Annotated in this window: 53 protein-coding genes, 1 tRNA gene and 1 pseudogene (2 of these 55 only partly in view); 28 read left to right on the top strand and 27 right to left on the bottom strand. The window is 41.7% G+C overall.

What is annotated here, in order from left to right:
• Positions 1-1,210: the final stretch of a phosphoenolpyruvate carboxylase gene (ppc, locus tag HG267_RS27010; RefSeq protein ID WP_045872309.1), read on the top strand. It extends 1,853 nt beyond the left edge of the window; only the last 1,210 of its 3,063 coding nucleotides appear in the window; its start codon lies beyond the left edge, outside the window; its stop codon occupies positions 1,208-1,210.
• Between the two features lie 299 nt (positions 1,211-1,509).
• Positions 1,510-1,764, top strand: coding sequence for a hypothetical protein (locus tag HG267_RS27005; protein ID WP_045872308.1), 255 nt, complete (start codon positions 1,510-1,512; stop codon positions 1,762-1,764).
• Between the two features lie 157 nt (positions 1,765-1,921).
• Here HG267_RS27005 and HG267_RS27000 read toward each other — a convergent pair whose 3' ends face one another.
• The 3 genes from HG267_RS27000 to HG267_RS26990 form a co-directional block, all read right to left on the bottom strand.
• Positions 1,922-2,728, bottom strand: coding sequence for a hypothetical protein (locus HG267_RS27000; protein WP_045872307.1), 807 nt, complete (start codon positions 2,726-2,728; stop codon positions 1,922-1,924).
• Between the two features lie 84 nt (positions 2,729-2,812).
• Positions 2,813-3,913 carry an HBL/NHE enterotoxin family protein gene (locus HG267_RS26995; RefSeq protein WP_045872306.1) on the bottom strand — a complete coding sequence of 367 codons (1,101 nt, stop codon included), beginning with the start codon at positions 3,911-3,913 and terminating at the stop codon, positions 2,813-2,815.
• A gap of 67 nt (positions 3,914-3,980) precedes the next feature.
• Positions 3,981-5,189 (bottom strand): hypothetical protein, encoded by a 1,209-nt coding sequence (locus HG267_RS26990; protein ID WP_045872305.1) that lies wholly within the window; start codon positions 5,187-5,189, stop codon positions 3,981-3,983.
• Positions 5,190-5,209: 20 nt separating this feature from the next.
• On the opposite strand from HG267_RS26990, the gene HG267_RS26985 reads away from it, so the two are divergent.
• Together HG267_RS26985 and HG267_RS26980 are read left to right on the top strand one after the other, a co-directional pair.
• Complete coding sequence (locus tag HG267_RS26985; RefSeq protein WP_155539443.1) at positions 5,210-5,392, top strand: hypothetical protein; 183 nt, start codon at positions 5,210-5,212, stop codon at positions 5,390-5,392.
• A gap of 214 nt (positions 5,393-5,606) precedes the next feature.
• Entirely contained in the window at positions 5,607-6,947 is a 1,341-nt protein-coding gene (locus tag HG267_RS26980; RefSeq protein ID WP_228045245.1) for an NB-ARC domain-containing protein, read from the top strand.
• Between the two features lie 604 nt (positions 6,948-7,551).
• Here HG267_RS26980 and HG267_RS26975 read toward each other — a convergent pair.
• The gene (locus HG267_RS26975) at positions 7,552-7,941 is read right to left on the bottom strand and encodes a hypothetical protein (RefSeq protein ID WP_045872303.1); all 390 of its coding nucleotides are present in this window, start codon (positions 7,939-7,941) and stop codon (positions 7,552-7,554) included.
• 221 nt (positions 7,942-8,162) lie between these two features.
• Between HG267_RS26975 and HG267_RS26970 the strand changes: the two genes are divergently transcribed.
• Both HG267_RS26970 and HG267_RS26965 read left to right on the top strand, forming a co-directional pair.
• Positions 8,163-8,468 (top strand): DUF4090 family protein, encoded by a 306-nt coding sequence (locus tag HG267_RS26970; protein WP_045872302.1) that lies wholly within the window; start codon positions 8,163-8,165, stop codon positions 8,466-8,468.
• Positions 8,469-8,676: 208 nt separating this feature from the next.
• Positions 8,677-8,961: a DUF427 domain-containing protein gene (locus tag HG267_RS26965; protein ID WP_045872301.1), complete on the top strand. Its 285-nt coding sequence runs from the start codon at positions 8,677-8,679 to the stop codon at positions 8,959-8,961.
• Positions 8,962-9,098: 137 nt separating this feature from the next.
• Here HG267_RS26965 and HG267_RS26960 read toward each other — a convergent pair whose 3' ends face one another.
• From HG267_RS26960 to alr, 9 genes are all read right to left on the bottom strand, one after another.
• A complete protein-coding gene (locus tag HG267_RS26960; protein WP_411863263.1) occupies positions 9,099-9,677 on the bottom strand; it encodes a Crp/Fnr family transcriptional regulator in 579 nt (192 codons plus the stop codon).
• Positions 9,678-10,591: 914 nt separating this feature from the next.
• The gene (locus HG267_RS26955; protein WP_045872298.1) at positions 10,592-11,029 is read right to left on the bottom strand and encodes a molybdopterin-binding protein; all 438 of its coding nucleotides are present in this window, start codon (positions 11,027-11,029) and stop codon (positions 10,592-10,594) included.
• Positions 11,030-11,474: 445 nt separating this feature from the next.
• On the bottom strand, positions 11,475-14,549 hold the full coding sequence (locus HG267_RS26950; protein ID WP_045872297.1) for a response regulator: 3,075 nt from the start codon (positions 14,547-14,549) through the stop codon (positions 11,475-11,477).
• 107 nt (positions 14,550-14,656) lie between these two features.
• Positions 14,657-17,485, bottom strand: coding sequence for a methyl-accepting chemotaxis protein (locus HG267_RS26945; protein WP_045872296.1), 2,829 nt, complete (start codon positions 17,483-17,485; stop codon positions 14,657-14,659).
• Between the two features lie 61 nt (positions 17,486-17,546).
• Positions 17,547-18,044 carry a chemotaxis protein CheW gene (locus HG267_RS26940; RefSeq protein WP_045872295.1) on the bottom strand — a complete coding sequence of 166 codons (498 nt, stop codon included), beginning with the start codon at positions 18,042-18,044 and terminating at the stop codon, positions 17,547-17,549.
• A gap of 4 nt (positions 18,045-18,048) precedes the next feature.
• The gene (locus HG267_RS26935; RefSeq protein ID WP_045872294.1) at positions 18,049-18,426 is read right to left on the bottom strand and encodes a response regulator transcription factor; all 378 of its coding nucleotides are present in this window, start codon (positions 18,424-18,426) and stop codon (positions 18,049-18,051) included.
• A 73-nt stretch (positions 18,427-18,499) separates the two neighbouring features.
• Positions 18,500-19,582, bottom strand: a complete 1,083-nt coding sequence (locus HG267_RS26930) for a response regulator (protein WP_045872293.1) — start codon at positions 19,580-19,582, stop codon at positions 18,500-18,502.
• 1,060 nt (positions 19,583-20,642) lie between these two features.
• Positions 20,643-20,724: transfer RNA gene (locus tag HG267_RS26925), tRNA-Leu, on the bottom strand.
• A 198-nt stretch (positions 20,725-20,922) separates the two neighbouring features.
• Positions 20,923-22,110, bottom strand: a complete 1,188-nt coding sequence (gene alr, locus HG267_RS26920) for an alanine racemase (RefSeq protein ID WP_045872292.1) — start codon at positions 22,108-22,110, stop codon at positions 20,923-20,925.
• A 469-nt stretch (positions 22,111-22,579) separates the two neighbouring features.
• Between alr and HG267_RS26915 the strand changes: the two genes are divergently transcribed.
• The 4 genes from HG267_RS26915 to HG267_RS26900 all read left to right on the top strand — a co-directional run bounded on the left by HG267_RS26915 (position 22,580) and on the right by HG267_RS26900 (position 27,371).
• Positions 22,580-23,077: an HNH endonuclease gene (locus HG267_RS26915; protein ID WP_045872291.1), complete on the top strand. Its 498-nt coding sequence runs from the start codon at positions 22,580-22,582 to the stop codon at positions 23,075-23,077.
• A gap of 800 nt (positions 23,078-23,877) precedes the next feature.
• On the top strand, positions 23,878-25,161 hold the full coding sequence (locus HG267_RS26910; protein ID WP_045872290.1) for a DHH family phosphoesterase: 1,284 nt from the start codon (positions 23,878-23,880) through the stop codon (positions 25,159-25,161).
• 466 nt (positions 25,162-25,627) lie between these two features.
• Positions 25,628-26,122, top strand: coding sequence for a phosphohistidine phosphatase SixA (sixA, locus tag HG267_RS26905; RefSeq protein WP_045872289.1), 495 nt, complete (start codon positions 25,628-25,630; stop codon positions 26,120-26,122).
• A gap of 112 nt (positions 26,123-26,234) precedes the next feature.
• Positions 26,235-27,371 carry a citrate synthase gene (locus HG267_RS26900; RefSeq protein WP_045872288.1) on the top strand — a complete coding sequence of 379 codons (1,137 nt, stop codon included), beginning with the start codon at positions 26,235-26,237 and terminating at the stop codon, positions 27,369-27,371.
• On the opposite strand, the gene HG267_RS26895 is transcribed toward HG267_RS26900, so the two are convergent.
• Together HG267_RS26895 and HG267_RS26890 are read right to left on the bottom strand one after the other, a co-directional pair.
• On the bottom strand, positions 27,368-27,595 hold the full coding sequence (locus tag HG267_RS26895) for a hypothetical protein (RefSeq protein WP_155539441.1): 228 nt from the start codon (positions 27,593-27,595) through the stop codon (positions 27,368-27,370). The two genes, HG267_RS26900 and HG267_RS26895, sit on opposite strands and share 4 nt — an antisense overlap.
• 10 nt (positions 27,596-27,605) lie before the next feature.
• Positions 27,606-27,791, bottom strand: coding sequence for a hypothetical protein (locus HG267_RS26890; protein WP_045872287.1), 186 nt, complete (start codon positions 27,789-27,791; stop codon positions 27,606-27,608).
• Between the two features lie 300 nt (positions 27,792-28,091).
• Here HG267_RS26890 and nuoH point away from each other — a divergent pair, with 300 nt between their 5' ends.
• The 7 genes from nuoH (at position 28,092) to HG267_RS26855 (ending at position 34,107) form a co-directional block, all read left to right on the top strand.
• Positions 28,092-29,210 (top strand): NADH-quinone oxidoreductase subunit NuoH, encoded by a 1,119-nt coding sequence (nuoH, locus tag HG267_RS26885; RefSeq protein ID WP_045872286.1) that lies wholly within the window; start codon positions 28,092-28,094, stop codon positions 29,208-29,210.
• 123 nt (positions 29,211-29,333) lie between these two features.
• Positions 29,334-29,918 carry an NAD(P)H-quinone oxidoreductase subunit I gene (gene ndhI, locus HG267_RS26880; RefSeq protein WP_045872285.1) on the top strand — a complete coding sequence of 195 codons (585 nt, stop codon included), beginning with the start codon at positions 29,334-29,336 and terminating at the stop codon, positions 29,916-29,918.
• Positions 29,919-30,021: 103 nt separating this feature from the next.
• Positions 30,022-30,672, top strand: a complete 651-nt coding sequence (locus HG267_RS26875; protein WP_045872284.1) for an NADH-quinone oxidoreductase subunit J — start codon at positions 30,022-30,024, stop codon at positions 30,670-30,672.
• A 50-nt stretch (positions 30,673-30,722) separates the two neighbouring features.
• Positions 30,723-31,028, top strand: coding sequence for an NADH-quinone oxidoreductase subunit NuoK (gene nuoK / locus HG267_RS26870; RefSeq protein ID WP_006199065.1), 306 nt, complete (start codon positions 30,723-30,725; stop codon positions 31,026-31,028).
• A 6-nt stretch (positions 31,029-31,034) separates the two neighbouring features.
• Positions 31,035-31,955 (top strand): NAD(+) kinase, encoded by a 921-nt coding sequence (locus HG267_RS26865; protein ID WP_045872283.1) that lies wholly within the window; start codon positions 31,035-31,037, stop codon positions 31,953-31,955.
• Positions 31,956-32,531: 576 nt separating this feature from the next.
• Positions 32,532-33,323, top strand: a complete 792-nt coding sequence (locus tag HG267_RS26860) for a GNAT family N-acetyltransferase (protein ID WP_045872282.1) — start codon at positions 32,532-32,534, stop codon at positions 33,321-33,323.
• A gap of 160 nt (positions 33,324-33,483) precedes the next feature.
• Positions 33,484-34,107 carry a TenA family protein gene (locus HG267_RS26855; protein ID WP_045872281.1) on the top strand — a complete coding sequence of 208 codons (624 nt, stop codon included), beginning with the start codon at positions 33,484-33,486 and terminating at the stop codon, positions 34,105-34,107.
• 172 nt (positions 34,108-34,279) lie between these two features.
• Here the strand turns inward: HG267_RS26855 and HG267_RS26850 are convergent, their stop codons facing one another.
• The 3 genes from HG267_RS26850 to HG267_RS26840 all read right to left on the bottom strand — a co-directional run bounded on the left by HG267_RS26850 (position 34,280) and on the right by HG267_RS26840 (position 36,187).
• Positions 34,280-35,116: an intradiol ring-cleavage dioxygenase gene (locus tag HG267_RS26850; protein WP_263419981.1), complete on the bottom strand. Its 837-nt coding sequence runs from the start codon at positions 35,114-35,116 to the stop codon at positions 34,280-34,282.
• Entirely contained in the window at positions 35,117-35,752 is a 636-nt protein-coding gene (locus tag HG267_RS26845) for a hypothetical protein (protein WP_045872280.1), read from the bottom strand.
• Positions 35,753-35,881: 129 nt separating this feature from the next.
• The gene (locus tag HG267_RS26840; RefSeq protein ID WP_045872279.1) at positions 35,882-36,187 is read right to left on the bottom strand and encodes a hypothetical protein; all 306 of its coding nucleotides are present in this window, start codon (positions 36,185-36,187) and stop codon (positions 35,882-35,884) included.
• A 161-nt stretch (positions 36,188-36,348) separates the two neighbouring features.
• Between HG267_RS26840 and HG267_RS26835 the strand changes: the two genes are divergently transcribed.
• Entirely contained in the window at positions 36,349-37,020 is a 672-nt protein-coding gene (locus HG267_RS26835; RefSeq protein WP_045872435.1) for a response regulator transcription factor, read from the top strand.
• Here HG267_RS26835 and HG267_RS26830 read toward each other — a convergent pair.
• Both HG267_RS26830 and HG267_RS26825 read right to left on the bottom strand, forming a co-directional pair.
• Complete coding sequence (locus HG267_RS26830; protein ID WP_045872278.1) at positions 36,967-37,398, bottom strand: hypothetical protein; 432 nt, start codon at positions 37,396-37,398, stop codon at positions 36,967-36,969. The two genes, HG267_RS26835 and HG267_RS26830, sit on opposite strands and share 54 nt — an antisense overlap.
• A gap of 33 nt (positions 37,399-37,431) precedes the next feature.
• Positions 37,432-38,554, bottom strand: a pseudogene (locus HG267_RS26825) (RNA-guided endonuclease InsQ/TnpB family protein).
• 38 nt (positions 38,555-38,592) lie between these two features.
• Here HG267_RS26825 and HG267_RS26820 point away from each other — a divergent pair.
• From HG267_RS26820 to HG267_RS26795, 6 genes are all read left to right on the top strand, one after another.
• The gene (locus tag HG267_RS26820; RefSeq protein ID WP_045868487.1) at positions 38,593-38,739 is read left to right on the top strand and encodes a ribbon-helix-helix protein, CopG family; all 147 of its coding nucleotides are present in this window, start codon (positions 38,593-38,595) and stop codon (positions 38,737-38,739) included.
• 78 nt (positions 38,740-38,817) lie between these two features.
• Positions 38,818-40,308 carry a sensor histidine kinase gene (locus HG267_RS26815; protein WP_309227796.1) on the top strand — a complete coding sequence of 497 codons (1,491 nt, stop codon included), beginning with the start codon at positions 38,818-38,820 and terminating at the stop codon, positions 40,306-40,308.
• 289 nt (positions 40,309-40,597) lie between these two features.
• Entirely contained in the window at positions 40,598-42,031 is a 1,434-nt protein-coding gene (locus tag HG267_RS26810; protein ID WP_045872276.1) for a BCD family MFS transporter, read from the top strand.
• A 190-nt stretch (positions 42,032-42,221) separates the two neighbouring features.
• The gene (locus tag HG267_RS26805) at positions 42,222-43,028 is read left to right on the top strand and encodes an inositol monophosphatase family protein (RefSeq protein WP_045872275.1); all 807 of its coding nucleotides are present in this window, start codon (positions 42,222-42,224) and stop codon (positions 43,026-43,028) included.
• A gap of 238 nt (positions 43,029-43,266) precedes the next feature.
• Entirely contained in the window at positions 43,267-43,845 is a 579-nt protein-coding gene (locus HG267_RS26800) for a hypothetical protein (protein ID WP_045872274.1), read from the top strand.
• A 227-nt stretch (positions 43,846-44,072) separates the two neighbouring features.
• The gene (locus HG267_RS26795) at positions 44,073-45,029 is read left to right on the top strand and encodes an MDR/zinc-dependent alcohol dehydrogenase-like family protein (protein WP_045872273.1); all 957 of its coding nucleotides are present in this window, start codon (positions 44,073-44,075) and stop codon (positions 45,027-45,029) included.
• Positions 45,030-45,161: 132 nt separating this feature from the next.
• Here HG267_RS26795 and ilvD read toward each other — a convergent pair whose 3' ends face one another.
• From ilvD to HG267_RS26775, 4 genes are all read right to left on the bottom strand, one after another.
• Positions 45,162-46,850 (bottom strand): dihydroxy-acid dehydratase, encoded by a 1,689-nt coding sequence (ilvD, locus tag HG267_RS26790; RefSeq protein WP_045872272.1) that lies wholly within the window; start codon positions 46,848-46,850, stop codon positions 45,162-45,164.
• Between the two features lie 572 nt (positions 46,851-47,422).
• Positions 47,423-47,704: a hypothetical protein gene (locus HG267_RS26785; RefSeq protein WP_045872270.1), complete on the bottom strand. Its 282-nt coding sequence runs from the start codon at positions 47,702-47,704 to the stop codon at positions 47,423-47,425.
• 63 nt (positions 47,705-47,767) lie between these two features.
• A complete protein-coding gene (locus tag HG267_RS26780) occupies positions 47,768-48,817 on the bottom strand; it encodes an ABC transporter permease (protein ID WP_045872269.1) in 1,050 nt (349 codons plus the stop codon).
• 97 nt (positions 48,818-48,914) lie between these two features.
• Positions 48,915-49,433, bottom strand: a complete 519-nt coding sequence (locus HG267_RS26775) for an adenine phosphoribosyltransferase (protein ID WP_045872268.1) — start codon at positions 49,431-49,433, stop codon at positions 48,915-48,917.
• A 499-nt stretch (positions 49,434-49,932) separates the two neighbouring features.
• On the opposite strand from HG267_RS26775, the gene HG267_RS26770 reads away from it, so the two are divergent.
• Both HG267_RS26770 and HG267_RS26765 read left to right on the top strand, forming a co-directional pair.
• A complete protein-coding gene (locus tag HG267_RS26770; RefSeq protein WP_045872267.1) occupies positions 49,933-50,559 on the top strand; it encodes a DUF3038 domain-containing protein in 627 nt (208 codons plus the stop codon).
• Positions 50,556-52,085, top strand: coding sequence for a DUF4335 domain-containing protein (locus HG267_RS26765; RefSeq protein ID WP_045872266.1), 1,530 nt, complete (start codon positions 50,556-50,558; stop codon positions 52,083-52,085). The genes HG267_RS26770 and HG267_RS26765 overlap by 4 nt, the downstream gene beginning before the upstream one ends.
• Positions 52,086-52,233: 148 nt before the next feature.
• Here HG267_RS26765 and HG267_RS26760 read toward each other — a convergent pair whose 3' ends face one another.
• Positions 52,234-54,504, bottom strand: coding sequence for a transglycosylase domain-containing protein (locus HG267_RS26760; protein ID WP_045872265.1), 2,271 nt, complete (start codon positions 54,502-54,504; stop codon positions 52,234-52,236).
• Positions 54,505-54,938: 434 nt separating this feature from the next.
• Here HG267_RS26760 and HG267_RS26755 point away from each other — a divergent pair, with 434 nt between their 5' ends.
• Positions 54,939-55,625 carry a hypothetical protein gene (locus tag HG267_RS26755; protein ID WP_071989447.1) on the top strand — a complete coding sequence of 229 codons (687 nt, stop codon included), beginning with the start codon at positions 54,939-54,941 and terminating at the stop codon, positions 55,623-55,625.
• 240 nt (positions 55,626-55,865) lie between these two features.
• Here the strand turns inward: HG267_RS26755 and lspA are convergent, their stop codons facing one another.
• Positions 55,866-56,342, bottom strand: coding sequence for a signal peptidase II (gene lspA, locus HG267_RS26750; protein ID WP_045872263.1), 477 nt, complete (start codon positions 56,340-56,342; stop codon positions 55,866-55,868).
• A 115-nt stretch (positions 56,343-56,457) separates the two neighbouring features.
• On the bottom strand, positions 56,458-57,045 hold the full coding sequence (locus tag HG267_RS26745; RefSeq protein WP_045872262.1) for a biotin transporter BioY: 588 nt from the start codon (positions 57,043-57,045) through the stop codon (positions 56,458-56,460).
• 587 nt (positions 57,046-57,632) lie between these two features.
• Here HG267_RS26745 and pstS point away from each other — a divergent pair.
• Positions 57,633-57,671, top strand: the beginning of a protein-coding gene (gene pstS / locus HG267_RS26740) for a phosphate ABC transporter substrate-binding protein PstS (RefSeq protein ID WP_411863262.1). 1,089 nt of this gene lie beyond the right edge of the window; 39 of the gene's 1,128 nt are visible here — the first part of the coding sequence; the start codon lies at positions 57,633-57,635; its stop codon lies off the right edge, out of view.

Here is a 57,671-nt window from a genome sequence, read left to right as displayed (position 1 = left end):
TTTTGAGCTACCGTTATATCGAGCTTTATTAGCTGGCGGCTACGAGCAAGTAAAGGCAAATGAGAAAAACGCAGACAATATCCACGCCACTTGTCCGTTGACCTTGAACCTGCAAGAAGTCATGTTGGGCTATTCTGACAGTAATAAAGACTCTGGTTTTTTAAGCAGCAATTGGGAAATTCATAAAGCGCAAAAATCGCTCCAAGAAATAGCAGAAAAATATGGCGTGAATTTGCGAATTTTCCACGGACGTGGCGGTTCTGTAGGTAGAGGCGGCGGCCCAGCTTACGAAGCGATTTTAGCCCAACCAGGTCACAGTATTAATGGCAGAATCAAGATTACCGAGCAAGGGGAAGTTTTAGCTTCTAAATATTCTCTCTTGGACTTGGCTTTGTACAATCTGGAAACCATCACCACGGCTGTAATTCAAGCCAGCTTACTGCGGACAGGTTTCGACGATATCGAACCTTGGAACGAAATTATGGAGGAATTAGCAGCGCGATCGCGTTCTCATTATCGGGCTTTGATTTATGAGCAACCCGATTTTATTGACTTCTTCCACCAAGTAACTCCCATCGAAGAAATTAGCCAGTTGCAAATTAGTTCCCGTCCAGCACGTCGCCCATCGGGTAAGAAAGATTTAAGCAGCTTAAGAGCAATTCCTTGGGTATTTAGTTGGACACAAACGAGATTTTTGCTACCTTCCTGGTATGGTGTTGGTACAGCTTTGCAAGAATTTTTGCAAGCTGAACCAGAAGAACACTTAAAACTGCTCCGCTACTTTTACGTTAAGTGGCCATTCTTCAAGATGGTGATTTCTAAAGCAGAAATGACCTTAGCAAAAGTAGATATGCAAATGGCGCAGCATTACGTCCAAGAATTATCCAATCCAGAAGATAAGCCGCGATTTGAGAAGGTTTTCGAGCAAATTTCTAGCGAATACTATCTTACCAAGGATTTAGTGTTAAAAATTACCGGACACAGTCGCCTGTTAGATGGCGATCCGGTATTACAGCGTTCTGTGCAGTTACGCAACGGCACAATTGTACCTTTAGGGTTTATCCAGGTTTCCCTGCTGAAACGCCTCCGCCAATCACGCAATACTGCCCCATCCGGTGTAATCCATTCCCGTTACAGTAAAGGTGAGTTATTGCGCGGTGCATTGTTGACTATTAACGGTATTGCTGCAGGGATGAGAAATACAGGTTGATTTGGTAGTTGAGTCAAAAGTCAAAAGTCAAAAGTCCAGAGTTGTTTGGCTTTTGACTGTTGACAAAATAATTAATAATTCGTAGTACCCTGCGGGAAGCGCAAAGCGCTACGTAATTCGTAATTACGGACAAAATCAATAATTGATTCATGCGAGTTTCAAGGCTCTAACTTTTAGTTATGAAAAACCCCGAGATGCGTAGCATTATATTCCAAGCCCCTGAATAAATTCAGGGGTATTAATTACGAATTACGAATTAGTAATTATGAATTGGAGCGCAGCGACTTGACCTTTAATATATGGTTAAAAATAGAATTTTAATTTGTACTTTAGTAGCATTATCATCAGGATTTTTTGGCGGTTACATCAGTGGACAACTCACTCTGATGTTGCATAGTCAGAAGTGCCAAAATCAGAATTGGGCTTTGAAACAAATCTGCAACACTTGGGTAACACCAGGCGCAATTTGGCAAGGTAGCACTACTGGGTTGTGGGTAGGCTCAATTTTAGGTGCATTTGTTGCGGGTTTAGCAACAAACCAAAATCGTACTTAAACTGAGATGGATATGAGGAAAGGGACAGGTAGGAATTCGGCGATGCGTTACGCTGCGCTAACGCATCCTACATGATTGGCGATCACTCAGTTTGACCACTCTCCAACTCTCGAGAGCCTAATCATTTTGTGGATTACTCTAATAACTTTACTACTTATCAAGATACATCAGATTTCAATGTTAAGACCTGGGACAGTGCAGCTTTAATATAGAGTTCAATTATACTGAGATCGCCCCTTTGTTCAGCGTCGCTAATAATTGTAACGATGTCAGATGCTAGAAAACCAACAGAGTTTTTCATGTTGATCGTTTTGCTACCCAAATCATGAAAATCATCAATTAATTGATTTGTTGCAGTAGTCATCATTTCTAGTCTAGAGACTTGAAGATTTCCTGCGTTCACCTGTGCTTCTAGATTGTCCGCATCAGATTTCCACTTGAAGTATAATCCGAGTGCTGTTGCCAATCCTGCTAGTCCAAGGGGACCTAAAGCGAGTAGATACAAATATCGCTTGTGAATGGACTCCTCCTCACGTCGGGCATCGGACAATTGCGATTGAAGTGTAGTAATCTGCAATTTTAACTGTGACTGAACAGTAGCTAGCGGATCTGCAAACCCATATACCTGATTTATCTCTGATGTAATCCTCGTAGTTAGAGAATCTACATCAGCTTTTATTTCAGATGAATTGTTTTGTAATGCCTGGAGTTGCAATAACACAACTTCTAATGGAACGTTATCCGACAACAAATTTTCTATTTCATTTATTTGATGTTGAGAATTATCAACATATGACAGAACAAGTTTTTGCAGATATTTTATTTCTGGCATGATCCTACCAATTGACACCACCATTTGCAACTGAATATTGGCAGCATCTGAAGGTAGTCCACCAAGTGCTTGAATATGTTGTTCAGCTAACGCAACGTTAGCCATCGCCTGACTCAAAATTCCACCACCCATAACTGCCTATTTCCTACTGAGCTTTTCTCTTATCAGAATGGAAAAAAAGGCAAGTGCCGTTTGACTTGCCTTAACGTAAGAAGTTTATGCCACAACCCGTCGCTCAAGATCGTCAATGATGTCTTTGATGTTGCGATTTGGCATAGGTTCAAGGTTGGTCACCCCAGTCATTTGCCCCTTGATGATGCTAATATCCTGGGTAACCTGCTGCACTTGCGAGTTAGCAGCGGTTAAGAATAAAGTCCTCGCATCATCTGTAGATAGACGTCCCTGCCTGATATCATCAGCCACCGTTCCAAGGTCTGAACTCAAAATGTTCCAAGCCTTGGACATTTGTAGTGCTGCCGTGACTGCCCCCTGCACTTGATTACTCAAACCCGAAAAGCCTTGACTGATACCAAGTGCAAGCCCCACCTCATCAGACAAACGTGATTTATCCGTAAGTAGCCTAGCTTTTGAATCGTACAACCCCTTGAGGGCTAAGCCTGCTGCAACTGCTCCACCAACACCTGCAAGAGTGATTGCAACTCCCAAAACCACCAGTGGAGTAGAAGTTCCAGCAGTAACGAATTCAGCAATTCCTCCCACAGCAGTCAGGAAAACTCCACCAACAATAGCTAATCCACTGACGACAACACCAGCAATGGTTCCGTCAATTCGGCTTTGGATGTCTTTTAACTGATCATTGATACTTGAAATTACACCATTGTCTCCGTTAACTGCCGAATTCAACTTTCCTACAGTATCTGTAAATGAGCCAGCATCCTCTGTCAGATTGTTATAAAGTCCGTTGAGTGCTGTTACAGTTGCATCAGCTGTCGCTTTATGAGCAGTAGCCATTTTTTCTAATGTTGCCAAGATTTGAAGCCATCTCTCTGATGTAGCTCCAGCTGGAAGTACGACAGGAATTGCATTTTGCATGGCATAGTAATTGGAGATGTTTGAGATATTAGTAATGATGGTGGGTTGAATAACGTTTATGTAAGTGTCAGCATGGGCTTTTGCTTGACCCAAGCCAGTATTGATGTCCTGCTCATATCTTTTCAAGTTGTCGTATCCAGCAAAGTTGACAGCTGGCTGTGACTTGACACTTTGGCAGTAAGTTTGAATAATTAAGCCCTGCGATGCTTGTGATTTGTTCGCAGAATCGATCTCAGTAGCTCCGTGGTTTAGATCAACAGACATGATGAAGTCTCCAAAAGAAAAGAAAATTTAATAGACAAAGGCTTCGAGAGTTTTGTTATGCAACAAACTAGAGAACACCAGATAACTCCTGCTTGATGTCAATTAATTGATCATTCAAAGAGTTCCAACTTACTGTTGCACTCCGCAGTGATGTCAACAATGGATTAGCATCAGATGCAGTAATAATTTCGGTGATTTGTCCGGCGTAATCGTAGAAACCGAGGCTGATGCCACTTCCCGTGGAGATTACTGGGTTTTGTCCCCAAGTTGTTGCAAGATTCGATATTTTCTCCTGAATCATTTTCATCTCGGATGCAAACATTCGGTTTTGAAGCTGAATTACTTTAGCAGTCGCGACAAGAGCATTCACTTGTGCGAGTTTTTGATAAGCATCTGCCAGTTTCTGATTATTGGAATTGAGGTCGGCGCGAGCTTGGGCAGATTCAGCAGCACCCGCCTCTGCACCTGTAATTGCTGAGACAACAAAATTGACTGATGGTACTCCTAGAGAGCCAGCAGTAACATTATCTTCAGTAATCTCTCCATCATTATCAGTACTATCATCTTCAGTGGCACTTTTAGGTTTTGCTGCATTCTCCGTACTCGCATTAATCTTGGTGATCTCTGTTAGCACACCAATCCCTAACTCCCGGAGCGCACCACCAACTTTATTTGCACCTGACACAATATCACTAATATTCTTCCTTATCTCATTCTCAAGTTTGTCAATTTCCAAATTTGTTGCAGCTACTGTATCGCCCATTTGCTGAATAGCATTTGTGATCGCATCATTGAAGTTGTTTTGTAGCTGCGATACCCTATTTTTGATAACACCAATATTTTTTGCACCAATGGTTAATGTCTGGCTGTTGTGAATATCAGCAAATTCAGAGAGGAGTAGAGATATTTCTGATGCCCTCTGCTTACTATCTCCAGTTGCTTGTCTGATCAAAGGCTCTCCAATCGTTACAAAAGCACTAAAGAGAGCCTCGAAATTTGATGCCGAAGCTAAGTGGCTGATGTACATAGGAACAAGCTGGTTTTGCACATAGGAAGCTTTGGTTTTGAATTGAGACTGAAATATTTTTATCTGATAAGCCAATCCAGCATCTACTGGTAAATCTAAAAGTTGTTGCATCATCACCAAGCTGGCTAATTTCTGAAGAAGCAGTATACTGCCGTTTGTATCTAAATACCTTGGCTCCAGATCACGTGCGCTGATATCAGCATCAAAAAAAGAAACACTCACTTTTATATTTGCTCCTTGAATTAACATTCTTTTGTCAGAGCTTTGAGTTGTTTAAGACACTACCAAAACTCTGTGGTGTTGTCTTTACAGAAAAGTATGGAGATGAAGTATTTAAAGTATGGTTTGATAAAAATGTATACTCTGCTGAAGCTAAAAGATATCTGGAGTTTGAACAGGCACTAGCGATCGCCAACTATGCTGTAAATTTATATACCCCTCACCTATATTGAAATTGCCCCGTCGTTTGATGCCTAAGCTGGAACTATGATCGCATTGCGGAGCGATCGCGCTATTCCATTAATTAAAGCTATTACTACTGATTGCTTTTAATAGCGGCAAATTTCGACTGAAAACTTATCTTTATAGAAAAGTATGGATTTGAGTGTGAAAAGTATGGTTTAATTTAGCCTAAACAAACTAAATTTTTGCAAAAAAGGCATAAATATGGAGTTTGAACAGGCACTAGCGATCGCTAACCATGCTGTAAGCAGCAAAATCGCTAGAAATCTCACGGAGATGGAATTTAACCTTTTGTTTGGTGCCTGGAACAACTGGAATTACGATCGCATTGCTACGCATTCAGGCTATTCCATTAACTACTTACAGCGAGATATTGGCCCTAAATTCTGGAAGCTTTTGAGTGATGCTTTAGGTCGCAAAGTTAACAAAACAAATCTGCGCGGCCTTCTTAGCCAACTTAATGCACCCATCCCTAATCGCCAACTGCAAAACCAACCTTCCGTAGATTGGGGTAAAGCACCGGATGTTTCTAGCTTCTGTGGTCGTGAGGAAGAGATAGAAAAGCTGACGCAGTGGATAATTGAAGAACGCTGTCGCCTAATTGCCTTGGTGGGAATGGGCGGTATAGGTAAAAGTGCTTTAGCTACCAAAGTCTCTCAATTGGTACAAGCAGACTTTGATTTTGTAATTTGGCGCAGTTTCCGCAACGCTCCACTTTTAGAAACTTTATTGGCGGAACTAGTACCTTTCCTTTCCCAACAGCAAGACATCCAAGCCAAACCAGAACGGTTGCTGTACTGGCTGCGGACTCATCGCTGTTTAGTGATTCTTGATAATCAAGATACTCTCTTACAACCAGGTCAGCACGCTGGCAATTATCAACCAGATTTTAGCAATTATAGTGAATTGTTTCAGTTACTCGGAGAATCGAGTCATCAAAGTTGTATTTTACTGACTAGTCGTGAGAAATCTGCAGAAGTGGCATTATTTGAAGATTGGAATGGCGGAGTGCGATCGCTGTTTTTGAAAGGTTCCTGCGAAGCATCCCTGGCATCAATTTACTCGAAGGGATTGGTGGGAAGTGAGGCTGAAAAACACTATCTGTGTGAATTATATTATTGCAATCCCCTGGCATTAAAAATGGTAGCTACCTCAATTCAGAGTTTGTTTGATGGGGTAATTACCACATTTTTGCAAACAGAAACTCCAATATTTAACGGGATTCGTCGCTTACTCGATCAGCAATTTCAGAGGTTATCGCCCTTGGAACAGATCATTATGTATTGTTTGGCGATTAATCGAGAATGGACAGCAATTACCAAACTGCAAGCAGATATTGTACCCGCTGTTTACCGTGCTAGTTTGTTGGAATCCCTAGAATCGCTTACATGGCGCAGTTTAATTGAAAAGCGATCGGGCGAATATACCCAACAACCGGTGATTATGGAATATGTCACAGATTGTTTAATTCGACAGCTTGCCACTGAATCAATAACGGTACAAACGTCATTTTTCAATAGACATATCCTAAAACTCACAAACTAATATTTACAAGGCTTTGAGACCAAACCTTGCAGACTTTTTTCAACTTCATAATCAGCATTTGATATGGTTATCGATACTTGAGATCTCAAAGAGAGAATACCCTAATAAATGAGATCGCCTCATTCCAGAAACTCGCATAATTAAATACTTAATTAACCAGCAAAAAAAGTTATATCAATTTGAAAAAAGAATGCGACAGACTGTAGGGGCAAGGCGGTGCCTTGCCCTCTAGAATATATTGATGTGTCGCAAACATTATTTGATTTGGTATTACTAATATGCCTAAACTACTCGATCAAGGATTGTCAGTTTTCAGCTGACAATTTTTCTCCCCAGTTTCCTTAATCGAGAAGTCGTGACATTTATGAATACAAATAAAGGTTTCAGGAGATGAAAATCGCAACCTTTTTGCGTGACGGAGGTATTCTCTATTCCCTTCGAGTGAATTCTTCGGATACCCTACACAAGCCTCAGTCACTCATGGAGGAAACCCCCTACAGCCCTTCTCTTAAAGGAGACGCTACGCGAACGGGAATCCTACAGCAGACGCTAGCCTCTCCCCTTGTGAGAAGACCGCGCTGACTCACCTTTTTCCTGTCGTCAACTATTGACTATCTGTGGAAGCTGTAGGCGCTTGCAAATTACTCAAATGTTTCCAAGAGTGAGTACTCGTGTCAAAACAGCACCATGTTGAACTTTTGGGTTCTTGGTAACAAAATAAAGTGCGGTCTTGACCATCCAGGTAGTCAGTTAAATAATAGACAATTCCCCGAAAAGGATAGGTTTTGCGGCTGAGTCGCTTGGCTACTGCTTGATTGGGACATTCAACTACAAAAACTGGTTTTCCATCCAGGTGCGCCAAAGAGAAGATACACATCCGCAAAATGGCTCTGAGCCAACTTTCAGAATTGTCAAAGTAATCATCTATGATTTTGTTAGTCAGAGCTTGCTCAAGGGTACGGTCTTTATTTTGGGGAGTTTGGGCTTCAGACATAGCATCACCTATTAGCTACACCGATGGTTTGAGATTAAACCAAAATATTGAAAAGTGACAAGGGTATAGGCAATAATTGCCTCTGTCCCCTTGTATCCCTTGATTAACACTGTCTCCTGTGAAATGCCAAGAGTCAAGGGATGTCTAAGAGCAACATCCCCTACACAATGGGAGTGAGCATGACTGGTAAAATATACTCATAGCTTTATGAGCCAATTGTCATGCCTGCTGAAACTAATGAAGTAAATCAAACTACCACTGGTGCTGATGCTATTGACGTAGCGATCGCAAAGGGAATTGATTTTGACGGTTCTCCCATTCCTACTGCCAAGCTGGAACTATACAACAAAGTCATGGCTCTAGAGGCAAATAGACAGCGTAGCGGCGTATCCAATACCATGCGATCGCGTATTGTCAGAATTGGGGCAAAGCACATTCCCCAAGCAGAACTCGACACCTTGCTCACAGAAGCTGGTTTTGCACCTTTGAAAGAAAAAGAAATTGCCTTTTTTTACGGCGGTAAGTAGTATATCTGCTGACTCTATCCTGTCTTTGTTAACTTGCTAGGCTAACAAGGACAGGTATTTTTATGTGTTGAAAAATGATTGCGACAGATGGATCGCCCAAAAGCGCAATCAATCCAAAATCCTATAAGTACTCTAAATGTTCTTGGCAAGCAAAAAAACTAGTTAACAATCATAATGTTATGTGTCTAGTTAATCACTAAACTTACTTATGCCGAAAGCAATTTGGAATGGAGCAACTCTAGCCGAGAGCAATCAAACTATTGTTGTAGAAGGTAACCATTACTTTCCACCTGACGCTATTAACAAGCAATTCTTTAAAGAAAGTAATACCCACACTACTTGTCCGTGGAAAGGCGTTGCTAGTTACTATAGTGTTGAAGTTGATGGGCAAGTCAATCAAGACGCAGCTTGGTACTATCCCAACGCCAAAGAGAGAGCTAAAAATATTGAAGGCTATGTTGCCTTCTGGCGTGGTGTCAAAGTCGAAGCTTAGTCAAGATTAATCTCTAGTTTATTCCTGAAACTCTTTGTTTTTCAGGTTATTTACACCAGCCAGCCAGCCACAATTCTACTGTTTTTATTGGTGGTTGATATTAGTCAACCACCAAAATAGAGACATAATTTTTTGATTCATTTGTTGAGTAAACGCAAAATAATTTGACGTTTTTGACGTAAAAGCAATCCTTCCTCTTCAAACTGCTGTAACAGTCGCGTTACCGTTACTCTAGTTGTATTTAGTACCTCTGCCATTTCTTGATGAGTGGCATTTAAGTCTATTAGTGTACCCTCTTCTACATCACGACCAAATTTTGTACTTAACCACACCAAAAATTGCCACAACCGCAGATACATCGGTTTACAATGCACTATACTTAGCAGTTCTTCTGCCTGTTGAATGTGAGAAAGTAACGCCTCCACATCTTGATACCAGAGATGAGGTGGCACAATACTTACTTCTACACTAGTCAAACATTCAATTTGGTAAGGTTTAACTTTAGACAATGGAGAACCGATTAAATCACCAGACCCCCAATAACCTAAAGTAATAAATGTTCCGTCTTCACTCCAGGTTAAGGTACGAACTGCACCACGTTCGATTCGCCACAATATATCGTTACGTGGTGGTATCATTTCGCGCTTTGTAAATAAGCGATGAGGTATTTGTTCTTTGAGAACAGAGTTATACGACAAGTTGGCGGAAGACATCATAAGTACATCTTGGTAGAAAAAAGTGTGTAGTTGCTTGAGTACTGATCGGAATTATCTCAGATGCAAGAATTGACTTAGATTAAATTAATACTTGCAGTTACAGCAGCAAAGGCAGATTTATCACAGATATCATCTATGTGTAAATATCGGGATAGTGGCAATACTGCTCGGTTAAGGATTTTCAAGTTGGAATTTGGTTTGGGAAAAGGTGTACCCCTGCGCTTAAGCAAGCTACGCGTAGCGTCTGTGCAGGAGAAAGGGTAAGGGTTAAAGGTTTTTTCTTGCCCCTTTTCCCCTTCCCCTTTTGCCCTTAAGCGACAAGTATTGGGGATAGTGGGGATAACCATAGTGATTGTCTAGTTACCCATGACACTCAAGTAAATCAATACCTATGCCTTTCTTAGGAGATGGGGCGAAATTTATAAAAATTATTTACAAGATAGTATGCATATTATGAAAATATTTGCAATAGTAGCTTATACTCCAATACAGTTCAGTTAAGTTCACTAGGGATTGATTTGTCACTTATTAAAGAAGCCAGCTCAATTGGGGGAGAATCCCCCAAACCCCCGATTGGGTGACGGTTGCGTCCCCCAAACCCCCTCCAAAATTATTGTTCGGTTTTTTTGTTGAGTAATTAGTTTTTTGGTTTTGTGATCAATTAATTTTCTGAACTGAACTGTATTTGCTTATACTCTTCTATATCAATCTGTATTTGTACAAGTGCGATAGCTAGTATAAAAAAACACTCAATGTAAATTTACATGAGTGTGGTAATTAAAAATGGGTAATAGTTAAGAGGAAACAGCAAATTCCCTGATTAAAAGTTAGTCTCCTTGTCCCCTCTGCTCTCCTGCTCTACCTCTGCTGCCTCTGCTGTCTCATCCGCAGTTTCTAGTGCCCAAGGTAGCTAATTATTCTCTAGCAATCACAATATCGTTAGACTTAATTACTGCGTAGGCTTCTGTTCCCTCAGTTAAATCTAGTTCCTCTGCTGAGACTCTGGTAATCATAGAAGTTAACTCTACTTTATGAACAATCTCTAGGGTTACTTCTGTATTAACTGCTCCAGTAACCACCTTTTTAACAACGCCTTTGAGAATATTGCGTGAGCTAACTTTTAAAGGTTTCTTTGAACTACTAATTTCTATCCCAGGTGTATAAGCATTTGGTATAACATCCTGCTGAGTTGGTGACGCTACCGCTGGTGAAGAGTATTTATTCAGCCCACGTACCAACTCTCTTAAAATTTCTGTCTTGGTACGTTGAGACTGATTACAAAACTCTTCCAGTATTTTGCGTTCTTCTTCTGAGGTTTGAAATGTTACCCATCCTTGTTCTTTTCTAGGCATATTTTTACCAATTTAGTTGGTAGCTACTTTTGATCATGCTACGATCCTACCAAGGGAAATCCTCCGAAATAGAACACCCTAGAATAAGTTGAGCCGAATAAAAATAAAATAAACCAAAGTCAATATTTCTTGTGACTTGTGTTTGTTACTCATATCAGATAGAAATATTGAAGAACTGGGAAAGTGCGATCGCCGCTATACTCCAGTATTAATGTAAAAAATTATACTAATATATTAGTATAATTCCTGAGTTTATCTATGTGATTAATTAGATTGCAATCAGCAAAAGTAATTTCTGAGATTGCCAAAAAATATTTAGAAAGATTAATTAAACAAAACCCGATCATCAAGCAAATAAAATTGGATAACTTGCCAGTTGTGAGTTATTTACCACAACTGACAGGGAGAAACTGACAGTAACCATTAATCACGGCAAATTATAAATTTAATTGTTTGATGTGCCATTACCATTAGTTGAATAAATTATTTGATGTAACGTGCGGAGCAATTCTTGTTCGTTATAAGGTTTAGAGAAATAGGCTCTGGCACCTAACTGCATTGCTAATTGGCGATGTTTATCGCTACTACGAGAGGTCAACATAGCAATGGGAATATTTTTCATATCATCGTGGGATTTAATCCGACCTAAAAACCCATAACCATCAAGACGAGGCATTTCAATATCGCAAATTACTGCTTGAACTTGTAAGCCACTCTGAAGTTTATCTAAAGCATCTTGTCCATCTTTTGCTTGTTCTACTTGATATCCACCTTTTTCTAAAGTCAAGGCTAAAAAGCGGCGAACATTAATCGAATCATCGACAATCAAAATCGTGCTTTTTTGATTAACAACAGATGATCCTACTGGTTTGTCTTCACCAGATATCAAAAAGGCAGTTTTTAATCGAGCTGATGGTAATTGATTATTTTTGGAGCTGCGTTGATTTGTAACAACTTTATACAGTAATTCATTGGCATTGACCAATGCTACTACCCGACCATCACCCAGAATCGTACAGTTACTAAAACCGTCTGGTAAAGGAATGTTACCCTCAACTTGGCGAATCGCAACTTCTTGTTCACCCCAACAACGGTCTAGTTGTACAGCCATTGGCTGATTACCGCTTTTCACAATTAATACACAACTAGCATTGATTGCTGGGGGAGTTTCTAAATCAGGGCTATTATAACGGGGGCCATTAAACTCTAGGTGTCTACTCAGGCGAATTAAAGGTAGCATCGTACCTTGCCAATTGATCACTTCACTACCTGCGATCGCAAACACTTGTTCATTTTGCAGTAAGAAGATTTCTGAAACTACATCTGTAGGGAATGCTAACAGCATTCGGTTGCTTTCCACTAACAGCACGCGTGCAACTGAAAGTGTAAATGGTACAGATAGGGTAAAGGTAGTTCCTACTCCGAGTTCGGTATCAACTTTGATATCACCTCGGACTTGTTTGAGTTTGTTGCGTACCACATCCATACCCACACCACGACCGGAAAGTGCGGTCACATGGTCGGAGGTGGTAAACCCTGGCTCAAAAATTAGTGATAACAGTTCTTCATCGCTAGCACTAGCTAATAGTGAAGCATCTAAGCCCATCGCTAAGGCGCGGGCGCGAATTTTTTCTAGAGAAATACCCCGACCATCATCACGGATGGTAATAATTGTGCGGTCTCTACGGTGGGTGGCTTTAATTTCAATTAAGCCTTGTTCTAATTTACCGATGCTGCTGCGGGTGGCTGGATCTTCAATACCATGATCGAAGGCATTCCTTAACAGGTGCATTAAAGGCTCATTTAAAGCTTCTAAAATGCTACGTTCTATTAAGGTATTACCACCTTCAATTTTTAACTGGACATTTTTGCCATATTCCACATTCAAGTCGCGGATAGCGCGCGGAAAACGCTCGACTAAATCTGATAGCGGGCGCATCCTTACTTGGGTCAGCTTTGTTTGTAACTGCTTAGATGTTTTGTTCAGCTTCCGCGCAATTTGATCGGTGTCATCAACACTTAGCTGCACATCGGTGGTAACTTCTTGTACCTGAACAATGGTTTCCATAACTTCCTGCGATAGCAGGTTTAATTCGTTATAGCGATCCATTTCGAGGACATCAAAGTTAGTCTCGATGCCATCAGCTTGATGGTTGTCATCAGCAAGCGATCGCATTCCCGAGCCGTTAAAAGTTTGAGTGGAAATTCTGTCGTAGGCGGCGCGTAATTCCTGGTTTTCTCGCTCTAGCCCTTGGACACGCTGGCTGAGGTTACGAACGAGTTTACGTAGCCTTTCCAATTGCAAATTCAGCCCATTGCGCTGAATAATTAATTCCCCAAACAGATCATTAATTTGTTCAAGTTGCTTACTGGGAACTCGGACTGTATTTTCCTGAATTTCTCGGTCTTTACCGATAGCAACTGACTCGCCTTTGCGCTCAAGAAATCTGTAATCTATGGTGGAAATTTCTCTCGCAGTGACTAAGCTTGGCTCAGAAACCTCAACTGTATCTGGGGAATCGTTAGCAAACTCAATATCTAACGTTTCAAAACTAGCAGCAACGATCGCATCATCTTCATCGGGCCAAGCTTCCTCAGTTTCTTCTGATTCCACAAAATCTGGTGAGAAGACTTCTGCTTCTAACAAGTGGGCTGCGGCTGAATCTGTGGCGAAAAATTCCGCAATTGCAGCTTGTTTAGATGGCTGCGTATTTGCCGGATGCAGGGCTGGAGCAGAGGCTAAATCACCGATTTTGATTTCTGTCGGTAACTGATCGAGTTGATTTGTCAGCACTAAAGCTTGCGATCGCCGCCATGCTTGTAATGCTAATCTGGTAATTTCTTCTACTTGATTTGGGCTAGCAGCTTCTAAGTGGTGCGTCACTGACTCGCAAAGCTGGGTAAACGCTGGTAGCTGAAGCATTTCGCCTAAGCCTGCTAGTTCAGCTGCCATAATTGCCACTTCTTCTTGTAAACAAGGCTGTTGTTCGTCTGCCACTACAGCTTCTAAACGCTGTAAACAGCCTTCTACTTCTGTTTCAAAAAGTAAGGGTATAATATCTTGCCCATCTTCGGGGGAAAGCATACTTGTAGCGTCTTCTGGCACCGGATCGCCCAAACGCTCGTGCAATTCATCAAATACCGGATAACAAAAGGTTTGTAACCATTGCTCTTCAATCACATTGCCTTCGGAGAGCAATTCTACGATTTGACGTAACCAGTCCACCCCAGATAACAGTAAACTTTGTAGCTGGGTGTCAATTTCTAAAGAATTTTTGCGCGTCTTTAAAACTTTAAAGGAATCTTCTAGACGATGGGCTAAATCACTCAGCGTGCGAAATCCCATCATTCCCGCCCCGCCTTTAATGGAATGAGCGGCTCGGAGTGCCCCGTTAATCTTTTCTAAATCGATGCGATTACTAGTGTCGATTTCCAACAATACCGCTTCTAAGGTATTGAGATAATCAGTGGCTTCTTCCAGAAATTGCATCTGGATTTCCAGTTCTTTGTCCTGTGACATGATTTTGGTTAGTTGTTAAGCTAATGCGCGCCTAGTAGAGCACTTATTGTGATATTTGTCATTTGTTCAGTTGGGTTTTAGCTCACCAATGACTGATGGTGCCAAAACTAACTGATTTTGAAGGTTCCCACAGTTTCTTGTAACTCTTGGGAAATCTCCACAGTTTGTTGTAAAGATTGGGAAACTAGTCGGGAAGAATCGCTAGTGCGTTGTGACACAGCCACGATTTCTTTCATCAGGTGACTGACAGTTTGAGATGTTTGTACCTGAGATGCAGTTGCTAGGGAAATAGACTGCACTAGCTCGTCAATTTGACGTGATACATCCAAAATCTGCGCCAGGCTTTGTTTTGCATCTTCAACGATGCGCGTACCTTCCACTACTTGGGTGGTTCCTACTTCCATCGCCTGCACTACTTCGCTGGTTTCCCGTTGGATATTTTCTACAATTTGTTCAATTTCTTGGGTGGCGGCGGCGCTTCTAACTGCTAGTTCGCCTACTTCTTCGGCAACTACAGCAAACCCTTGTCCTTCTTCACCTGCACGTGCGGCTTCAATCCCCGCATTAATCGCTAGCAAGTTAGTTTGCACGGCGATTTGGTTAATCAAAGACACCACGCGGGAAATTTGTTGAGAAGATTCTCCTAACCGCTTCACTTTCTTGGCAGTTTCACCCACGGTTTCTCGCAGAGAAAGAATGTTTTGCACTGTCAAATCCATTGCTTGCCCACTCTTAGTTGCAGTGTGAGCCGCATGGTTAGCAATTATCGCGGCTTGCTGGGCGTTTTCTGCCACAGCTTGGATAGAATAAGTCATTTGATCAACTGCATCCAAAGTCCGGTTGATTTCGGCTGCTTGGTTCATAGCTTCTTCTGCTAGCTGACGGATAGCGCCTTCGTTCGAGCCAATCGCTGTATTTACTTGGGCTGCAGCTTGTTGGACTTGGGTGACAATTTCCCGCAGGTTTTCCACAATCGAGTTGAAAAAGTCGGCAACTGTGCCAATTTCGCCAGCTGTGACATCAGCCCGTACTGTTAAATCTCCTCTAGCAGCACCTTCGACGTTACTCAGCAATTCTAAAAGTTGCATTTGCAATGCTTCTTTTTGTTGCCGTTCTTCTTTGGTGTCTTGTTGAGCAGCAGATTTAGCTTTTTCTAGTTCTTCTAGTAGCTTGGCTTGTTCTAGGGCATAACCAATTTGAGTTGCTACTTGAGTAAATAACTCAATTTCTGATTGCTGCCAATTGCGGGGGCTTTCGCAATGATGAGCAATTAACAAACCTCTCAATTGATCTTGGAGGATAATGGGAGCAATTAAATTGCCTTGGACGGCAAATTTCTCTAAAATTTCGATGTAACAATTTGCTTCCGGCAAACCTGCCTCTTGATAAATATTAGCGATCGCTCTGACTCTGCCTTCGCGATAAAGTTGTACATGGCGTTCCTGAAAACAAGGATCGTCAATCTGCACTCCCATCATTCTCGGCCAAACACCAGTCACAGCTTCTGCCACCACAATGCCATCCCAAGTGTCTGGATTCAACTGGTAGACGATGACTCGGTCTACTTTCAGTGCTTGTTGGACTTCGTTAACTGCTATAGCGTAAATATCTTCAGTTTTGAGATTTTTACGAATTTCTAAGGTAATATCTGCAAGGATTTTTGCTTTTTGGGCTTCTCGCTCTTGTTCTCGCAATAATACTTGCAATTGTTCTGCCATTTGGTTAATATTGGTACCCAGTATGCCTAATTCGTCTGCTCTTTGGACTTCAAGACGGGTGTTGAGTTGACCTTGACCAAGCTTGTTTACCGCTTCTGTGGCATTCAAAATGGGCTTTGTGGATTGTTTCGCTAACCAAGCGGCGATCGCAGCGACAATTAAGGCGGTTAATGCCGTACCAATGGCGATCGTCCACAATAATTCTCTCTGGGGTGCAAATGTAATTTCCGTATTAGTAGCAATAATCGCATCCCATTTTAAATCTGGTAATCCAGCAATTTTGATTGAAGGTACATAGGTCAGTAATTGCTGTTTTTTACCCAGTTGGTTAACTGTAATAAAAGTATCTATTTTATTTTTTCCTTGCCGTTGACCTAACCCAGGAAAATCTGTTTTGGCATCTCTACCTTCTTGATTGTTTTGTGTGGCAAGAAAAATTTTTCCAGATTTATCTAGCAAATGATATTCATGCCCAGTATAGGCATAGTTTTTGATAGTTTCTTCCAACATTTTTACGGGTAGACGTGCCCTAACTACTCCAATGTTTTGACCCGTTGTTGCATCTTTTACTGGTGCAGCAATATGAACACTGACAGCACCAGTAGTTTTTGATATTTCCGGTTGGCCAATAACAGCTGTATTTTGTTTCAGTGCGTCTTTAAAATACTGACGGTCTTGATGATTTTCTAGAGTTTCACCACTAGACTGGACAATCACATTTCCTTGTAAATCAAAGAAAGCAATGCTGTCATAAGCTTTGTAAGTCTTGACAATTTGATCTAAAAGTGATTGTTTTTGTTGAGTAGATATGCTGTCTCTGAGTTGGGGATTTGTCAAAAAAGGTAGATCCGAGAGTAGCTGTACATCTCCGTATCTTCCCAAGATGTAACGGTTGACTTTGTCTAGTAAGCCAACTGTTTCTGCTTCTTGCGCTTGGGTGATTTGCTTATAAATCGATTTATTCGCAAAGCTATAGGCGATCGCGCCAATACCTAAAGTCGGGAGAGTACCGATAGCGATCGCTAACACTGTAGCCTTTGTACCTAAACTTAGCCTGTGAAAATAAGTAACTGCCTTATTCCAAGGAGAACTATTTGCAGTTTTATTAGTCAACTTATTTGATTGTTTAACTGTACTATTAGAAAGTTTTGCCGATGAAATGGGCAAGGAACCATTTTGAGTATTATTACTCTTAGCTGTGTCAGTTTTATTAAACATAAATTAATTCTCCTGTTGGTGTGAATGAGAACCCTAAAAATCCCTTTTTTAGTAGTGCACCCTAATCACTGCGGAGAATAGAAGAATGGACAATAGCCTGTGCATCTAATACCAGCAGTACCTCTTGTTCTTGGACAACACATCCACATAAATAAGGTACTAGACTGGATGCTACTTGTCCTACAGGAGAACAAATTTCATCAGCTAAGAACTTAGCTGTACCTTTGATTTCTTGCACAATTAAGCCTAAAAGCAGCGATTCTACCCGCACAATGATGACATTGTACTGTCGCAGCCTACTGTCTAAAAATTCTAAATTGAGCATTCTCGGTAGATCTACCACCCAGATGATGCGACTCCGCCAATTCATTAGCCCTAGTATACAGGCAGGCATATTTGGCATTGAGGTAACAGACTCAACAGGCACAATAATCGCTTCTTGCGTGTGCTTCATTGATAAAATAGCAGACGTCTGTTGATTGAGTTGGAACTTAATGTAGCCATCTCCTAAGTTGTTGGGAATGTTTTTGACAGGAATAATATTTTTTGCACTATTCATGAATTCAATTTGCTACTGATTTGATAGCACGTAAAAGTTGCTCTCGCGTAAATGGTTTAGTTATATAGGCATCAGCGCCTTGCCTCATTGCCCATAATCGGTCGATTTCTTGATTTTTAGAACTACAAATTACAATGGGAACTTTTTCTGTACTCGGATTTTTTTTCAAAAACCGACACAGTTCAAATCCACTCATACCCGGCATAACTACATCAGTAACAATCACGTCTGGTTGTTGTAATAATGCTTTTTGTAAAGCTTCTTTGGCACCAGTAGCTGGTATTACGTTGTAGCCACTTTCTGTGAGATAATAACTCATTAGTTCCAATTCACTGGGCGAATCTTCGACAATCAGAATGGTGCCAATCAAAGTAAGACTCACTACTAAAATCTCCTAAAAATGTTATTGGTTTTACTAAATCGGATGCTCGTGATATCCGTGACCCCTCAGGAAATTAACCGATATGTTTAAAAACCATTTTTAGTAGTTCTGATTGTGTAAAAGGTTTGGTTAAATAACCTGAAGATCTGACCATTTTTGCCTTGGCTCTATCGATAAATCCTGTTCTGCCTGTTACCATCACAATCGGTGTATCCTTAAATTGTGAATGTCTCCGCAGTAAAGAACATAGCTCGTAGCCATCTAAATTGGGCATTTCTACGTCTAGTAGAATTAAATCTGGTTTACTTCGCAGTATTTGCATTAAAGCTTTTACTGGATCGTTAATTAGCACAACAGAAAATGTTTCTTCATCCAAAAAGTGTTTGATGGAATTTAGCACAGTCTGGCTATCATCAATACAGGCAATTGTATACAGCCCTTTAGTAACACGTTTTTGGACAAATGTATTCTTTTTTTCTTCCGGACGTGCAAAATTGTTTTGATTAGATAATTGTTGCCCAAACTGAATTGGAGACTGTGGTTGCGCTGGTGGCATCTGTGTTCCTGGCATCATTGAGGAACCACCAGCCGCAGGAGGTAGGGGTGACTGTGATTGAATATTTTGCCGATTTCTAATCTGCTTTTGGCAGTGTTCGACTATTAACCGTAAATCCAAGCTACAAAACTTCGGCAATCCATCTAAGGTAGCTTCTGAGTTGAATTCGTAACTACCTTCTTTGAGGGCTAAAAACGGTTCCAGCACATCTTTAGCTAAATCCTCGATCAAGGTTCCAGCTTGCCTAGCAGTCAGATAATCTTGATCGACCAACCAGCAGATTGCTTGATAGTCTGAGTGGGAAATCGATTGATTTTCACTCATTGCTTCAAACATCAACCGCATCTGTACCCGAGTGGCACTGTTGAGGGTAGGAATTTGCTGACTCAACCGCCGCAAGTGATTATCTAGCCTTTCAAAAACTTGATCTGAATGAGAGGCGTAAGTAAGTTTACCGTCTGTTAAATATATCGACCAGGATATTGTTTCCGTATATACTCTTAAGCATCCTGTAGCATGGCGGCTGGTTAGCTGCGCCAACAGCGATAGCGGATGTAGTTTCTGGAACAACCTGTAGCTACCTATAGGAGTTGTGCTCATTTTGCTTTTACTTCAGCTAAATTCAATACGTGTCAGCTAAACTTGTACATAGTTTTTCTAAGATACCAATTTAGCTATAAAATATTGGTGCTTTGTAGCATAACATACTAAAATACCGATACCCTTTTCTGGGTAAACTTAACTGTAGCTTTGTTTTCCGATTATAAAGCCTCAACCAATTGTGAATTTATTGTTAATTTACTTACTTATACTGAGATTATCAGACATCTCTGGATAATAAGTAAATAAAATTTAAAGAGTGGATGAAGTCATTGAAACCCAAGTAACCTTTGTGGAGATTTTCAAGGTAATAATACCCTTGGGCTACCAATATTTACCAATATTTTTAAGTATTTCCACGACTGAAAAAGCAATCTCAAAACTCAGTTTATTATTAACTAAATCATCAGTAAGTTAATTTTAAAGTAATATAAATTACTTGGATTGTTTAGTTGTTAATGTGGAACACAATATCTCTGCCAAAATCATTAAAGGGGTCAAACCCCTCACCCCTGAATTTATCTAAGTATATTTAGGGTCAAAAGTAATAATTATAGACGCGCTTTTTACAGAAATTAGCAAGAAAAATTTCCGCTTGAAAGGTAGAGGGTAAAACAGTCGCTAACTTGAGCATTGAGTATTAGTAGTCTGCCAACCCAAAAATGTTAGGTGGAGGTTGGGGAAAGGTTAAAGGGAAAAGGGTAAGGGACAAAAACCTTTCCCCTTTACCCCGCCAAGGCAACTTGGCGTACTATTCGTCAGCTAATTGCCCTTCGTTTCTCTAAACCGATTCGCCCATAGCCAGTAAATTATTTTTGACTGAGTGTAACTTCAGCGTTCATTAGCTGATTCTTCCCCAACCCCATCCTATTGCTTCCAGATAGAATGAACATCTTGAAGTCATGATTCAGGGTTTTCGATACTAAAAAAATTGACGCTTGCTCCTTTATTCTAGGGGATTCATCAAGCGCCTATCGTTTTAGTAATTGCATCACCACATAAATACCTAATAGTCGTCATATTCACCACTTATTAGGTAGAGGATGATTTTGATTTAAAATGCGGATGAAAGGACTTGAACCTTCACTCCTCTCGGAACTAGAACCTAAATCTAGCGCGTCTGCCAATTCCGCCACATCCGCATTAGTAAAACATCATAGCACAACAATTTTTCTATGGGAATAGCTAGCAGCAGAAAAAGGGATGAACAGAAAATTTTAATTTTCTTAACATATCGTAAGTTACCTTAATAATTTTTAACCTAGCTTCTTGCAGTCCCTTGGCGGTGCGTTATGCCTTGCCTGATAACGCACCTGCAAAATAAATTGCTTTTTTGATTACTAAGTCATTGATACGCGAGGTAAACGATGCTTAAACCCGCAAAGAATTTCCCAAGAAATAGTATCTAATTTCTTTGCCCAATCGTTAGCCGAGATTTTTTCTTTACTCTGTTGCCCTAATAATGTAACTACTTCTCCCTCTTGGATATCAGGGATGCTACTCACATCAACCATTAACTGATCCATTGTAATTGTGCCAATTTGGGGTATGCGCTGACCACGAATTAACACTTGCATATTGTTGGAAAGATGACGCGGTACACCATCAGCGTAACCAATACCCACAACTGCAATCCGGAGTTCGTGAGGGGCAATAAATTGATGTCCGTAGCTAACACCAGTCCCAGCACTAATAGTTTTCACTTGGGTGACACGTGCCTTGACTTGCAAAACTGGCTGGAGGTTGATGGTATTTTGTAAATGCTCAGAGGGGTAAAGTCCGTAAACCGCTAAACCAACACGCACAATATTGTAGTGCAAGCTGGAATCTGCAAGAGTGGCGGCGGAATTAGCCAAGTGCAAACAAGGTGGTTCAATTCCCATAGCTTTGATTTGAGCGATCGCTTCCTCAAATCTTCTATGCTGTTCTTTCATGATCGTAGTGTCTGGATCATCTGCTGTTGCTAGGTGAGAATAAATGCTAGCAATGCTCAGATGGGGTAAACTTTTTACCAACTGCACAAACTCACCCGTTTGTTGCCAATTAGTCCCTAACCGAGACATACCCGTATCTAATTTGATATGTACGGGTAAAGGAGAACTATGTTGTATTGCTTCTAGGGTGTTAGAAAATACCAAAGCTTGCTTAGGGCTGCACAATGTGGGTTGAAGTTTCCACTGGGCGATCGCCTGAATTTGTTCGGGAGTTTGGATAGCACCTAATATTAATATGGGAGCTTTAATACCTGCTTCTCTTAGTTGAATCCCCTCGGGAACTGTAGCGACTCCCAACCAACTAGCACCTGATTCTAATGCTGTTTTGGCAACACTAACTGCACCATGTCCATAAGCATCAGCTTTGACAACTGCCATTAGTTGAGTCTGTGAAGATAGTAAGCTGACTAATTGCCGGACATTTTGCGATAACGCTGCTAAATCAATTTCTACCCAAGCACGTTGGCACAACCAAGCATAGGTATCACATCCCGTCCCAGAGGCTACTGGGGTAACTTGTTTGCTACTTAACATATTTACTTACTCCTATCACACCATACAAGGCTTCTAGATAACCTAGATAATCTATGTATTCAACTTTGGGCAGATGAATCAGATTAATCAGGCAGTTTACCCTTGATTATGGAATTGTCACAAGACCGCTCAATGGTAAATTTGTGTGCCTTGTGTAGTAATTTTTGGCAAAATTCATTTTGTAGACCAAAGATAATGGTTTACAAAAATGCAACTTCGTTACTAGCTATCGGTTATCAGTAATTTTTGCTACTTAACTTCAGTCAGCATTGCTCTGGCTATTCTCATATCTCCACACTCAGCTAACCCGAGATAGCTGACTATTGTAGGGTTATGTTAATTGATGTTTATATATGAACATTTATCGGCTATAACTGGCAATTAAGGCGAAAGTATAATTTATTCTCATCACCCAACTACTATAGATCTGTGTTAATATATGTAAAACTAATACCTTGAGCGCTTATCAATGGGTAAGGTTTTAGTCCTCAATGCCTCTTACGAACCGCTCAATATTACAAGTTGGCGACGAGCTGCGGTTTTGTTAATTAAGGGCAAGGCAGAACGCATTGAACATAACGGTAAATTCCTGTACTCGGATTTTCCATTGCCAACAGTAATCCGGTTGCGTCATTATGTGCGCGTTCCCTATAAAGAAATTCCTCTGACTCGAAGAAATATCTTGCACCGCGATGGTCATACTTGCCAATATTGCGGTTACACAGGGGACGAGCTAACTCTGGATCATGTTCTCCCGCGATCGCGTGGCGGTGGAGATAGTTGGGAGAACATTGTTACAGCTTGTGTGCGTTGTAATGTCAAAAAAGGCAGTCGCACGCCTCATGAAGCCCATATGCTTTTACGTCATCCTCCCCGCCAACCATACAGCAGCCTCTACTTTGAGGTGAGCAAGCATTTAAAGAGTGGATTGCACCAAGAGTGGCAAAAATATGTGATAGGTCTTTGAGCTTCAGAATTTAAATTATCACGATTTAGGACTATAACCTAGGAATGCTCTTGTGTCATCTTACCTAGGGTATACCTTAATGTGTCTCAGAGCAGAGAGTTATGGTGTTGTCATCGGCTCAACATATTACTCTTGTTGAGTTTTGCCTGCGCTCAAATATTTTTGGGTATCGGCAAGCGCCTTATTCTACCTTATGGCCTTCATAAACTGCAAGACGGCGAGGGAAGTTAGCAGAATTATGAAAGTCAATCGGAAAAAGGCATTTTTCGTTAACAATAAAAATAAGGGATAAAACCAGGAGCTTGAGAATTATCCCATCACTCAATACCAGCGCCAAAGTAGGTAAAAACTGTAACCAAGCAAATACCAATTCCCAAAATGTACAAAAGCACTAAAAATATATGATTGGCGGAGTTATTGGGTAAAAAAGCTGCATACCGACAAGTCTAGACATCCATCAGTTTGGTGCTTTTCAAGGTCAGCTATGAGCCCAGTGATAAATATCAAAAGTTCTGTTTATTTCTCTTTAAAAGAGAAAAATAAAGAAGATGAAAAAAAATATATTATCTTGATAATGTTTTTTAAAATACTCAGTAAGATGTTTGCCAGAGGCTATTCATTTTGGCTAGTAGAACTTGGTAGACACTGACTGTTTGTTTTGATAAAAAATAGACCGAGATATATAGTGCTATGCCTCTATATTTTTGCGAAGATCATTATGTGTGGCGAAATCAGTGAACATCTGATTGTAGTATTTTCCAACGAATTCATGGAGCCTCACGCTTACAACAACATTCCCTATGCAATCGAATTCTTCCTTGATGCAGTTTGATAGTTTATCATTGACCACAGAGCCGAACCAAGAGGATGCTGAAATAGACCCAGTACCTGTTGAGGTGCCATTTGCTAAAACCTCCCTACCACCATCGGCAAGTGACGGAGGTATTTATCTAATTCAGCGTAATAATTCTCTGGTGTCTCAAAAGTCAGAGGAACTGCAAAAAACCCTATTAGCGCACCGACACGAGCGTCAGCTGATCATCTTACAAGACTTTCCTGACCCTGATGCCCTCTCTTGTGCGTGGGCATACCAGTTAATCGCCCAGCAGTACGATATCAAGTGTGAAATTATTTATGCTGGGACTTTAAGCCACCAAGAGAACATTGCCCTAGTCAAGCTCACAAATCTCCCCGCTCAACGTTGGACGTTGCAAAACCTCAAAAGTAAAGACTTGTCATCCTACCAAGGTTTTATCTTAATTGATAACCAAGGCACCACAAGTCAACTCTTGTCAGCAGTGCAGCAAGCAGGAATACCGCTAGTTGCAGTTATTGACCATCACAGCGTACAGGCGGATCTCAAACCAGAATTTATCGATGTCCGTCCTTATGTACGAGCAACAGCAACAATTTTCACCCAGTACCTACAATCAGGATTACTGACCTTAGATAGCAGCATCAATCAGCACGTTAAATGTGCCACAGCCTTGATGCATGGCTTGCGATCGGATACAAATCGACTGATGCAAGCACAAGAAGAGGATTTTATGGCTGCTGCATATCTGAGTCGATTTTATGATGCCCAGTTGCTAAACGCCATTTTACAGGCGAATCGTTCCAAGCGGGTAATGGATGTAATTGAGCGAGCGCTCAAAAACCGCATCGTACAAAATAACTTTTCCATCGCTGGTGTTGGTTATTTACGTTATGATGACCGCGATGCTATCCCCCAAGCAGCAGATTTTCTCGTGACGGAAGAAAACGTTCATACTGCTGTAGTTTACGGTATTGTCCACGATGAAGATGATGAATTAGAAGTAGTTATTGGTTCTTTGAGAACCACTAAACTTACTCTCGACCCTGATGAATTCATCAAAGAAGCGTTTGGACAAGATAGTAATGGGCGCTTTTTTGGTGGTGGACGAACAGGTGCAGGCGGCTTTGAAATTCCTATGGGATTTTTATCTGGCGGTAACGAAAATTCCGCTTACGCAAAAATGAAATGGGAAGTTTTCGACACTCAAATCAAGCAGAAATTGCTGAAATTAGTTAATCCGAAAGATAACCCAATTCAATCAGAGTAAGCCTGGAGATAAAGTTTAACTAGTAGATAGGTAATGCCGATTAAATTAGGCTAAAAGATGATTATTCATCTTTAATTACATTTAAACTTGAGCCAAGGAATTTTTATTTCTTGGCATTTTATCTAGTTGTAGTTTCTTAAATATTAAGGAAATTGGTATTTGCAAAGTCTTAAATTTTAATTAACAGTAGGGTGGAATCTCACTTAACTTTAGCGAGTTTTATATCCCCGATTTTTCCAAAAAGTCGGGGATATGGACAGCAACTTTTGCTTAAGTAAGTGCTATTTAACAGTAGTGTGGGTACCAGCTATCATCTCGTTTACAAACAAGGATATAGCAGTGACTACATCATAAAATACAAGAAACTTCCTTTGGTTTATTCATCAACCCGTTTTATAGCTGCTCAATTAACCAATAAATAACAAACTCTATAGATATAAATTTTGTATAAACAACATCAGCAAATATGGAATTATATTTGATTCGTCATGGGATAGCCGAAGAGAGGACTGCTGATATTCAAGATGAAGAGCGAGTTCTTACTAAAGAAGGAAGACAAAAAACAGCAAAAGTTGCAAAAAGTCTAGTAAAGTTGGGTTTGCACTTTGATTTAATTGTTACCAGCCCCTTAGCTAGGGCGCGACAAACAGCAGAGATTTTGAGTGCAGCCGGATTAAGTTCTCAGATAGAAGAATCTCATCACCTGACACCTGATGGTAATATCGATAATTGGGTGAAACAGTGGTTAGAGCCTAGTAATTATGCCCCAAATGCCCGACTTGCCGTAGTAGGACACGAACCTTGTTTGAGCCAATGGGCAGAAATTCTTCTTTGGGGGGAAGTCAAAGCAGGTTTAGTCTTGAAAAAAGCAGGTATGATCGGGATAAAACTACCAGAAATAGGCTCTCCCCTGGGTCGTAGTCAGATGTTTTGGTTGACACCACCCAAGTACTTGCTTTAACGGTTTTTCACAGTTATGAAAGGACTTAGATTATAACTGTAAACTGTTCTTGCAATAACGATTTCTGGTAAGTTAGCCTGAGCAAATCTTTCACAAAGCAGATGGTGTTGCCATGTCGGTGTGCGAATATAAGCCCGGGTTGGAAGGCATTCCTGCTGCCCAATCCAGTATCAGCTATGTTGACGGGCAAAAGGGAATACTAGAATATCGTGGCATCCGGATTGAGGAGTTAGCAGCAAAAAGTACATTTTTGGAAACTGCTTATCTTCTAATTTGGGGTGAATTGCCAAGTAAAGAAGAACTAGCAGCATTTGAAGAGGAAGTTCGTCTCCACAGACGAATCAAATATCGCATCCGAGACATGATGAAATGCTTTCCTGAAAGCGGACACCCTATGGATGCTTTACAAGCCTCAGCTGCTGCATTAGGCCTGTTCTATTCTCTTCGGGATTTACATAATCCCGCCTACATTCGAGATTCTGTGGTGCGCTTAATCGCTACTATTCCCACAATGGTAGCGGCGTTCCAGTTGATGCGGAAAGGAAATGACCCCGTGCGCCCACGGGATGACTTGGACTACTCCGCTAACTTTCTGTATATGCTCAACGAGAAAGAACCCGATCCGTTGGCAGCGAAAATTTTTGATATTTGCTTGATACTTCATGTCGAGCATACGATGAATGCTTCTACCTTTAGCGCTAGGGTGACGGCTTCTACCCTCACAGATCCCTATGCCGTGGTTGCAAGTGCGGTGGGAACCTTAGGCGGCCCCTTGCATGGCGGCGCAAATGAAGAAGTTATTCAAATGCTAGAAGAAATTGGCTCTGTAGCTAATGTTCGTCCCTACGTTGAAGATCTCATGCAGCGCAAAGCGAAAATCATGGGCTTTGGGCATCGCGTGTATAAGGTGAAAGACCCCAGAGCCACGATTTTGCAAAACTTGGCAGAGCAACTGTTTTCCAAATTTGGCGAAGACAAGTACTATGAAATCGCCCAAGAGATGGAACGGGTAGTAGCCGAAAAATTAGGTCACAAAGGGATTTATCCTAACGTTGACTTTTACTCAGGATTGGTGTATAGAAAAATGGGCATTCCCACCGACTTATTTACACCAATTTTTGCGATCGCCCGTGTTGCTGGTTGGCTAGCTCATTGGAAAGAACAGCTAGAAGAAAACCGGATTTTCCGTCCCACTCAGGTTTACAATGGTCTGCATGAAGCTCCTTATATCCCCATTGACCAGCGCTAATTAACTGTCAAAATTCCTGGTCTTTGGTACTGTTTGGTAGATAGGTAACGTAAAAAAGCGCTATGGCAGGGGAAATAATTTTCAAGTAACTCCGCTTGAGCGTTGGCGATCGCTTTTTTGTAGAAGCAGCGGCAGCCAGAGGCGATGGTAGGGCTGATACAAGCTTTACTAGTAGTCCACCAAAGCCACTCTGCTATTTCTCTTTTTTCCCGCTTTCTTGACAATCTTTGTTCCCTATCTGGCTGAAGCCTTAGCTACGACATTAGCAACCAAAGCAAAGCCCACTAACCTGTCTAGGCGATTTATTTCTGTACCTTCACAGTTGGGTTGGTGGAGTACTAGTAATCCCAGCCCCCATTTCTGGCAAATTATCAAACTTGTAGAAAGCGAAAACCGTTGCCACAATGGAGGCGGAAACATTTGTGCTGAATTTAGAGGCAGTATGTGCCCATATTGCTGTGCAACGCTTCTCTCCTAAGTTTTGATTTTAGCTAAGTAAATGGGGGTTTGTGATTTGTAAATCCCAATCCCAACCATAAGTAGATCTTGATATCTAGGTTGGGAGGGCTAAAACCATCCAACGATATACTAAACATGGGAATTGGCAAATCATCATCAATTAAATGTAATCATCCAAGGATCAAGGATGAAGGTTGAAGGCTGAAATTTTCTTATTCATACTTCATACTTCACATTTCAGTTGACTTAAAGAGCGGAAACATGAATTCAGGAATTGACCTCCAAGGAACTTTTATTAAATCCCTCACGGATTTAGGATTACCACCAGACGCAGCCAAAGCGATTTGGATGCCTCTGCCGATGATACTGATGCTAATTGGGGCAACAGTGGGAGTATTAGTAGCTACATGGCTAGAGCGGAAAATTTCCGCCGCAGCTCAACAGCGGATTGGCCCGGAATACATGGGGCCTTTTGGTTTGCTGGTACCAGTCGCAGATGGTTTGAAGCTCGTCTTTAAAGAAGATATAGTACCAGCCAAGTCCGACCCCTGGCTGTTTACTCTCGGCCCCATCATTGTTGTCATTCCAGTGTTTCTGTCGTTTCTGATTGTGCCCTTTGGACAGAACATTGTGATTACAAATGTTGGCATGGGGGTCTTTTTATGGATTGCCTTGTCTAGCATTCAGCCAATTGGCTTATTGATGGCTGGCTATGCATCCAATAACAAATACTCGCTCTTAGGGGGCTTAAGGGCCGCAGCGCAGTCAATTAGTTATGAAATTCCCCTGGCGCTGAGTGTGTTAGCGATCGCAATGATGTCTAACAGCCTCAGCACCGTTGATATTGTTAACCAACAATCTGGTTACGGCATTTTGGGTTGGAATATTTGGCGACAACCAGCAGGTTTCTTAATCTTTTGGATAGCCGCTCTAGCTGAGTGTGAACGCTTACCCTTTGACTTACCTGAAGCCGAAGAAGAACTAGTAGCAGGTTATCAAACAGAATATGCCGGTATGAAATTCGGTTTATTCTACCTGGGTTCCTACGTTAACTTAATCCTTTCTAGCTTACTTGTTGCTATTTTATACCTCGGTGGTTGGGATTTTCCCATTCCCATCAGTGCGATCGCTAATTGGCTAGGTGTTAGTGAACTCAATCCAGTATTGCAGGTTGTCACTGCATCTTTGGGTATCATTATGACCGTACTCAAAGCTTACTTACTAGTATTTGTAGCCATTTTGTTGCGCTGGACAGTACCCCGGGTACGGATTGACCAATTGTTAGATCTAGGATGGAAGTTCTTACTACCAGTTGGTTTGGTTAATCTGCTATTAACCGCCGCCCTGAAACTAGCTTTTCCCGTCGCCTTTGGAGGTTAGTCATCAGTCATTTGTCAACTTCCCAATGACAAAGCGCAAAGTCTGAGCGGAGGTTTTCTCCGATCAGAACTTTGTAAGAGATGACTGATGACTAATAAAGAACAACAGAGAGAGTAAAACACAATGCTAAAGTTCCTGAAGCAAGTTGGCGATTATGCCAAGGAAGCAGTACAAGCTGGTCGTTACATTGGTCAAGGGTTATCTGTAACCTTTGACCATATGCGTCGGCGGCCAATTACTGTACAGTACCCTTACGAAAAATTAATTCCTGGTGAACGTTTTCGCGGCAGAATTCACTTTGAGTTTGATAAATGTATCGCTTGTGAAGTTTGTGTGCGTGTTTGCCCTATCAACCTACCTGTAGTTGATTGGGAATTCGATAAAGCCAGCAAAAAGAAAAAGCTCAATCACTACAGTATTGACTTTGGAGTTTGTATCTTCTGCGGTAACTGTGTGGAATATTGCCCAACTAACTGTCTTTCCATGACGGAAGATTACGAGCTATCCACTTATGATCGCCATGAGTTGAACTATGATAACGTGGCCTTGGGACGCTTACCTTACAAGGTAACCAACGACCCAATGGTGACACCACTACGCGAATTAGTTTATCTGCCTAAGGGTGTCATGGAACCCCACGATCTACCTGCTGATGCTCCCCGTCCTGGTGCGCGTCCAGAAGACCTGGTAGAACAAACAGAAAAATAAATTGATTTAGTCATCTGTCCTTTGTCATTTGTCCTTTGCTAATGACTAATGGCTAATGACTAATGACTAATGACCAACGACAAGTGATTGAGGACAAAAAACAGTGAATCTAGCAGAAGGAGTACAGATTGTTTCCTTTGGCATACTGGCTGTAATGATGATTGGGGCAGCATTAGGTGTAGTGTTGTCTTCTAGTATCGTCTATTCAGCCTTTTTGCTGGGTGGGGTGTTCATCAGCATAGCTGGGCTGTATTTATTGCTCAATGGCGACTTTGTAGCAGCAGCACAAGTGCTGATTTATGTTGGTGCAGTTAACGTACTGATCTTGTTTGCGATCATGTTGGTTAACAAGCGGCAAGATTTTGCGCCTTATCCTAGTGCTGGACTACGAAAAATCTTTACAGGTGTAGTCAGCTTGGGATTGTTTGGGCTTTTAAGCACAATGATCTTGGCAACGCCTTGGGCTTACGCAACAAATCCTGTAACTGGCGAAAGTTCAATAGTTGTGATTGGCCAGCATTTCTTTACGGATTTTCTCCTACCTTTTGAATTAGCTTCCGTTTTGTTGTTGATGGCGATGGTGGGAGCAATTATTTTGGCGCGTCGCGAATACTTACCAGATGCAGACACTACCGAACAGGCACAAAGTGTTTTAACTTTGCCAGAACGTCCGAAAGAAATGGCAGCAATCGGTAGCATTCGCAATGACTCTGGCGATACTCCCGTATATCGTGGCAGTTCTCGCCGCGAATAAGGCAAAGCAACAACTAACAAACGATATCTCAATAAAAACTCCAAAGATTCATGCAACTCCAGTACTTTTTATTACTTGCAGCTGCTTTATTTTGTATAGGCATCTACGGTTTGATTACCAGCCGCAACGCTGTGCGGGTACTGATGTCAATCGAGTTGCTGCTAAATGCTGTTAATTTGAATTTAATGGCATTTTCCAACTTCTTGGACTCAACATTAATTAAAGGTCAAGTGTTCACCGTTTTTGTGATCACCGTGGCCGCAGCCGAGGCGGCGGTAGGTTTAGCGATCGTGCTTGCCATTTATCGCAACCGTGATACCGTCGATATGGAGCAGTTTAATCTCCTGAAGTGGTAATTTTGCGTGCAACTCAAGCAGGTAATCATTGCTTATAAGGCACGGGATGCCCAAAGTAAACGTTGGGCAGAAATCTGTGCTAAACAACTAGAAAATCGCCAGTGTCATGTGTTGATGGGGCCTAGCGGCCCAAAAGATAACCCTTATCCGGTGTTCTTAGCTTCCGCAGGTCAACCAATTGATTTGGCATTGGTACTTGGTGGTGATGGCACTGTATTAACAGGTGCCAGACATCTCGCTCCAGTTGGCATCCCCATTCTGGGAGTGAATGTGGGAGGTCATCTGGGGTTCTTAACTGAATCCGTTGAAGAATTTCAAGATACGGAAAAAGTTTGGGATCGACTCTTTGAGGATCGCTATGCTATCCAGCGGCGAATGATGTTGCAAGCGGCAGTTTTTGAGGGTTATGGCCCGAATTTAGAACCAGTCAGCGAACGCTATTTGGCTTTGAATGAATTCTGTGTCAAACCCGCTTCTGCCGATCGCATGATTACCTCAATTTTGGAAATGGAAATTGATGGTGAGGTAGTCGATCAATATGTTGGCGATGGGTTAATTATTTCTACTCCCACGGGTTCCACTGGTTACACCGTTTCCGCCAATGGCCCAATTATGCACGATGGTATGGAAGCGATTACCATCACTCCCATTTGCCCCATGAGCCTTTCTAGTCGTCCCCTCGTCTTACCCCCTGGTTCTGTGGTCAGCATTTGGCCTTTGGGGGATTATGATTTGAGTACTAAGCTGTGGACAGATGGGGTTTTAGCTACTTCAATTTGGCCAGGACACCGCGTTGATGTGCGGATGGCTGATTGTCGAGCTAAATTTATCATTTTGCGGGAGAACAATTCATATTATCAAACGTTGCGAGAGAAGTTACTTTGGGCAGGTACTAGGGTTCGCTACAGTAATAATCACCGCAATTGATTGTCTGATATCTGGACAATTACGCATCTACCAATTGCCAAAGTGATATCCTTCCCTGATTCTTGTCTATCTTCAGGGAAAGGAAACATGATGAAAATATAGTGCGTAGGCGTAGCCCATCGTAGACATCGCACTATTAGTCATCCTAACTATTGTGGAAAATTTGTCATTGACAAATGATAGATAATTCAATGGTTTTGATCAGACCTGTAAAAAATATACAAGCCCCCGGATAATTCCGAGGGTTTTTTGTCTCTCTGTGAGAATGTTATACCAAAGCTATGAATGCATAACATTTATTAAACATTTTGTATCTTATTGCCAGATTTTTTTAGCAATTCTGTTCATAATACAAACAACCTATCTCATACCATTTTGGATTTTAGATTTTAGATTTTGGATTGGGAATTACTATCTGTATTACAGTCTTACTAATCCATCTATCGCCTTCTTTTTTCAAATTGGTATCAAAACTCTATAATCTTTAAATTTCTCTTAACATCAGGAATAGTTTTTGATGTTTAATTGTTGATTTTTATCAGTAGGATATTTTTCAAATTTCCCGTAGGAAGACAGATGGAAATCTCTTGCCACAACATCTATCAGCCACTTAGTCCTCCTTCATTATTTCAAGATTTTCCAATTTTACAAAGCCAAAATTATCTTTTAAAACTTGCTTCAACAGAAGAAGAGTTAGAATCTATATTTCGTTTACGCTTTGAAGTTTTTAATCTTGAGTTAAATTTAGGTTTATCTAGTTCTAACTTGAGCCAAATGGATCGAGATAGGTTTGATAATGTTTGCCATCATTTGATGTTGATTTCTCAAGTTACTGGTAAAACTATAGGAACCTATCGGATGCAAACCTATACGATGGCTTCTAAAGGATTAGGTTTTGATGCTGCTGATATATTTAATCTTAATGCGATTCCCGAGTATGTGCTGCAAATGTCTGTGGAAGTTGGACGTGCTTGTATAGCTAAAGAATATCGCAATAGTCAATCACTTTTATTACTATGGCAAGGGCTAGCAAATTATCTAATTCTTAGTCGCTGTAAATATTTTTTTGGATGTGCATCGCTACTGACACAAAATCCTTGGCAAGCTGCTTGTGCTTATCATTATTTTCAGCGTCATAATTTAATGCATCCAAGCATTTTAGTATATCCAAATTTACAATACTCTCTAGAAATTAGTCCAAATTGTCCAGATTCTTGCAATGTTAACATTCCTAATATTTTGCAAGCATATTTAAGCATTGGTGCAAAAATATGTAGTCTTCCAGCTATTGATAGGCAGTTCAAAACTATCGATTTTTTAACTATATCAAGTATAGAAGAATTTATTAAAAGGCATTTGCCTAGTTAAGTAAATGGGTGCTTTATTTTAATTATGTAATATTAACCCAACAATTTATGTTGATTTAAATAAATAATTTGAATTAGAAGGTGCGTTGCGCTACGCGACAACACACCCTACATTTACGATGGGTTTAATGCAAAATATAAAATCCTAAATTTTTTGAACGATGACGATATCTAATGAATTATGGATAGCAAATCAAGATTTAGCTCAAGCTTGTTTAAATCATCCTTTTGTGCAAGGTATTGCTAAAGGTACTCTGGAGCAAGATAAATTTGCTTACTATGTAGGACAAGATGCTTTTTTCTTAGAAGCTTTTGCTCGTGCTTACAGTATCGCCGCCGCTAAAGCACCAGATTGGCAAGGATTTACGATATTTCATAGTCTAGCTGATGGTGTTTTGCAAGAATTGCGGCTACATGAGGGATATGCTGCTGAGTGGGGAGTAAATTTGCATTCTGTACAACCAGGAGCAGCCACCCGTCGGTATACTGACTTTTTATTAGCGACAGCTTGGGGTGGAGATGTGGGTTTAACAGCTGCGGCGATGTCTCCTTGTATGCGTTTGTATGCATTTTTAGGAGAACAGTTAGCTAAAGATGGCATTCCGGATCATCTTTATGCAAACTGGATTCGGACTTACAGTAGTACAGATTTTCAGCCATTAGCAGCACAATTAGAAAGTTTAGTTGATAGTTACGCCAGTGCTACAGCGTTGGTAAACTCTACTTACCGCTATGCTATGTTCTGTGAACGTGACTTTTTTCAAGCAGCGTGGGAAGGTTTGTGAATGGGTTAAGGGGGAAAGGGTAAGGGGAAAAGGTTAAGGGGGGAAGGGTAAGGGGGAAAGGTTAAGGGGGAAAGGTTAAGGGGAAAAGGGTAAAAAAATTTTATACCCTTTCACCTTTTACCTAAATTAATGCGATCGCTCTTATTATTGGGGCAAATATACACAAGACTGCTCAAGCTGTTTGCATCCCAATATCGAAGGTTGCGGCGTAACCTTGGCTGGTTTTGGTGAGGTTGAGTAGCAATTGCTGTCCACCATCGTTGAAAATCCCGTCTTGTGAGTTATTGAGTGTGCGCTGTCCTTTGCTGGCGTATGGGGGTTGTGTATATACGCGATCGCTCATGGCATCATCAAAATATAGTTGTGAGGTAAATTCGTAACTCTGGTTTGATGTCCCTTGTGTGCGTACTTTGAAGTGAATATGTACTGTTCTACCTTGATACCAACCCGGATAAATGGTTGTGAATTGGACAGTTCCGTTTGCGTCTGTTACTTGATATCCACGCAAAAACTTTTTACCAATGGTATTGAAGCGTGGATCTTCCACGTCTGAATAAACGCCTAGCGCGTCACAATGCCAAATATCTACAATCGCATTTGCTAAAGGCTGACATTGATTATTACTAACTTGAGAAACTCGCAGTGTCAGTTGTAGCGGTACACCTTCTTTTACTGAACCATCTGCGGGATCGGATCTGATGTCAGAACGGTTGAGTTTTTCATCTACAAAATATGGGCCTTCGGTCTGTTCTGGCCTAATTACACACCCAGGTAAACTTGATTGTGCTTGCACAGATTGAAACTTTCTGGGGAGACATCCTACCAGTATTGCAGTTCCAGCTACTCTGAATAAAGCTAGTGTTTGTCTGCGGTTCAAAATCCAATTTAGTTGCTGATTGTTGTTGTTCACAGTCTTGTTGTCAGAGATATTACTATAAATTTCTCTGGTAATTTTGTAAGGCGGGTAAAATTCCCACCCCACAATATTTTTAGCTTCTGAATATCTCAATTATCTATTTTTTTCAGGGCGATCGCCTGGAGGATTGGCGGGAACTCCCAATGCATCCTTTAATTGTTGTTCTGTCACACCTAACTTAGTAGCCGCCGCTTTAAAATCTGGTCGAGGTGGACGCTGCTGATTTCCGCCTTCGCCGGGAGTGGGGGGATTGGCGGGAACTCCTAACGCATCTTTTAATTGTTGTTCTGTGACACCTAACTTAGTAGCCGCTGCTTTAAAATCAGGCCGAGGTGGATGCTGATGATTACCGCCTTCACCTGGAGGATTAGCGGGAACTCCTAACGCATCTTTTAATTTTTGTTCTGTAATACCTAACTTAGCCGCGGCCGCTTTAAAATCTGGTCGAGGTGGGCGTTGCTGATTGCGATCGCCTGGAGTGGGAGGATTAGCAGGAACACCTAAAGCATCCTTTAGTTGTTGTTCTGTGATACCTAACTTAGTAGCCGCTGCTGCGAAATCAGGATGAGGTGGTCTTCTTTGCCCGTCCTGGGGTTCGTTGGGTGGTTGTGAATTCTGAGCAATGTGCTGAAATTTATTAGCAGCATCTACTTGCTGAAGTGAGATTAAACCAACTGTACCCAACAAAACAGGAATCGCTGTAATTATTAATGTTCTACGAAATTTCATGATCTTTCCTCAATAGATAGTTTGTTTATATTTCTGATTAAGCCAACCCAAAATTACAATTCGCCCTCATGATCAATTACAGTTTTGTAATTTAAGTGGATTGGCTGAACAAAATTACCAGTGTTGTGATTAACGGTAATTGGGTTTTACCTGAATTTCTTCTAAACCCAAATTATTGGCTTGGGGATTTTGACGATTTTGGTGTTGCTGGGGGCGTTGAGGAGAACGCTTTTTCTGTTGAGGACGGGGTTTTTGATGCCTAGCTTGTGGTTTTTTATTAGGTTGTTGCTGTTCAATAAGTGGTCTATCGGTTTGTTGGGCTATTTGTTCATGCTGATGGGATGGTGCTTCAGCTTTGGCTTGACTAGGTGCAAATGCAAATGAACCAATTACAAAAGGAATCGTGGCTACGGCTAACATTTGACGAATTTTCATAACAATCAACCTTTTGAAGTAGTGGAGTGGTGTTGATATTTATGATTTAGCCACCCCAAAATTACAAACCACATAGTTTCTGAATTACAGTTTTGTAATTTGAGCTACAGGGTAATCAATTTAAAATGGAGCCATCAGTAAAGTAATGAATGCTTGTACTTGTGAATGTTCTGTTTGTCGAAGATGAAGCAAAAATTGCTAACTTCGTCCGAGATGGATTGAAGGAGCAGGGATTTGTCGTAGACTATTGCGACAACGGTGATGAAGGATATCTCAAGGCTTTAGATAACGAATACGATGCCCTAATTCTCGATATTATGGTGCCGGGGAAGGATGGGCTATCGATTCTCAAACAATTGCGGCAGAAAGGGCGGAATACGCCTGTAATCTTATTAACAGCTCGGAATGAACTAGACGATCGCCTAGAAGGTTTAAACTTAGGGGCTGATGATTACATAGCCAAACCGTTTTTTGTGGAAGAGTTAGCAGCCAGAATTCATGCAGTAGTGCGCCGGAGTTTAGGCGATCGCCAAAATCTACTTTCTGTCGGCCCCATCAAGCTGGATCGGATTACGCGAGAAGTTACTTGTGATGGACAGGTAGTCGAACTTACTACCCGCGAATTTAATCTTGTAGAATACCTGATGCGTTCTCCAGGGCGAGTCTTTACCCGCACGCAAATTTTAGAACATGTGTGGGGTTATGATTTCAACCCCAACACCAATGTCGTTGATGTCTGTATTCAACGCATCCGCAAAAAGATTGACTCAATAACTGGCTTAACTTGGATTGAAAGCGTGCGTGGAGTTGGGTATCGGTTTCGGAATTCTTGAGGTTGGGGAATGGGGAATGGGGATTGGGGACTGGGTAATTGGAGTCCAAGAGTTAAATTTCAGGCTCAAAGGCGCAACTTCCAGGCTCAAAGGCGCAACTTCCAGGCTCAAAGGCGCAACTTCCAGGCTTAAAGCCGCAACATCCAGCCTCAGAACCTCAACATCCAGCCTCAGAACCTCAACATCCAGCCTCAGAACCTCAACATTCAGCCTCAGAACCTCAACATTCAGCCTCAGAACCTCAACATTCAGCCTCAGAACCTCAACATTCAGCCTCAGAACCTCAACATTCAGCCTCAGAACCTCAACGTTCAGCCTCAAAGCCTCAACATCCGAGTTCAAACCTTCAAATAACACCTTACGTTTATAACTTGACATACTCCCCAGCCTGAAGGCATGGGGATTCTAGCTTCAGACAGCGATTGCTGGCGTAGCCAGTCTGACATCACCTAAGCCAACAGTCGATGCCCCGACTGCACAAATATTGCGACTAGCGTTTTCGTCTCTTCCATTAACTGACTGACAGGAAGGACAACGCCACTCTCTAACTGACAAATCAAGACTTTCTAGAATATGTTTACAATTAGAGCATGTCTTGCTACTTGGATACCACTGGTCGATAAAGACAACCAGTTTATTCTTCTTCTTGGCAACCCATTCTAGGATTTGCAGAAACTCACCAAACGCTAAGTCTGATATTTGCCTGCCCCAAAGACGTTGCATTCCTTTGAGATTTAAAGTCTCAAAACAGAGAATATCGAACCTATCTGTTAGCTCATGAGCTAATTTCCAGAACCAATCACGCCGACGGTTGGAAATATCTTCATGCTTGCGTACTAAATTCTTTCTGGCTCGTTCTCTGTTAGATGAGCCTTTTAGCTTTTTGGAATGCCGCGAACTTGCTTTTTTTAATGGCGCTTAGGGATTGCTTGAAAAATTGGGGCGATTCAATTTTAGTGCCGTCTGAGCAAGTGAGGAATGTCTTTAACCCAAAATCAAAGCCAGCGATTTTACCCGTCTTAACTTCAACTTCTGAGCTACCCTCATCAACAACCAAAACCATAAATAACTCACCTAACGGGGTGCGTTTAATAGTTAGGGTTTTGACTGTTCCCTCAATTTCTCTGGACTTCCAAAACTGGTAAACTCGACTACCAATTTTTACCCTATTTCCACCCAAAAACTTATAACCTGCCTGCTTAAGGGTGAACGATTTGTATTTCTTGACCTTCTTAAATCCTGGTGGTCTTACTCCTTTGTTATTGTGTTTGAAAAACAATTGGTAAGCTTTCTCAATGCGTTGACAAATATCTTGTGCTGCTTGAGAACCTACTGATTGCCAAAAAGAATTACGCTTTCTTAATTTGGCGATATGAGCCTGAAGTTTTGCACAGTTTAAATGCTTGCCAAACATCCGGTAATACCTTTTATGTAGAGCAATGCAATGGTTATAAATCACTCCAGCAGCGTTGATTGTGCGCTTGAGGTGTCTATTCCTTTTGTGTTCGTACAATTTAAACTTCAGTGTTTTCATGCTAGTATTATACCATAAAACGACGGCAATATGACGGCATGAAGAAATTAACAGTTCGATGCTCTAATGAAGAGTATGAAACGCTTTTGAAATACTGCGAAGAAACAGATCGCACTCAAAATGACGTACTTAGAGAGATGATCCGGAAGTTGAAGAAAAGCCGTGCTAGAAGCACGGGGCTTTAGACCCAATTTTTTGGTAAATTGTCTCAATCCCCATTCCCCATTCCCCATTCCCCATTCCCTAGTCCCCAATCCCCAACCGTGAAACTCCACTCCTTCCGTCTCCGAATCGCTTTGTTATTTGCCATGCTAGCTGGTGGTGCGCTGGCGGGGTTTGGTAGTATTTCTTGGTGGCTGATTCATGAGGCTAAGGTTAGCCGACTAGATGCAAAGTTAGAAGCTTTATTGAGTCGCCCTCAGCCGCCCAGAGAAGATATTTTGCAGTCTTATTTGCCAGCATTTGAAAAATCATTACCACAGGAGTTGGGGACAGGTAAAGAAACGCCAATCGCCCTATTGGTGAGAGATAGAGATGGTCAAACGCTTTATCGATCTGAGCTATGGTCTGCTGATTTTAATTTAAATGGTTTGTGGCCTGCACAACCCAAGTTTTTACCATCTCAGTTTCCCCGCCGCGATCGCCAAAGACCACCCAATACTTCAGGAACATCGCAACCACCTCCAGACAGACCACGATTTCCTCCTGAACGTCCACCTAATATCCCACCTCCGCGATTAATCACTCAACGGACGAAAACAGGAACTTGGCGCATCGGTGCGATCGCTTTTCATGAATCCCAAATTGCGATCGCTGTCAGTTTGCAAGGTATTGATCGGGAGATGGCGATTATCCGTGATGTTTTCCTGATTTCTATACCCGTTGTCCTGTTAATTATTACTACTAGTGCTTGGTTGCTGTCTTACGGGGCTTTGCGCCCCATCCGGGAGTTAGTTGTTGCTATCCGCCAAGTCACGGTGAAAGGATTGGATCAAAGAGTGCCAATCGCTGCTACAGATACGGAATTTGTAGAATTAATTCAGGTGTTTAACCAGATGTTAGAACGCCTGGAACGCAGTTTTAAACAGGCTTCTCGCTTCAGTGGAGATGCAGCCCACGAACTGAAAACACCGATAGCAATTTTACAAGGTGAACTAGAGCGAACTTTGCAAAAAGCAGAACCAGGTTCAGAGTTACAACAAAATCTCAGCAATCTTTTAGATGAAGTATCTCGCCTCAGTGGCATTGTTCGCAAGCTGTTGTTGCTGTCTTTAGCTGATGCCGGCAAAATGAATTTACATCAAGTGGAAGTAAATTTGTCCGAGATATTAGCCGAGATAGTAGAGGATATGGAATTGCTAGCACCTCATTTAGCAGTGATAGCAGAGATTACTCCCGGATTAAAGGTAAAAGGCGATCGCGATTTACTAACTCAGGTATTACAAAATTTATTCAGCAATGCCATTAAATATAATCTTCCAGAAGGTTGGATGCGAATTAACGCTAGGCAGCAAGGAAAGACAGTATTAGTTACTATTAGCAATTCATCTCAAGAAATTCCCACAAGCGATCGCGATCGCATTTTTGACCGCTTCTATCGTGGAGATCCAGCCCGAACTAGAAAGGTAGAGGGAACAGGTCTAGGACTTAGCCTCTCAAGAGAAATAGCTATTGCTCACAATGGTAAACTTACCCTTGACCCTACGCTGTCAAATCAAACATCTTTTACTTTAAGCTTACCGATGAAAAAGTAATTTGTAGTTGGTAATGGGTAATTGGTAATTGGTAATTGGTAATTGGTAATTGATAGTAAATGTATGGTTAGTAGTGGTTATCATCAAGAAATGTAAAACAAATATCTGGCAATGCCCACACTTTTAGGTTGAAGACCAACGAGTCTTTCCCTTTACCCTTTAATCAAGGGTTATTTGCCATAATCTCCTAAAAATAGGATGCTAAAAAGACGAAATTCTTAGGAATTGTTAGCAGAATTCGGTTTATCTTTAAATTAAAAGACGAATTTCTCCCTATGAAAAATTAGCTATGGCAAGCAGTGAAGCCTTTGATTCTCCGACAAACTCCGTAGCTGTGCCAAGGGTCAATCTGCTGACCATGTTTAGGCTAGGCTTGTTTCAAATGGGGTTGAGCATGATGTCCATCCTGACTCTGGGGGTGCTGAACAGAGTCATGATTCAGGAAATTGCGATTCCAGCAACCCTAGTGTCGTTAGTGCTAGCACTCCCAGCTTTCGTTTCGCCTTCGCGTATTTGGTTTGGTCAGATATCAGATGCTAAACCCATGTGGGGCTATCATCGTACAGCTTATGTTTGGGTGGGAGCAGCAATATTTGCGATCGCCTCATTTTTATCTGTGCAGGTAATGTGGCAGGTGGATTTTGCTGCCGAAGCTGCTGGCGGTTGGGTATGGACAACTCAAACTATGGGCTGGACGGCACTGCTGTGCTTGGTTTTTGCTGTCTATGGGTTAGCAATTTGTGCTAGTGGTACGGCTTTTGCTGCTTTGTTGGTGGATATCTCGGAAGAAGATAACCGTTCCAAAGTAGTTGGCGTTGTCTGGTCGATGCTGATGGTGGGAATTATTGTTGGCGCAATTATTAGTTCCAGTTTACTGAAGCAATTAACACCAGGAGCCAGCATAGCGACTTTACAAGCAGCCGTCAACAAGCTGTTTATGCTTGTGCCAGCTATTGTATTTTGTTTTGCGATCGCAGCGACATTAGGTGTAGAGAAAAAGTATTCACTCTATTCCAGACGTTCCCAAGTAGTCAATCGCGAAGATAGCATCAGCTTACGTAACGCATGGGGAATTTTAACAGCTAGTCGGCAAACAGGCTTGTTTTTCACCTTTTTATTAGTGATGACTATCAGCTTGTTTATGCAAGATCCGATTGTGGAACCTTATGCAGGGCAAGTTTTTAATATGCCTTTAGCGGAAAGTACCAAGCTAAACGTGTTCTATGGCACGGGTATCCTCATTTCCTACGGCGTAACGGGCTTTGTAATTGTGCCGCGTTTGGGCAAGCGTAGGACTGCCAAATTGGGCTGCATATTGGTAGCTTGTGCTTCGCTATTGTTAGGCTTCTCCGGCTTCTCAGCGAATCCAGCTTTCTTGAAATTCGGTTTAGTTTTGTTCGGTTTAGCCACTGGTTTTGTCACCACAGCAGCAATTAGCTTAATGCTAGATTTGACAGCTGCCGAAGCCGCAGGTACATTTATTGGCGCATGGGGACTAGCACAGTCAATTTCTCGAGGGATTGCTGTAGTAATTGGTGGTACGGTCTTAGATATAGGACGTAATTTACTACCCAGCTTAGAACTAGCCTATGGACTAGTATTCGTCTTAGAAGCCATAGGAATGTTGGTATCAATTTGGTTTCTCAATCGCGTCAACGTTGCAGAATTTCAAACCAGCACTAAAAAAGCGATCGCTTCTGTATTAGAAAGTGATTTAGATTAAGTGGGCATGGGGCATAGGGCATAGGGCATTGGTAATGAGTAATGAGTAATGAGTAATGAGTAATTTTCTTCATCCCTCAATCCCCAATCCCCAATCCCCAGTCCCCATTACCCCTTATCCCCAGAGGGGGCCCCGAGTTCCCCATTCCCCAATGCTTGGCTGAAAGCCTGGTTTGCGCGAGAATGTATCAATGAATGATTTTTGGAATACTATTCTTGATTTTGCCCAAAGCACCACTGCCAAAGTGGGGAAGCAATTAATGCAGGATTTTGGGCGGGTGCAAGCTTTACATAAAGCTGATGGCACTTTGGTAACGCAAGCTGATAAATGGGCAGATCAAACAATTAGAGATGCGATCGCTTCTACTTTTCCTGAATACGGTATTTTAACTGAAGAGAGCGATCGGACTTTCCCTGGTACAGAATGGTGCTGGGTAATTGACCCTTTGGACGGTACAACTAACTTTACACGGGGTATTCCCATTTGGGGGATTTCTCTAGGTTTACTGTATAAAGGAGTTCCAATTTTTGGTTATGTTCATGTACCACCACTAAATCAAACTTTTCATGGTTTTTGGGCAGGTACATCGGGATTAGCTACACCAACTGGAGCATTTCTTAATCATCACCCCATTCACACTAGCCCCGATGCTCCTAGCAATAATCACTTTTTTAATCTCTGTTCTCGCAGCACCGCCGCAATGCAGCCAGACTTCCCAAGCAAAATTCGGATGCTGGGTGTAGCTAGCTATAACTTTCTTACAGTTGCTAATGGTGCAGTTTTAGGTGGGATGGAAGCCACGCCGAAAGTTTGGGACTTAGCAGGCGTTTGGGTAATTGTCCAAGCTGCTGGCGGTACGTGGTTATCTTTAAAATCAGAGCCGTTTCCCCTTTCACCAGGAGTAGATTATAGCGATCGCTCTTTCCCTACTCTTGTAGTTAGTCGCCCAGAATTAGTATCCGTATTTACACCGTTTTTGTCTGCTGTCAAAATTTAAACAGCTTGCCTAAAAAAATTATTCTAGTTAGAGAATATACTGACAAAACCCTTGCTAAACAAGGGTTTTGTCATATTTGCCTATAGTCTCTAACCTAAAATCTCACATCTAAGATCTAAAATTATTTGACCCTGGGCAACATCTGCAAAAATATGGCACTTGCGTAAGTTTGAAACTCATTTATACTGTGTTGTCATTCACCTATTATTGCATTTAGCTTACTGAGTATAAAAAAGTCATGTTGTCCAATATAGAGTTAATGCGAGTATTTGTTCATAATTCCATCCAAAAACAGGAAGTATTGTTATCAAACGCTGTGTTGACAGCGCAAACAGTATATAGAAGTAACCAAGTAATGACAAAAGCCGAAGGAGTGATTGCTACAGCCGAACTCGCGAAGGAGCCAGCAACATTCTCAATTAATGCCACTTCATCCCATTGGGAGGTGATGAACGAAGCATTAGCAGACTACAGTTATATTTTGACAGGAGAAATAGATCATCGGGGTTTCTATGAGTATCGATACTGTCAAATACCCAGTGGCTATAAGATGCATGGCACTAAATCTGTACACTTATGGCGTGCTTGGTGGAAATACCGTAAATATGCCTTGCAGTTAGGTTTTTCTTTAGAACTCTTAATCAGACACAGAAATGCCTGGTATCCCATTAGAGATTTAACTATTAGTGACGGACTTCTCTATATCAAAACCTTAGGTAATGAGATAGCAGTCCATTCAGAGGATCTAGTAATTTGGTTAAGTAGAACTCAGGCAAATAATAATGAAGGCTCTACTGTAATCCAAGACAAAAAATAAAAGTAATTTTATACTTCACACTATTGAAATAATTAACCAGCACAATAATTGATACACTCTCAAAACTTAGAATAAGTAAGTCGGTGTAAATAAACCAAACAATGTTAAGACACATAAATTGGCTATAAACCCTTACCAATGACAAAGAACAAAGGACAAATGACAGCCCTGATTAGTTATCTTTAAATGCACCGCCTACTTGTATCTGTTATTGCGGCTTAATCACCATGAAAGGAATTTGGCTCGAAAACAACCAATTGCAATTACGCACAGACATCCCAACTCCAGAACCGCCACCAGGAGAAGCTCTTGTGCGTGTATTGCGTGCAGGTATTTGCAATACTGATTTAGAACTGCTCAGAGGCTACTATCCCTACAGGGGAATTTTAGGGCATGAATTTGTTGGTGTTGTGGAACAAGGGCCAGAAAACCTACTAAATCGGCGGGTTGTTGGCGAAATTAACGCAGTCTGCGGACATTGCCGATTTTGTCGTAGTGGTAATTCAACTCACTGTGAAAACCGCACTGTATTAGGAATTGTTAACCGCCACGGAGCTTTTGCAGAATACCTCTGTTTACCAGTCGAGAATTTACATTCTGTACCGGATAATGTACCCACAGAAGTAGCAACATTCACTGAACCGATAGCAGCCGCCTTAGAAATTCAGCAACAGGTCGCTTTAAGTGCAAATGACAGAGTCCTAGTAGTTGGAGATGGTAAGCTAGGACAACTGGTAGCACAAACAATAGCGTTAACAGGCTGTGAACTTTTAGTAGTAGGTCGTCATCCAGAAAAACTGGCGAATCTTGCAGCGAGAGGGATTAAAACAGGTTCAGCCACAGATGTAAGAGACAGATTTTTCGATATTTCCGTAGAGTGTACTGGTAATCCCGAAGGATTTGCGATCGCCCGCCGCGCTCTCCGTCCTCGCGGTACATTAGTACTCAAAAGTACCTATGCAGGCAATCTCAACTTAGATGTTTCGTCTTTGGTAGTAGATGAAATCACGCTCATCGGTTCCCGTTGTGGCCCCTTTCCCGCCGCACTACAATTGCTAGCTACCGAACAACTAGACGTACAACCACTAATTCATGCCCGCTACCACCTCAGCGATGGACTTGCAGCCTTTGAACAAGCTCAAACTCGAGGTGTTTTAAAGGTGTTGTTGGAGATTGGGGATTAGGGACTGGGGACTAGGGAAAAGGGCAGAAAGGGGAAGGGGGAAAAGGGGAAGGGAAAAATGGGAAATTATTATGACCAATTACCCAATGCCCAATGCCCAATGCCCAATGCCCAATGCCCAATGCCCCATGCCCTATTCAAACAAATCCAAATCTGTAACAGCACCAAGGCTGCTAGAAGCTACTAATTTGGCATATTTTCCTAGCACACCTTTGGTATAACGGGGTTTGCGAGGTTGCCAATTGGCACGACGGCGTGCTAATTCTTCTTCGGAGATGTTCAACTGTAATAAACGTGCAGGTGCATCGATTGTAATGCTATCGCCTTCTTCGACAAGAGCGATCGCACCACCAACTGCTGCTTCTGGTGCAACGTGCCCCACTACCATGCCATAGGTACCACCAGAGAAACGCCCATCGGTGATTAATCCGACGGAATCGCCTAAACCAGCACCAATGATGGCTGAGGTGGGAGCTAGCATTTCGCGCATACCGGGGCCTCCCTTCGGCCCTTCGTAGCGAATAACTAGAATATCACCTGGCTTAATTTTGCCTGCCAAAATTGCATCTAAAGAATCTTCTTCGGACTCAAATACTCTAGCTGGCCCGGTAATTGTCGGCTTCTTAACCCCGGTAATTTTTGCTACAGCACCTTCTGTTGCTAAGTTACCTTTGAGAATAGCCAAGTGTCCTTGAGGATACATTGGGTTATTCCAAGGACGAATCACATCTTGGTTAGGAGATGGTTCTTCTGATACATCAGCCAAGACTTCAGAGATAGTTTGACCGCTAATTGTCAGGCAATCACCGTGAATTAAACCATGTACTAGTAGCATTTTCATCACTTGAGGAATACCACCAGCCTTGTGTAAATCCGTAGCTACATATCTACCGCTTGGTTTTAAATCACACAATACAGGCACGCGCCCACGGATGGTTTCAAAGTCATCAATAGTTAATTCCACACCAGCAGCGCGGGCGATCGCCAAAAAGTGCAATACGGCATTTGTGGAACCACCTACAGCCATAATTACGGCAATGGCATTTTCTATAGATTTGCGGGTGATGATTTGGCGGGGGAGGATTTGTTTACGAATTGCTTCCACCAACACATCTGCCGATTTTGCTGTACTATCAGCCTTTTCTGCATCTTCAGCCGCCATCGTAGAAGAATAGGGTAAACTCATCCCCATAGCTTCAAAAGCCGAAGACATAGTATTAGCTGTATACATCCCACCACAGGAACCAGCACCAGGACAAGCGTTACGTTCGACTTGTATTAATTCATTTTCGTCAATTTTGCCGGCGCTATATTGACCGACAGCTTCAAAGGAACTAACAACAGTTAAATCTTTTCCGTTATAGTGTCCGGGTTTAATCGTGCCACCGTAAACAAAAATAGCAGGGATATTCATCCGGGCGATCGCAATCATTGCCCCTGGCATATTTTTATCGCAACCACCAATAGCCAGCACGCCATCCATACTTTGTCCAGTAACCGCAGTTTCAATTGAATCTGCAATTACTTCTCGAGAAACGAGGGAATATTTCATCCCTTCAGTTCCCATTGAAATCCCATCACTAATAGTAATCGTGCCGAAAATTTGCGGCATTGCTCCTGCGGTTTTGACAGCAGCTTCTGCTCTTTGTGCGAGCTGATTAATCCCCATATTACAAGGGGTAATAGTGCTGTAACCATTGGCAATCCCGACAATGGCTTTATTAAAATCTTCATCCTGAAAACCAACTGCACGCAGCATTGCTCTATTAGGCGAACGCTGCACCCCTTGCGTTACAACTTGGCTTCTTAAATTCTCCGACATCTTTTTTCCTTTTCTGCCATCATCGCAACAGTTGCGATCGTGTTAGTTGATTTTCTCATGCAGAATCGGCACGATAAAGCATGAGCCATGATTGATTCGTTATTAGTTATTTAACTTAGTACAATATTGCACAAGTTCATAACACTTTAATTGAAAAATTCTGCTTTTTTCGCTGCCAAATGCCATGACGGACAAAATACAGTAAAGCGATCGCATATTATATCGCAAAGAAGTAATAAAAAAGACTCTATTTTACTTTTTTATAAGTTGATATATTTAATTGATATCGAATTTTTCCTATTTCATTTGTGAAACAAAGAGTAAATTTATACTTTTTATTGAAAGCGGCGGGAAACTCCATCCCCTTGTGGGTGGAGAGGGATAGCTGCCCCGCCGCTTGGGGCATAGGGCATAGGGCATTGGTATGTTCTTTCCCATGCCCCATGCCCAATTCCCAATGCCCAAAAACTCCATCCCCTTGTGGGTGGAGTTTTTCATTGCCTGTACTCCGTTTTATACCTTAACGAGTAATTTCACAACTCCTGCAGGATTTCTATCTCAGCAAAATAGTCTTAGCCTTGCTGTAAAAACTCAACCTTGGGTAACAAAGGATCAGTCACAATACCGACACCGTTAAAACCCCAACGCTTGAGTAAACTATTTATCTGTGTACCGGGAATAGATTCTACAGAAAAGCGATTTGCTACCTCTGCAGCGTGGGTGTTGAGATAGCTAAGAGCATCAAAGTTTTCTTTAAATAACAACAAATAACCCGATGCTTCAGCATTGGGACGAGCCGTTAAATAACGACCATCAGATTTAGAACGTACCAAATAATAAACTTCGGAAAGCATGGAGACGGAAGGGAAGGGGGGACAAGGGAGACAAGGAGGACACAAATAACTGTTGACTGTTGACTAATTTAAATTCTCTAGGCGAATGCGTGGATCTGCAGCTTTAAGTAGTAAATCAGCAGCTAAATTCCCGATAATTAACAGTACTGCGCCCATGACTAAGCTGGCCATTAATAAATATAAGTCTTGAGCTTGTAAAGCCTGTAAAGCCAATCTTCCTAAACCGGGCCAGTTAAAGAACTGTTCGGCAATAAATGCACCGTTTAATAAGCCAGCTAACTCAAAACCCAATAAGGTAATTAAAGGGTTGATGGCATTACGCAGCGCATGAACGTAAATGACTCGGTTTTCTGGTAATCCTTTGGCACGAGCCGTTTGAATATAATCTTGACGCAGAACATCCAATAATTCGCCGCGAGTGATGCGTTGCAAACCAGCAAAACTGGTAATTGACAGGGCAATTGTTGGTAAAATCATGTGCCAAGCAACATCGAGAACCCTGCCAAACCAATTCAATTCCCAGTGATTGATGCTAGTCATGTCACCTACAGGAAAAATAGGTGAGGTGACTTGGGCGACAATCAGCAAGAAGAGGGCAGTGATAAAACTGGGAAATCCTTGACCAGCGTAGCTAATTACCTGTAAAACCCGGTCAACCAGCTTATTTTGCTTCACCGCAGCAACGATTCCTAAAGGAATAGCGATCGCCCATGTCACAATTAAAGAAGCGATCGCTAATAGTAACGTTGCCTGTATGCGTTCTCCTAACAGCGACCCTACCGAGCGTTGGTACACAAAACTTGTGCCAAAATCACCTTTGCTAAAGATGCGCCACAGCCAAAACCCAAATTGCTCCGGCCAGGACTTATCCAAACCAAACTGGCGCTTGATTTCCTCTATTCTTTCTGGGGAAATTTTGGGGTTTTGCCGTAATGTATCTACATAATCCCCTGGAGCCAACTGAATAATGAAAAATGACAATGCAGATGCCAAAAATAAAGTCAGTAGCGCCTGTAATAGCCTTTTCATTACATAAATAAAAGTCTCACTCGTGACTAGCCTAATTAGCCAGTCTCGACTTGTCTCCAGAGAAATTTTTGTAGAAGATGTCATAGTTTAGTCAAAGGTGTTGGGTAAATCCCAATGAGAACAAGTGGTGTTCAAGAGCCAAAATGCTGTAATTTTGATAATTTAGACTTTTGACTCTTGGCTAATATTCAATCAAGGAGATAATCGGCACATCTGGCAGATATTTACGTCCTTGTAAATCTCTTAGCTCGATAATAAACCCAAAGCCTAATAATTCGCAGCCAATCTTCTCGACTAATTTTGCTGTTGCACTCGCAGTTCCACCTGTGGCAATCAAATCATCCACAATCAAAACTCGGCTACCTGCAGGTAACGCATCCTGATGCACTTCCAACGAATCTGTGCCGTACTCCAAATCATATTCAACGGAGTGAACTGCTGCTGGTAACTTCCCCTTTTTCCGTGCGGGAACAAAACCAGCTCCTAATTTGTAAGCTAAAGGAGAACCAAAAATAAAACCGCGTGACTCCATCCCCACAATGTAATCCGCATTCAGTCCATTGTTGATGCACTGTTGGGCAAAAAAGTCAATAGTGTAGCGTAAGCCGTCAGGATCGCGCAGCAGCGTCGTAATATCTCGAAAGACAATTCCTGGGTTGGGAAAATCTGGTATTTCACGAATTAGAGACTTTAAATCCATAAAAATCGCTCTTAGGGATCAATAATTGGGCATGGGGGAGGCAGTGCGTTGCGGAGGTTCCCTCCGTTGTAGCAACTGCCGTCATGGGGCATTGGGGATGGGGCATTGTTTATTTCTTTCTTGACTATTGATCGCTGAGATCCCCTGCTGTTTGTAATTCCTAATCCCTAGTCCCCAGTCGCCAGTCCCCAATTCCCGATACCTGACAAATCGTACACTATAATGTCATACGCTGGGGATTGAAGCTCAAGCTTGGCGATCCATTGACGATAACTTGAATCTAACTCAAGCTAGGGATGGAATTACACTACCAAGTGAGGTTGATACACTTATATGTTAAAAACATAAATTTAAGTATACGGAAACCTTGGAGTTCAAAAAGTAAGTAATGTATATATCAAGCATTACTACGAATGCTACAAGCCTCATGTTTTTGTATGGCTATTTATCTTAAATTAGTTTTACCTAGTCTGTCGGAAGCGCACAAGGTATCTATAGAATGAATGTCTCCGCTAGTTTAACGCCGTTTAACAGTCCTACTCCCTCGTCATTGCCTATGATTCTGGATACCTTACCCGATCCGGCGACAGAGGGGCAACTATGTCCCCGAAGAACTCGGGTACAAATCGATTTAATTTTACTGGCAATTGAAGCTTTGGAACTCGGTGGTTCGGAAGCTATTTTGGCTTTTGCTGATGAATTGGAATTAAAAGGAATTATTAAAGATAGGGTAAATTTATGGCGAATGCGTAGTTCTAACCCACTACGAAGAGCGCATATGCGTCGCCCTTTAACTATTATGGAAGCAAAAGCATTGGTAGTAATTGCTTGCTATATAGCTAGACGTTTAACAGTAGTTATTCGTCAGTTATTGATGATTTATCAGCAAATGAATGAAAAGCAACTACCACTGGAACAAAATCTCCGACTATCTAATTATTTAGAGCGGTTTAGAACGCATTTTAAGAGTAGGATGAGTTCCCGCCGTTCTGGTTCATTGGCATTAACTTCTGACGATAAATTAGATGAGCTAGCAATAAATTTATTAGGACAACTACTCTTCTGTACTGGCACAGCTGGAATGCAGCGGTTCTGGATCAGTCTTTTTGATGGGGAAGTAGAATGAATATTCAACGTAAGTACAGTCTACCTAATTGCACGTTGCTTTTAGAAGGTTTAAGCGATGCCAGCCGGGCTGCACATTTTCAAGAAATGCGCCCGGAATTATCAATATTGGTCAATGCAGAATGCTATTTATCTAGTTATAATCAGCCCTTAGTGGGAGGAAGAGAGTTTTTTGAAAGTTTGGTGAGGGCGGTTAGTGGCTACGCTCAGGAATTTCTGAGTAACGTTCCCAATCCCCAAGCTCATAATCAAGATTCAGAGTTAGTTGAATTACAAAAAGTAGACATCAACCGACACAGGTTAATTGTCCATTCAGAGGATGAATCTCAAGGTTTTAATTCTAACCCTAACAATAATAAAGAGCCGATTCAAATTGATTTAAATACAGTACAGTTATTTGATTTAGTAGAAGCGGTAGATCAGTTTTTTGCTGACACCCAAACTTTACCAGAGCTATCTCTAGAATTACAACCAGTTACAAGAAGAAATAGTGTTGCTAATCAAGCTGTATTAAAGCAAGCAGTACCTGCTAGTATAGGGGTTTCGAGTTTGGCGGTTGCAGCACTCACCTTAAGCTTGATTCCATCTCCGCAACTACATACACCAGAGCCAAAGTCACAAGATCCAACTAGCTCTACAACACCTAACGTTACACCCAGCGCTACACCTGCGGCGGCTGAAACAACCACACCCGCAGCAGCTGTTACGCCCACAACTTCCCCCAGTGCAACATCCACACCAATAGCGGCGGTAACACCAACACCCTCATCGGAAATTATACCCACACCGATAGCGGCGGTAACACCAACACCTACTCCTGGAAGTACACCTGAAGTTAAAGATTTAGAAAAACTTTTAACTACCGTACCGGAAATTACCGATCCATCGAAACTACGGGCCTTGAACCGTCAATTGTATAACCAAATTAATCCGGCTTGGACTAATCGTGCTGAATTATCAGAGGATGTGGTTTATCGTGTAGGTGTAGCAGCGGACGGTGCCATTATTGGCTATAAAGCTGTGAATCAAAAGGCAAATGAGGAAATACAAAAAACTCCTCTACCCAATCTCCTTTACAATCCTGCTACCCGAGGCGCGATTCAAAACGAACCAATTGCTCAATACAGAGTTGTGTTGACAAAAACAGGGGTACTAGAAGTTAGCCCTTGGCGTGGGTATGCTAAAACACCAGAGGTTGTGGGTGCAAAAATTACTGATGCTAAGACAGTTAATAATTTAAGCCAGAAGTTATATGGCACAGTACGGCAAAGCTGGGGAGGTACCCCCACCTTTGAAAGATATTTGAAATATCGGGTGGCGGTCAACAAAGATGGTGCGATCACAGACTATGAGCCGCTCAATCAAGTCGCCTATGATTATGCTCGAGAAACTCCACTTCCCCAGTTGTTGCAACAGGCTCAAGGCTCAAATTTAGTTGCACCCAATAGCAAAGAACCTCTAGCCCATTTCCAACTCATATTTCAGCCAAGTGGTAAATTAGAAATCGCTCCTTGGCGTGGATATTAATAAGAAAGGAGGGAACAGGGAACAGGGAATGGGAAACAGTGAACAGAAAAGACAAGGTAAGGTAAGGTAAGAGAGACAAGAAGGAGAACTCTTGTCTTTTGTCTTTTGACTTTTGACTCTTGACTTTTGACTCTTGACTTTTGACTCTTTACTTTACAATTCGTCCCATATAATTCCCCCATAGCTGGGCTGCTTGAGCGCTACTACCAGAAGTGGGGGAATTGTTGTCGTTTCCTAGCCAAATACCAGTCACTAAGCGACGGTTGGGAATAAAACCGATAAACCACAAGTCAACGTTTTTATCGGTTGTACCTGTTTTACCAGCTTCGCCTAATCCCAGAGCCGCACTTCTACCTGTACCTCTAGTAACTACTCCCCGCATCATAGTAGTCATTTGATCGGCTACGTCATTAGATAGTACTCGTCTATTGGCATCAGGATCTTGGTCGAAGGAGTAAATTACTCGACAGGTTTTTAAGTCTTTGCGATCGCGGCAATCGCTACTGTCTAAAATTCTACTAATGGCATGGGGACGATTCCATACTCCCCGATTGCCAATTGCGCCAAAAGCACCAGTCATTTCCAAGACATCAACAACGCTTTGACCTAGCACTAAACCGGGAACTGGATCAAGAGGTGACTTGACCCCTAAACGTTGGGCCATGGCTACGACTTTATCTAAGCCAATTTCCCGTGCTAACCGCAAAGCAATCGGATTTTCTGAAAGAGCCAAACCTGTAGACATATCTAGACTAGTACCAGCACCAACGCGACAAGGTTTATAGGTAAAGCCTTGCCATGTTAAAGGCGCGCAGGAATAGCTTCTATATGGTGAAATTCCTTGCTGTATAGCAGCTGTGTAGGCAAAAATTTTAAAGGTGGAACCTGGTTGTCTTTTGGCTTGAACTGCACGATTAAATTGACTTTTTTTGTAATCTGTGCCTCCTACCATCGCTAAGATAGCACCAGTACTAGAATCTAGGGTAACCATTGCGCCTTGGGAAAAACCAAAAGTTGCACCTGCATTGCTAACTGAATTTCGTAAAGCTGCGTCTGCTTGGGCCTGAATTCCCAAGTCTAGCTGGGTTTCAATAATATAATTGCCTTCTTTTGCGGCTCCCTCCCCCAAAATTTGTTCTAATTCTTGGTAGACATAGCTGTAAAAATAAGGACTGAGGGTTTTAGCTTGCTGTTCGCAGACTTTAGGGCTAACTTGCACAGTGGAACGTCGAGCGCGGTTAGCATCCTCTGCTTTAATTTGGCCCATTTCCACCATTCGCTTGATTACGCGATTGCGGTATTCAGCAGCTTGCAGCTTATTTTGACCATCGCCACAAAAATCAAAAGCGTTAGGGCCGGGTAAAATTCCTACCAAGGTTGCAGCTTCTGCCAAAGTTAAGTCTTTAGCTGACTTCTCAAAGTAATACTTAGCAGCATCTTCAAAGCCGGAGGTATCCCCACCTAAAAATACGCGGTTTAAATATGTCAGTAAAATTTCGTCTTTGCTGTAAAAGGTTTCTAGCTTTAACGCTACTACTGCTTCTCGCAATTTTCGTCCGAGGGAATCTTGCCTACCTACATAATCACGGAATAAACTGCGGGCAACTTGCTGAGTAACTGTACTCGCACCTTGCTGCACATCACCACTGCGGCTGTTAATTAATACAGCACGCAAAATCCCCAAAGGATCAACCCCAACGTGCCAGTAATAACGACTATCTTCTGAAGCAATCACCGCTTTGGGTAGATAAGGGCCAAAATCCTCCAACCGCTTCATATCTACGTGAGATGTGGTTCTGGGTTCGCGTAGTGGGGTAGCACCATCACGGGCATACACAATTACTGGCGCACGGGTAGCTGTAGGTAAAGGCCTCACGGAAAATTTCAGCCATTCCACGCCAATTGCTAAAGCTACTAAAGCACTGACACCACCAACACCATAAGCAGTCCAAGTTGCTGCTTTCACATACCAAGCTGGTGGATCGATATATTGCAGCCGCACTGAAGCTGCTAGTTCTGGTGGGCCTAAGGTAAAAATATCACCGTGACGCAATTCTAAAGAACTAATACGTCGCTTACCACGGTAAATACCATTTGTGGAATTCTCGTCTTTAATCACAAAAACGGGAGTGCGTTGCGTAGAATCCCGTGATAATGACAAGTGAATTTGGCTAACTACCGGGTTACGAATCACTATATCGCAGGATTTAGAACTACGACCTAAAACATAGCGATCGCCCAACAATGGATACACCTCTGCCTTATCTGACCCCGCATCCTGCACCAAGAGTTCCGGTACTTTAGCATTAGGTTTGAGCGCTAGTTTGGAAAAATCCACTCTAGCTTGAATCGTATGTACGGCTTGTGTCAGTTGACCAAGTATAGTTTGTGGCTTTTGGGGAGGTTGGGGGGAACTCATCGGCTACTTATAGCACGGCTATTAATAAAGAGTCGGCAGATTACAATCTGAATGGTTGTCTTACCCTATTTTAATCACAAGCCAAAGCATAAATTGGCTATACGGATTTTTTCAAATTAGATAATACACTTACGCAATCTATATTAAGCGTATTTACGATATTAATCGTGAACACTTATTTACATATTCAATAATTTTTATGATGCAACGATAATGCTGATTGTATCTAGTGTTAATGTTATTCATAGGCAGTGGCGATGGATTTACTTTTGTCATCTTAGCAACTGATAATCAAAAAATAATCGATGTAAATTTTACCGCTTCAACAGATATAAAGCACGCTAAAGCTAAAATGTACATCCCTATTTAGACAGATTTTATAATTAACTTTGTTTGTTTTAATGGGCCGAGTGTTCCGTTGAGGTTAATTCAGAATGAAGGGAAAATCTCTGAGCCTGATTGGTACAGCTCTAACTTTGGCTTTAAGTGCTAATGTTGCTGCCGCCCAGTCTAGTAAATCCTCCATTGCCCAAGCTGATAGCTCGTCCACTAGTGCACCAACGGAAATCAAAATGTCACCAGAAGGCATGAAGATTCTGTGTGAGTATTTTCCGCTTAATTCCCGTTGTCCTGGTGGCGCAGCAGTTAACACTGGTAGTCCTAGCACTGGTTCTACAACCAGCCCAACCAGCCCCACTCCTGAGAATAATACAACACCAGGGCCCAGCGTTACACCAGGGTCTACTAAACCTGACAGCATAACACCTGGCACTACCACTATACCTGGGACTAGTCCTGCCGATACAAATACAACACCAGGGACAGCCCCTTCTGATACAACTACTCCCGCACCAGGTAGCACATCTACCCCTGAATCTACTCCTGAGTCTGGTAGTCCCAGCAATATTACTCCAGTAGCACCAAGTGGCACAACTAGCCCTGATTCTGGCAGTACTAATAAAATGACTCCAGTACCAGGCGGCACTACCATTCCTGAATCTGGTACTCCTGGTAGTGTAGCTCCAGCAGCACCAGGTAGCACAACTACCCCAGATTCTTCTACCAACCCCAGCAGTACTACTGAACCCAGTACTACTTCTCCATCACAGCCTTCTAAATAGTGGTTTACCTAAAGCTCGCGCTCATGGTAATTAAAAACTAATTTAGATTGTTGGCTGTCAAAATTTTAACAATATCTGTAAAAATTTGAGCTAATAAGAGCCTGGGAGAATTCGCTTCCAGGCTTTTCTTATTACGTAACCAGTGTATGTGGTTTTCTCTACTTTTTATATGAATAATATGAGGGAGTAGGTAAAAATCATCAACACCAGCTACCTCAAGACAAATAACAACCCCTTGATTTACCTTGTCCTGTTATTTGAAGTAGGTGTTTTTTGCCAAGAAGCAATTAGCAAACAAACAATACCAATACTAATAAATGAATCTGCCATATTAAATACAGCAAAATTAATTAGCCGAAAATCGAGAAAATCAACGACATAACCTAAAATAAACCGATCTATACCGTTGCCCATCGCTCCGCCTAAAATTAAGCCATAGCCCAACTGATCCCAAAAGTTTAACAAGGGGCCAAATAATGCTACTCCAATTAAAACCAAACTAACTGCTAAAGATAGCCAACGCAACCACTCTACTTTGCCACTTAAAAGACTAAAAGCAGCACCAGTATTAGTCACATAGGTGAAGTGAAATATATCTGGTAATAAGGGTAGGGTTTGTCCCAATTTAAAGGTTTGTACTACCCAATATTTTGTTAATTGGTCTATAAAAAAAGCGATGAGGGCAGCGATCCAGAACAGGTTATTTTTTAAACGCATGAAATTAGGGACTAGGTACTCGGGACTAGATACTAGAGATTAGGAATAAAAAAAGAAAACTTTATTTGGTTTCTAATCTTTATTACCTAACCTATATTGCTGATTCTCTCAGGAATTAATAAAACATTAAATGACGTAATATATATGCTATTACAGTGGCAGCACAGACTACAGTAAATTGTCCTGGCAATACTGACCAGGAATATCTGAGGATTGCTTGTATTAATGTCAAGTTTTCTGTGCCTTGCCACTGGAAAAAATAGCTAATCATCAAATAACTAATACCGCAGATGTGGACAGATAACAAGCCACAAAGACAACTAAAAGCTAGGGTTTCTAATCTCGGTCTAGCTTTAAAGGCTAAAAAACCACAAATCCAAGCCCCCGGAATAAAACCTAGGAGATAACCAAAGTGAGCTAATTTAACGTAACCAATACCACCACCTTCAGAAAAAACAGGTAGTAAGGTTAAACCCATCACTAAATAAGCTATTTGGGAGAGTGCCCCAGCATTTTTACCTCCTAAACAACCTACTAGTAGCACCGCACCAATTTGATAGCTAACACCCAAAGAAAAAGTTTGAATTCTGTGCTGACTCCAACTCCAAGGTAAGCTAACACCGTAGGCTTCAAGGAAGGTGCCCCCCATTGTCAGGAGTAAGCCAATCATAGACCATAATAATTGATTGGAAGCGGCAAACATTATATAAATATAGAAGGAATAAGCAAGCTCAACAAGCCACAACAAACACGACAGATATTAGTATGCAAATTTAATTTGTGCTAGCACTTGTAGCAGTAGATATAATTTTGGGCTTTTTCAGTTAAATTTGTTAGCGATCGCTCCTTGTGTAAATCAGACCTTACTTAGTATTCATTCATCTCCTAAGCGTAATTTTAATAGCTAAAAGAGTGATAACTACTAGGCAGTCGTTGAAAACTTAAAGTCTTATGTCTCATCACTTTTTGCCTTAGTTTCAGAATTTTTTTGGCTTGAGGCACCAACACTACATGAATCAACAGATTTTGTAAATATACACATCAATAATTTACTCAGCATTATTAATTACACAATAAACATTAAAGTATAAAATAGTACACTTAACACATAGTTATACTTGAAAAATTCATCTAAAAAAGACAGAGATTTTTAGCTTTGTTAACCTTTTGTTTACCTTGGATTTTACCTGGTAGAGGTATCCTAGAAGCGCTCACTTGGAAGTTGACTAAAATTTGACAGCAATGTCCTTACGTATAAGCACAAAAAAACATACTCGTTTTGCAGCTAAAATGTCAGTATTAGCACTGGCAATCAGCCTGGCTGCTTGC

This window comes from Tolypothrix sp. PCC 7601 (genome assembly GCF_025677855.1).
Taxonomy (GTDB): Bacteria; Cyanobacteriota; Cyanobacteriia; order Cyanobacteriales; family Nostocaceae; genus Aulosira; species Aulosira diplosiphon.
Note: the sequence above shows the minus strand (reverse complement) of the source record. Positions and strands in the feature narration are given on the sequence as shown.

Bases quoted from the DNA above. Each gene is read 5' to 3' on its own strand.
- HG267_RS26760 (WP_045872265.1), bottom strand. From the start codon at position 54,504: ATGAGTTCCCCCCAACCTCCCCAAAAGCCACAAACTATACTTGGTCAA.
- HG267_RS26975 (WP_045872303.1), bottom strand. From the start codon at position 7,941: ATGTCTGAAGCCCAAACTCCCCAAAATAAAGACCGTACCCTTGAGCAA.
- HG267_RS27005 (WP_045872308.1), top strand. From the start codon at position 1,510: ATGGTTAAAAATAGAATTTTAATTTGTACTTTAGTAGCATTATCATCA.
- HG267_RS26840 (WP_045872279.1), bottom strand. From the start codon at position 36,187: ATGAAAATTCGTCAAATGTTAGCCGTAGCCACGATTCCTTTTGTAATT.
- HG267_RS26855 (WP_045872281.1), top strand. From the start codon at position 33,484: ATGACGATATCTAATGAATTATGGATAGCAAATCAAGATTTAGCTCAA.
- nuoK (WP_006199065.1), top strand. From the start codon at position 30,723: ATGCAACTCCAGTACTTTTTATTACTTGCAGCTGCTTTATTTTGTATA.
- lspA (WP_045872263.1), bottom strand. From the start codon at position 56,342: ATGCGTTTAAAAAATAACCTGTTCTGGATCGCTGCCCTCATCGCTTTT.
- HG267_RS26755 (WP_071989447.1), top strand. From the start codon at position 54,939: ATGAAGGGAAAATCTCTGAGCCTGATTGGTACAGCTCTAACTTTGGCT.
- HG267_RS26995 (WP_045872306.1), bottom strand. From the start codon at position 3,913: ATGTCTGTTGATCTAAACCACGGAGCTACTGAGATCGATTCTGCGAAC.
- ilvD (WP_045872272.1), bottom strand. From the start codon at position 46,850: ATGTCGGAGAATTTAAGAAGCCAAGTTGTAACGCAAGGGGTGCAGCGT.
- HG267_RS26805 (WP_045872275.1), top strand. From the start codon at position 42,222: ATGAATGATTTTTGGAATACTATTCTTGATTTTGCCCAAAGCACCACT.
- HG267_RS26845 (WP_045872280.1), bottom strand. From the start codon at position 35,752: ATGAAATTTCGTAGAACATTAATAATTACAGCGATTCCTGTTTTGTTG.
- HG267_RS26980 (WP_228045245.1), top strand. From the start codon at position 5,607: ATGGAGTTTGAACAGGCACTAGCGATCGCTAACCATGCTGTAAGCAGC.
- HG267_RS26800 (WP_045872274.1), top strand. From the start codon at position 43,267: ATGTTGTCCAATATAGAGTTAATGCGAGTATTTGTTCATAATTCCATC.
- HG267_RS26860 (WP_045872282.1), top strand. From the start codon at position 32,532: ATGGAAATCTCTTGCCACAACATCTATCAGCCACTTAGTCCTCCTTCA.
- HG267_RS26890 (WP_045872287.1), bottom strand. From the start codon at position 27,791: ATGTTTCCGCCTCCATTGTGGCAACGGTTTTCGCTTTCTACAAGTTTG.
- HG267_RS26960 (WP_411863263.1), bottom strand. From the start codon at position 9,677: ATGATGTCTTCCGCCAACTTGTCGTATAACTCTGTTCTCAAAGAACAA.
- HG267_RS26945 (WP_045872296.1), bottom strand. From the start codon at position 17,485: ATGTTTAATAAAACTGACACAGCTAAGAGTAATAATACTCAAAATGGT.
- HG267_RS26955 (WP_045872298.1), bottom strand. From the start codon at position 11,029: ATGCCTAGAAAAGAACAAGGATGGGTAACATTTCAAACCTCAGAAGAA.
- HG267_RS26820 (WP_045868487.1), top strand. From the start codon at position 38,593: ATGAAGAAATTAACAGTTCGATGCTCTAATGAAGAGTATGAAACGCTT.
- HG267_RS26970 (WP_045872302.1), top strand. From the start codon at position 8,163: ATGCCTGCTGAAACTAATGAAGTAAATCAAACTACCACTGGTGCTGAT.
- HG267_RS26900 (WP_045872288.1), top strand. From the start codon at position 26,235: ATGTCGGTGTGCGAATATAAGCCCGGGTTGGAAGGCATTCCTGCTGCC.
- HG267_RS26915 (WP_045872291.1), top strand. From the start codon at position 22,580: ATGGGTAAGGTTTTAGTCCTCAATGCCTCTTACGAACCGCTCAATATT.
- HG267_RS26950 (WP_045872297.1), bottom strand. From the start codon at position 14,549: ATGTCACAGGACAAAGAACTGGAAATCCAGATGCAATTTCTGGAAGAA.
- HG267_RS26910 (WP_045872290.1), top strand. From the start codon at position 23,878: ATGCAATCGAATTCTTCCTTGATGCAGTTTGATAGTTTATCATTGACC.
- HG267_RS26785 (WP_045872270.1), bottom strand. From the start codon at position 47,704: ATGCTTTCCGAAGTTTATTATTTGGTACGTTCTAAATCTGATGGTCGT.
- HG267_RS26940 (WP_045872295.1), bottom strand. From the start codon at position 18,044: ATGAATAGTGCAAAAAATATTATTCCTGTCAAAAACATTCCCAACAAC.
- HG267_RS26780 (WP_045872269.1), bottom strand. From the start codon at position 48,817: ATGACATCTTCTACAAAAATTTCTCTGGAGACAAGTCGAGACTGGCTA.
- HG267_RS26930 (WP_045872293.1), bottom strand. From the start codon at position 19,582: ATGAGCACAACTCCTATAGGTAGCTACAGGTTGTTCCAGAAACTACAT.
- ndhI (WP_045872285.1), top strand. From the start codon at position 29,334: ATGCTAAAGTTCCTGAAGCAAGTTGGCGATTATGCCAAGGAAGCAGTA.
- alr (WP_045872292.1), bottom strand. From the start codon at position 22,110: ATGTTAAGTAGCAAACAAGTTACCCCAGTAGCCTCTGGGACGGGATGT.
- HG267_RS26965 (WP_045872301.1), top strand. From the start codon at position 8,677: ATGCCGAAAGCAATTTGGAATGGAGCAACTCTAGCCGAGAGCAATCAA.
- HG267_RS26830 (WP_045872278.1), bottom strand. From the start codon at position 37,398: ATGTCAAGTTATAAACGTAAGGTGTTATTTGAAGGTTTGAACTCGGAT.
- HG267_RS26795 (WP_045872273.1), top strand. From the start codon at position 44,073: ATGAAAGGAATTTGGCTCGAAAACAACCAATTGCAATTACGCACAGAC.
- HG267_RS26765 (WP_045872266.1), top strand. From the start codon at position 50,556: ATGAATATTCAACGTAAGTACAGTCTACCTAATTGCACGTTGCTTTTA.
- HG267_RS26745 (WP_045872262.1), bottom strand. From the start codon at position 57,045: ATGTTTGCCGCTTCCAATCAATTATTATGGTCTATGATTGGCTTACTC.
- HG267_RS26810 (WP_045872276.1), top strand. From the start codon at position 40,598: ATGGCAAGCAGTGAAGCCTTTGATTCTCCGACAAACTCCGTAGCTGTG.
- HG267_RS26990 (WP_045872305.1), bottom strand. From the start codon at position 5,189: ATGTTAATTCAAGGAGCAAATATAAAAGTGAGTGTTTCTTTTTTTGAT.
- HG267_RS27000 (WP_045872307.1), bottom strand. From the start codon at position 2,728: ATGGGTGGTGGAATTTTGAGTCAGGCGATGGCTAACGTTGCGTTAGCT.
- sixA (WP_045872289.1), top strand. From the start codon at position 25,628: ATGGAATTATATTTGATTCGTCATGGGATAGCCGAAGAGAGGACTGCT.
- HG267_RS26770 (WP_045872267.1), top strand. From the start codon at position 49,933: ATGAATGTCTCCGCTAGTTTAACGCCGTTTAACAGTCCTACTCCCTCG.
- HG267_RS26775 (WP_045872268.1), bottom strand. From the start codon at position 49,433: ATGGATTTAAAGTCTCTAATTCGTGAAATACCAGATTTTCCCAACCCA.
- nuoH (WP_045872286.1), top strand. From the start codon at position 28,092: ATGAATTCAGGAATTGACCTCCAAGGAACTTTTATTAAATCCCTCACG.